Origin of the sequence: Candidatus Odyssella thessalonicensis L13 (genome assembly GCF_000190415.1) — a bacterium.
Taxonomy (GTDB): domain Bacteria; phylum Pseudomonadota; class Alphaproteobacteria; order Paracaedibacterales; family Paracaedibacteraceae; genus Paracaedibacter; species Paracaedibacter thessalonicensis.
In genome coordinates this window covers 1-53,318 of sequence record NZ_AEWF01000012.1, presented here as the reverse complement: position 1 = coordinate 53,318, position 53,318 = coordinate 1, and the positions used below count along the sequence as shown (strand labels likewise).

48 protein-coding genes are annotated in these 53,318 nt (G+C 39.6%); 15 read left to right on the top strand and 33 right to left on the bottom strand.

Annotated features, from left to right (window positions below; all coding sequences use genetic code 11):
• Nucleotides 1-88: 88 nt before the first annotated feature.
• A complete protein-coding gene (locus HMO_RS0112860; RefSeq protein ID WP_139016902.1) occupies nt 89-364 on the bottom strand; it encodes a hypothetical protein in 276 nt (91 codons plus the stop codon).
• A gap of 254 nt (nt 365-618) precedes the next feature.
• Between HMO_RS0112860 and HMO_RS0112855 the strand changes: the two genes are divergently transcribed.
• Both HMO_RS0112855 and HMO_RS0112850 read left to right on the top strand, forming a co-directional pair.
• Nucleotides 619-2,613, top strand: a complete 1,995-nt coding sequence (locus HMO_RS0112855; protein WP_010304229.1) for a hypothetical protein — start codon at nt 619-621, stop codon at nt 2,611-2,613.
• Nucleotides 2,614-2,721: 108 nt separating this feature from the next.
• Entirely contained in the window at nt 2,722-3,423 is a 702-nt protein-coding gene (locus tag HMO_RS0112850) for an IS6 family transposase (protein ID WP_029449147.1), read from the top strand.
• Nucleotides 3,424-4,080: 657 nt separating this feature from the next.
• Here the strand turns inward: HMO_RS0112850 and HMO_RS15075 are convergent.
• The 4 genes from HMO_RS15075 to HMO_RS15945 all read right to left on the bottom strand — a co-directional run bounded on the left by HMO_RS15075 (nt 4,081) and on the right by HMO_RS15945 (nt 10,696).
• Complete coding sequence (locus HMO_RS15075; RefSeq protein ID WP_139016901.1) at nt 4,081-5,523, bottom strand: RNA-binding domain-containing protein; 1,443 nt, start codon at nt 5,521-5,523, stop codon at nt 4,081-4,083.
• Between the two features lie 157 nt (nt 5,524-5,680).
• Entirely contained in the window at nt 5,681-7,624 is a 1,944-nt protein-coding gene (locus tag HMO_RS15950; RefSeq protein ID WP_010304221.1) for an SEL1-like repeat protein, read from the bottom strand.
• A gap of 391 nt (nt 7,625-8,015) precedes the next feature.
• A complete protein-coding gene (traD, locus tag HMO_RS0112830; RefSeq protein WP_010304218.1) occupies nt 8,016-9,731 on the bottom strand; it encodes a type IV conjugative transfer system coupling protein TraD in 1,716 nt (571 codons plus the stop codon).
• Nucleotides 9,728-10,696, bottom strand: coding sequence for a DUF6371 domain-containing protein (locus HMO_RS15945; RefSeq protein WP_010304215.1), 969 nt, complete (start codon nt 10,694-10,696; stop codon nt 9,728-9,730). Before HMO_RS15945 ends, traD begins: the two co-directional genes overlap by 4 nt.
• 175 nt (nt 10,697-10,871) lie before the next feature.
• Between HMO_RS15945 and HMO_RS16905 the strand changes: the two genes are divergently transcribed.
• Together HMO_RS16905 and HMO_RS0112815 are read left to right on the top strand one after the other, a co-directional pair.
• Nucleotides 10,872-11,093, top strand: a complete 222-nt coding sequence (locus HMO_RS16905; RefSeq protein ID WP_075261253.1) for a type II toxin-antitoxin system RelE family toxin — start codon at nt 10,872-10,874, stop codon at nt 11,091-11,093.
• 63 nt (nt 11,094-11,156) lie between these two features.
• Nucleotides 11,157-11,738, top strand: coding sequence for a hypothetical protein (locus HMO_RS0112815; protein ID WP_010304212.1), 582 nt, complete (start codon nt 11,157-11,159; stop codon nt 11,736-11,738).
• An 11-nt stretch (nt 11,739-11,749) separates the two neighbouring features.
• On the opposite strand, the gene HMO_RS0112810 is transcribed toward HMO_RS0112815, so the two are convergent.
• Genes HMO_RS0112810 through traL form a run of 14 tightly spaced genes read right to left on the bottom strand, consistent with a single transcriptional unit; the run spans nt 11,750 to nt 26,599 of the window.
• Nucleotides 11,750-14,536 (bottom strand): conjugal transfer protein TraG N-terminal domain-containing protein, encoded by a 2,787-nt coding sequence (locus tag HMO_RS0112810; RefSeq protein ID WP_010304210.1) that lies wholly within the window; start codon nt 14,534-14,536, stop codon nt 11,750-11,752.
• An 11-nt stretch (nt 14,537-14,547) separates the two neighbouring features.
• The gene (locus HMO_RS0112805) at nt 14,548-15,882 is read right to left on the bottom strand and encodes a conjugal transfer protein TraH (RefSeq protein ID WP_010304208.1); all 1,335 of its coding nucleotides are present in this window, start codon (nt 15,880-15,882) and stop codon (nt 14,548-14,550) included.
• Nucleotides 15,872-16,654 (bottom strand): conjugal transfer protein TraF, encoded by a 783-nt coding sequence (locus tag HMO_RS0112800; protein ID WP_010304206.1) that lies wholly within the window; start codon nt 16,652-16,654, stop codon nt 15,872-15,874. The genes HMO_RS0112805 and HMO_RS0112800 overlap by 11 nt, the downstream gene beginning before the upstream one ends.
• A complete protein-coding gene (locus tag HMO_RS0112795; RefSeq protein ID WP_010304204.1) occupies nt 16,641-18,410 on the bottom strand; it encodes a conjugal transfer protein TraN in 1,770 nt (589 codons plus the stop codon). The genes HMO_RS0112800 and HMO_RS0112795 overlap by 14 nt, the downstream gene beginning before the upstream one ends.
• Entirely contained in the window at nt 18,407-19,006 is a 600-nt protein-coding gene (locus HMO_RS15940; RefSeq protein ID WP_010304200.1) for a TrbC family F-type conjugative pilus assembly protein, read from the bottom strand. The genes HMO_RS0112795 and HMO_RS15940 overlap by 4 nt, the downstream gene beginning before the upstream one ends.
• A 10-nt stretch (nt 19,007-19,016) precedes the next feature.
• Nucleotides 19,017-20,030: a conjugal transfer pilus assembly protein TraU gene (traU, locus tag HMO_RS0112785; RefSeq protein WP_010304198.1), complete on the bottom strand. Its 1,014-nt coding sequence runs from the start codon at nt 20,028-20,030 to the stop codon at nt 19,017-19,019.
• Entirely contained in the window at nt 20,027-20,647 is a 621-nt protein-coding gene (gene traW, locus HMO_RS0112780) for a type-F conjugative transfer system protein TraW (protein WP_010304194.1), read from the bottom strand. The genes traU and traW overlap by 4 nt, the downstream gene beginning before the upstream one ends.
• A complete protein-coding gene (traC, locus tag HMO_RS15055) occupies nt 20,637-23,186 on the bottom strand; it encodes a type IV secretion system protein TraC (RefSeq protein WP_010304192.1) in 2,550 nt (849 codons plus the stop codon). The genes traW and traC overlap by 11 nt, the downstream gene beginning before the upstream one ends.
• A 20-nt stretch (nt 23,187-23,206) precedes the next feature.
• Nucleotides 23,207-23,461, bottom strand: coding sequence for a hypothetical protein (locus HMO_RS15050; protein WP_010304190.1), 255 nt, complete (start codon nt 23,459-23,461; stop codon nt 23,207-23,209).
• Nucleotides 23,462-24,781, bottom strand: coding sequence for a TraB/TrbI/VirB10 family type IV secretion system protein (locus HMO_RS15935; protein WP_010304188.1), 1,320 nt, complete (start codon nt 24,779-24,781; stop codon nt 23,462-23,464). It lies immediately after the preceding gene.
• Entirely contained in the window at nt 24,757-25,077 is a 321-nt protein-coding gene (locus HMO_RS0112760) for a hypothetical protein (RefSeq protein ID WP_010304187.1), read from the bottom strand. The genes HMO_RS15935 and HMO_RS0112760 overlap by 25 nt, the downstream gene beginning before the upstream one ends.
• Before the next feature lie 10 nt (nt 25,078-25,087).
• Entirely contained in the window at nt 25,088-25,750 is a 663-nt protein-coding gene (locus tag HMO_RS0112755) for a TraK domain-containing protein (RefSeq protein ID WP_010304186.1), read from the bottom strand.
• Nucleotides 25,743-26,303, bottom strand: coding sequence for a TraE/TraK family type IV conjugative transfer system protein (locus HMO_RS0112750; RefSeq protein ID WP_010304185.1), 561 nt, complete (start codon nt 26,301-26,303; stop codon nt 25,743-25,745). The genes HMO_RS0112755 and HMO_RS0112750 overlap by 8 nt, the downstream gene beginning before the upstream one ends.
• On the bottom strand, nt 26,300-26,599 hold the full coding sequence (gene traL, locus HMO_RS0112745) for a type IV conjugative transfer system protein TraL (RefSeq protein ID WP_010304183.1): 300 nt from the start codon (nt 26,597-26,599) through the stop codon (nt 26,300-26,302). The genes HMO_RS0112750 and traL overlap by 4 nt, the downstream gene beginning before the upstream one ends.
• A 371-nt stretch (nt 26,600-26,970) precedes the next feature.
• Here traL and HMO_RS0112740 point away from each other — a divergent pair, with 371 nt between their 5' ends.
• The 4 genes from HMO_RS0112740 (at nt 26,971) to HMO_RS0112725 (ending at nt 29,089) form a co-directional block, all read left to right on the top strand.
• On the top strand, nt 26,971-27,387 hold the full coding sequence (locus HMO_RS0112740; protein WP_010304178.1) for a carboxymuconolactone decarboxylase family protein: 417 nt from the start codon (nt 26,971-26,973) through the stop codon (nt 27,385-27,387).
• On the top strand, nt 27,341-27,799 hold the full coding sequence (locus tag HMO_RS0112735; RefSeq protein WP_139016899.1) for an MFS transporter: 459 nt from the start codon (nt 27,341-27,343) through the stop codon (nt 27,797-27,799). The genes HMO_RS0112740 and HMO_RS0112735 overlap by 47 nt, the downstream gene beginning before the upstream one ends.
• Before the next feature lie 155 nt (nt 27,800-27,954).
• On the top strand, nt 27,955-28,626 hold the full coding sequence (locus HMO_RS0112730) for an MFS transporter (RefSeq protein ID WP_010304171.1): 672 nt from the start codon (nt 27,955-27,957) through the stop codon (nt 28,624-28,626).
• A complete protein-coding gene (locus HMO_RS0112725; RefSeq protein ID WP_010304167.1) occupies nt 28,598-29,089 on the top strand; it encodes an autoinducer binding domain-containing protein in 492 nt (163 codons plus the stop codon). Before HMO_RS0112730 ends, HMO_RS0112725 begins: the two co-directional genes overlap by 29 nt.
• 10 nt (nt 29,090-29,099) lie before the next feature.
• Here the strand turns inward: HMO_RS0112725 and HMO_RS0112720 are convergent, their stop codons facing one another.
• From HMO_RS0112720 to HMO_RS17725, 7 genes are all read right to left on the bottom strand, one after another.
• Entirely contained in the window at nt 29,100-29,804 is a 705-nt protein-coding gene (locus HMO_RS0112720) for a S24/S26 family peptidase (RefSeq protein ID WP_010304164.1), read from the bottom strand.
• A 172-nt stretch (nt 29,805-29,976) separates the two neighbouring features.
• Nucleotides 29,977-31,446 carry a hypothetical protein gene (locus HMO_RS15930; RefSeq protein ID WP_139016897.1) on the bottom strand — a complete coding sequence of 490 codons (1,470 nt, stop codon included), beginning with the start codon at nt 31,444-31,446 and terminating at the stop codon, nt 29,977-29,979.
• 271 nt (nt 31,447-31,717) lie between these two features.
• A complete protein-coding gene (locus HMO_RS15925; RefSeq protein WP_010304160.1) occupies nt 31,718-32,764 on the bottom strand; it encodes a DnaA N-terminal domain-containing protein in 1,047 nt (348 codons plus the stop codon).
• 212 nt (nt 32,765-32,976) lie between these two features.
• Complete coding sequence (locus tag HMO_RS17140) at nt 32,977-33,138, bottom strand: hypothetical protein (RefSeq protein ID WP_010304158.1); 162 nt, start codon at nt 33,136-33,138, stop codon at nt 32,977-32,979.
• 401 nt (nt 33,139-33,539) lie between these two features.
• On the bottom strand, nt 33,540-33,797 hold the full coding sequence (locus HMO_RS0112695; protein ID WP_010304153.1) for a hypothetical protein: 258 nt from the start codon (nt 33,795-33,797) through the stop codon (nt 33,540-33,542).
• Nucleotides 33,798-34,550, bottom strand: a complete 753-nt coding sequence (locus HMO_RS0112690; protein WP_010304151.1) for a ParA family protein — start codon at nt 34,548-34,550, stop codon at nt 33,798-33,800.
• Nucleotides 34,551-34,872: 322 nt separating this feature from the next.
• Nucleotides 34,873-35,001: an integrase core domain-containing protein gene (locus HMO_RS17725; protein ID WP_425358524.1), complete on the bottom strand. Its 129-nt coding sequence runs from the start codon at nt 34,999-35,001 to the stop codon at nt 34,873-34,875.
• A gap of 72 nt (nt 35,002-35,073) precedes the next feature.
• Here HMO_RS17725 and HMO_RS0112680 point away from each other — a divergent pair.
• A protein-coding gene (locus HMO_RS0112680) for an IS3 family transposase (protein ID WP_100070092.1) occupies nt 35,074-36,188 on the top strand; the annotation gives its coding sequence in 2 pieces (ribosomal slippage) (nt 35,074-35,326 and nt 35,326-36,188; 1,116 coding nt in all).
• On the opposite strand, the gene HMO_RS17720 is transcribed toward HMO_RS0112680, so the two are convergent.
• The 3 genes from HMO_RS17720 to HMO_RS17440 form a co-directional block, all read right to left on the bottom strand.
• Nucleotides 36,117-36,398, bottom strand: a complete 282-nt coding sequence (locus HMO_RS17720) for a transposase (protein WP_010304145.1) — start codon at nt 36,396-36,398, stop codon at nt 36,117-36,119. The two genes, HMO_RS0112680 and HMO_RS17720, sit on opposite strands and share 72 nt — an antisense overlap.
• A 779-nt stretch (nt 36,399-37,177) precedes the next feature.
• A complete protein-coding gene (locus HMO_RS15300) occupies nt 37,178-37,969 on the bottom strand; it encodes a SagB/ThcOx family dehydrogenase (RefSeq protein WP_010304143.1) in 792 nt (263 codons plus the stop codon).
• Between the two features lie 57 nt (nt 37,970-38,026).
• Complete coding sequence (locus tag HMO_RS17440) at nt 38,027-38,239, bottom strand: hypothetical protein (RefSeq protein WP_245528688.1); 213 nt, start codon at nt 38,237-38,239, stop codon at nt 38,027-38,029.
• A gap of 1,047 nt (nt 38,240-39,286) precedes the next feature.
• Here HMO_RS17440 and HMO_RS0112670 point away from each other — a divergent pair.
• Nucleotides 39,287-39,841, top strand: coding sequence for a recombinase family protein (locus HMO_RS0112670; protein WP_010304139.1), 555 nt, complete (start codon nt 39,287-39,289; stop codon nt 39,839-39,841).
• Nucleotides 39,842-40,060: 219 nt separating this feature from the next.
• Here HMO_RS0112670 and HMO_RS0112665 read toward each other — a convergent pair whose 3' ends face one another.
• A complete protein-coding gene (locus HMO_RS0112665; RefSeq protein WP_010304138.1) occupies nt 40,061-40,606 on the bottom strand; it encodes a CbrC family protein in 546 nt (181 codons plus the stop codon).
• A 319-nt stretch (nt 40,607-40,925) separates the two neighbouring features.
• Complete coding sequence (locus HMO_RS0112660) at nt 40,926-43,481, bottom strand: phospholipase D-like domain-containing protein (protein WP_010304137.1); 2,556 nt, start codon at nt 43,479-43,481, stop codon at nt 40,926-40,928.
• A 918-nt stretch (nt 43,482-44,399) separates the two neighbouring features.
• Between HMO_RS0112660 and HMO_RS0112645 the strand changes: the two genes are divergently transcribed.
• Complete coding sequence (locus tag HMO_RS0112645) at nt 44,400-45,134, top strand: autoinducer binding domain-containing protein (protein ID WP_010304134.1); 735 nt, start codon at nt 44,400-44,402, stop codon at nt 45,132-45,134.
• A gap of 430 nt (nt 45,135-45,564) precedes the next feature.
• On the opposite strand, the gene HMO_RS15025 is transcribed toward HMO_RS0112645, so the two are convergent.
• Complete coding sequence (locus HMO_RS15025; protein WP_010304133.1) at nt 45,565-46,179, bottom strand: acyl-homoserine-lactone synthase; 615 nt, start codon at nt 46,177-46,179, stop codon at nt 45,565-45,567.
• Nucleotides 46,180-46,325: 146 nt separating this feature from the next.
• Nucleotides 46,326-46,556 carry a hypothetical protein gene (locus HMO_RS0112635; RefSeq protein ID WP_010304132.1) on the bottom strand — a complete coding sequence of 77 codons (231 nt, stop codon included), beginning with the start codon at nt 46,554-46,556 and terminating at the stop codon, nt 46,326-46,328.
• Nucleotides 46,557-47,013: 457 nt separating this feature from the next.
• Between HMO_RS0112635 and HMO_RS0112630 the strand changes: the two genes are divergently transcribed.
• From HMO_RS0112630 to HMO_RS0112615, 4 genes are all read left to right on the top strand, one after another.
• Nucleotides 47,014-47,892, top strand: a complete 879-nt coding sequence (locus HMO_RS0112630) for an EamA family transporter (protein WP_033444796.1) — start codon at nt 47,014-47,016, stop codon at nt 47,890-47,892.
• 231 nt (nt 47,893-48,123) lie between these two features.
• Entirely contained in the window at nt 48,124-50,499 is a 2,376-nt protein-coding gene (locus HMO_RS0112625; RefSeq protein ID WP_010304128.1) for a hypothetical protein, read from the top strand.
• Between the two features lie 798 nt (nt 50,500-51,297).
• Nucleotides 51,298-52,485 carry a hypothetical protein gene (locus HMO_RS16695; RefSeq protein WP_217491010.1) on the top strand — a complete coding sequence of 396 codons (1,188 nt, stop codon included), beginning with the start codon at nt 51,298-51,300 and terminating at the stop codon, nt 52,483-52,485.
• Between the two features lie 2 nt (nt 52,486-52,487).
• Entirely contained in the window at nt 52,488-52,925 is a 438-nt protein-coding gene (locus HMO_RS0112615) for an Imm39 family immunity protein (RefSeq protein WP_010304124.1), read from the top strand.
• Nucleotides 52,926-53,318: the final 393 nt, after the last annotated feature.

Genomic DNA, 53,318 nt, shown 5'->3' with positions numbered 1-53,318 from the left:
CCCTCCTAACCTCTCTTAAGCATAACAAACCCTGTCACTTAATCAGTAATATAATCTATGTATTGCAAATGGCATAGATGAAATTAAGTTACTCAAAAGTGAAAGGTATACCGAGTTCTGAAAAGAGGGAATTAATCTCCCTAATAGAATCTGGATCCTTCCGGCCAAAAAGACAAAAGAAATATAGCTGCCGTGCTGATTCTCTATTGACTCTAGCATCTGCAACTGCAAGTTCGAGTGCTTCCATAACAGAGGGCCAAGGCGATTGATCTTTTGACTTGGCTGGTGGCGTGAGGCTCGACCGTAAATCACCTTCATATAGGGGCTCTGGACTAAATAGTTTGGTATCTTGGATCTCCATCAACTTGACGGCACCGATATTCTCAATATAATTGTAAGGAAGCTACTGGATTAATAAGCCATTTGCCAAGTCTAGGAGAGTAATTTACATATCTCAAAGGATACTGTGATAGAGCGCACGCTCAAACTTTCACTAATTCTTTATACTTTGTTGCCTTTAAAGACTAGTAGCGCTAAAAGCAAGAATAATATTTACAATAATTCTTTTTAGCATTATTAATAATCCACACTAAGTATAAAATAAGGTGAATTGTTGATATGAATAAATCGTCCTCCTTTAACTCTTTCCGCTTGAATGCTTTTTTACTCTCCATTTCTTCAGCTTTCTCAGGAATGTGCCTGGAGAATATAGCTGATGAGAAGATAACCTTTAGGTTAAACCCTGCCTCTATTACTATAGAGAATCCGAACTCCCATCTTTCTTGGAGCCTTCCTACCTCTTCTCCATTTATCCAGACTTACTGCCCTCTACCCTTTAGTTTAAGGCGCTATATTGAGCGAGCTAACTTCCTAGAATTTGAAAGCTTTTTACCTTCTTGGCGTGAAGATGAAGATTTATCGTACTTTGTAGAAACGCCCGAATTCTATCACACCCTGCAAAGTTATAAAAGAGGTGACGCTTACTTAGAGTGGGAAAGAGGCCCTTTTCGTTTCCGCCAATATTACATGCAACCCAATGAACTTCTTACTCTTTCAGCAGAACGGTTGGATAAGGACAAACATTCTAAGATTTACTATAAACAGCAGCGTTATTTAGATCCCAATGAGCATTTACTAGGAGAAGTCTATTATGACTCCGTTTACCGGATAGAATATTGGAAAGATAAGGAATTCTGGGCAATTGAGCTCCCTCAGGAGGAAGGGGGCCTCGATATATATTACCCAGAGCGTGGCCAAGCTATGAGAGAGGTTAAGAAAAGCCGCGCAAAAAACACTTATAAACAAACAGGGACATATTTATATAACGAGCCTCCACATTTCGCTTCACCTAGGGTGCGAAAAATAATTGAAAAAATAGAAGAGCAAGAATTAGGTGCCGATACTCAGCAAAAACTAAAAGCTTTATTCCTGGGCGGATTAGCATTAAGTGGCGGTATTGTTGATGGTTTGAGAAATTCTTCACTAACCACGATACAGACTCCTAGTGCTCATACGGAGGAATATACTACCCCTTCAAGCTGGACCTTCAATATGTCAAGTTCTGTGCTACACTATGCAACTTTCGTGAGTGCATTTTTACCACTCCAGCCCCGATTCATGGCAGCTAAGCTGATGCCTTTTACAATTAGCTTATTAGGACCCTGGCAAATGGCTTATGCGCAAGGTTTCAACCCGCCTATTGGCCCCTTCACAGTGAACCAAGTCTTACAAAGTGGAGCAGCAGTCGCTACACCAACTCATTCCATAACCCATAAAGTTGGTTTCCCTGATAACTCGAAAGGTTCTAAAATCTGCAAAAAAGCTACCCAAGAGTTTAATATAAATGTAGACCAAGTTTTTTCTGCCGTAAAAAACTATTTCGTTAGCACTGACTTTTCTGAACAAGGAGCTTTATTTGAAAAGATTATTGAGCAGTTGAGATTTTATAATATTTATGCTGAAGAGATTGCAAAATTTGCTCTACCTACGGAAGCAGATATTTTTACCAAGCTTCACGAAAGCAATAAAGAGAATTTAAAATTTCTTCAGAAAATAAATCTAGCTGATGCAAGTACACTTTCACGAACAGTAGAATCGTTTAGAGATGTACCTTACGAAAGAGATACCTATCAATTAAAGGAACTGCGTTTAGAAGATCGACACGACGCCATAATTAACGATCATGTTATAAATTTTTGTAAAGTTCATGAAAGAGCATTCGATTTAATTCTTCATAGTATTAATTTATACAGAGAGTATCATGATCTCTTGATGAGTACTTCTATGGACGCGAGCTTGGAGATCTTGGAGATCCAGTCAAAGATTTCTATTCTTAATGACATCTATGAAAAAGGAAGAGGTTTTTATCTGAAAACAATATTAGGCTTCTTGGAGGACCCGGCTTACGCCTCACTTAAAACCCATGTCGAAAATATATTTTATACTAATAAAAGCTTTTTAATTCACTATAAGCTTCATAATTTTCCTAAAAATCTTGACTTAAAATCTTATACAGTACGATACCAAAATGGATCATTAAGCTTATCCGAATTTACGCTAGACAATACGCCCTTGCCTACTATATTCCTGCGTAGTAACGATATATTTGGTTGAGGCTTTGGCTTCTAACTGAAATATTGGATTAGTCTTAAAGGGTTCCGTTGCAAATTTTTGAGAAGTTGTTAGGTTAAGGATAAACTATTTAAATAGATGGTCCCTGTAATGAAACCTAAAGAGTTCAGATATCGCCATTTTCTTCCCGAAGTTATCTTGCAATGCTTACGCTGGTACTTACGTTATCCCCTCAGCTATCGCCAATTAGCAGAAATGGTTAGTGAAAGAGGGATAAAGGTTGACCATACAACCATTTACCGCTGGATTCAGCATTACGCTCCCGAATTTGAGAAAAGGATACGTTGGTATGCTCGCCCTTCAGCTTGGTCTTTGAGGGTGGATGAAACTTATATTAAAGTCAAAGGCCAATGGAAATATCTCTATCGAGCAGTCGATAAATATGGGCGCACTGTTGATTTCATGCTGGCTCATACTCGCGATCTGGCCGCAGCTAAGCGATTCTTTAAGAAAATGCTGAAGCAATGTAAACATAGACCTTCGTCTATTACCACTGATAAGCATTCTTCTTATCATACAACTATCGAAGAATTAAAAAAAGAAGGGCGTCTGGATGAACGCGTCAAGCATAGGCAAATCAAATATCTCAACAATATCATCGAACAGGATCATCGGCGTATCAAACGCCGTACCCGGCCCATGCTAGGATTCCAATTTTTTAAGACGGCTAACCGAACACTCAAGGGAATTGAAGCTATGGCCATGATGATCAAAGAACAAACAATTTATTTGACAAAAAGCTTCCAGGATCAGGTTCGATTTTTCAATCGACTTTTTAACGTATACGCCTAAATTGCGTCCAAATCATCTTACCTTACAGCCTTAAACCAACTTGTTTCCCAATTTGCAACGGAACCGATTGGTATGGAATTCACCAGTTGATGCGTCAATATGCGTCGAATGTTGAGCTTGTCGATCCTAGAACCCTTAGTATTCCGAACCCTTAATTCTCTAGTAGCTAAGTTAAGGCCTAAATGGGAGCCTTAACTACTAGGATATATTATTCTTTAAAAAGCGTTGAGATAGGTAAGCCCAATGGTGGATGAGGAAGACTTTGACTATGTAATGACTTTTGAGGAGATCAAACAGATATTTGAAGAAGCTAAGAAAGCTTATTAATTCCCCTGATATCTTTGAGGAAGTAGAAAAGAAACTAGAATAGGCTCCAATTGCAGAAATCTACATCATATGATATCTTAATTACCTTTATGCAGATGAATCCAAAATAGGTGAAGCGATAGGGCAAGCTTTGCGTCGTTGCACAGGAAAACGACCTGATATCTTAGAAAAAAAATAAGGAGCTGTGGTTTTTAACTCCTTTTGTTATATGAATACGGATATAACCTCTACACCTACTAGACTACTGTTCAGTTATACGAAGGTACCTGACTTAGAAGTTTGGCCGGAGTTTGGCCGGAGTTTGGCCGGAGTTTGGCCGGAGTTTCCCTGCTAGGATTTCTTAAAAAACCAGGCTTTTGAACTGGTACGGCCTTTTGCCCCTAAAACCCCTACCTTTTCTAAATAAGATAATTCTCTTCGCATGGTTCTTTCAGAAGTATCAAAGGGTAATTTTTCCATTAGTTCTCTAATGTTTAAATTACCTTCAGAACGTAAAATATTTACAATGCTGTGTTGTCTATCAGTAAGTTGCTGGGTATCAGGAATTTTCTCAGCTCTAATAGTAGCATTCTCCGCAAACCGAAGAGTAACGCTCAATCCTCCAGAGTATTCCTTAAATTCCGGCAAAGGGAGGCCTTGAGTGTTACATAAGTTATACATTTTGAGAGTGCCAGTCCCCCATTTCTCGATGAGTCCTCGGTTATAAAATTGTGTTGCAACAAGCCGATTACGAGGTTGAGATTCATGGATTGTTTTCAAAGATTCAATTGTTATACCTTTAGGCAATCCACCATAATTCCATAATTCTAACCGATCGTCATATAGGGCAAGGTAAATGGAACTATTTCTATTGGAATAATCAGTATGGCAAAGAGCATTAATAATGGCTTCTCGAATAGCAAGAGGAGGTAAAGCTGGGACATCTACACGTTCGAAAGAGTTCTCCTGATAATGGCTTGCTATGGGTAAATGCCGTCGGATAAAATTATTGGCTTCGGCCAATATATTAAAAGCGTTCCCATAAAAGCTCTGATTATCTAAAAACTCACCAAGCCTATCTAGCCCCTTAAATCGAGCCATTTGGATATGAAACTGCGGATAATTCGGCAATACATCCTTAGCATAGAGGAGAACACACGCATTAGTAAGGTGATCATCTGAGATCAATTTTAAGCGCTTTAATACATCAGGTATGGTATCGGTCAAAGCAGCTTCAGGCAGCCTGTTTTCCTCAATTCCTAAACGTATTGTACGCCGGATCTCCTCATAATCAAGGTCATCAAGAGAATATCCAGCTGCACTAGCTTCATCCCAAGCATAATTAAGTTGGCCTCGCCTGACTAAAAGTTGCTCGTAATAATGCTGAGGCATCCTAGAAGTAGTTGATTGGGTGCGCATGAAAGCTCTGCCATCATAGCAATAAGGAGGATATAGTCCCTTCTCTACATGGAGCGCAATAACCTCTTTTCCTTCCAGTATAGGAATATACTCTACCGTAACCTCGTAAGGTGGCTCTAGTCTGTTTATCTCCTTGGCTATTTCTTGGCGAGTGCTATCTGTAACATCCTGACCAACGATTTTTCCCTTATCGCTGACACCCAATAAAACTGTGCCCCCTTTATTATTTAAAAAAGCACATAAAGTTTCTAAAGCTGGTTTCAATTGGGATGTAGTCTTTTTAAACTCGAGAGATTCGGATTCACCTATTTCTACCAGTTGTCTTAATTTCTCAATATTCATTGGTGTAATATAATTAATCCTTATTGACTTCACCTTATAATACTCTGTTCCGAAAAGCTACTATCCGACTGTGATACCACTACACAATGAATCTTATCAAACTAACTCAAAGGGAACTACTGCAATTCAGATATAGTAAATCCCTCTTTAAAGGAGGGATAGCTTGTCATTGAGCCTTTATAAAAAATGCTTACTGCGAAGTTGGAAAAATTGAGAGTAGGGCATTTAAATTATACTGCGACTCATAATGCCCCTTATTTGCAGCCAACCTAAACCATTTTATTGCTTCAGAATAATTATGAGGAATAAATTCACCTGAAATATAACAGACACCAAGGTTATATTGAGCGTCCATATCATCGTGGTCCGCCGCTTCCCTCAGTAATGCCATTCCTTGAGAAGGGTTTTTTTCTACCCCATTTCCCTGAATATAACGCATCCCCAAGTAAAGCTTAGCAGTGGTATCTCCATGAGCGGCGGCTCTTGTATACCATTTGACAGCTTTATACTGTTCTCCAACCGTTTCATAAAATTCCCCTAAACAACATTCGGCATCCTCCTCCTTTTGTTTAGCAGCTTGTTTAAGCCACCAACGAGCCTGATCTTTATCCTGCGGTACACCTTTACCTTTCTCATAGTAGAGCCCCAACCTAAGTTGTGCTGGACCATGACCTGCTTCTGCTGCCCTTGTTAGCCATTTGATGGCTTTAGGGTAACTAATATCTATCCCTTGGCCTTTAGAATAATTAACTCCTAGATTATATTGAGCTATTGTAATACCTGCTTTTGCTGCAATCTTATTTAAGCTTAACGATTTTACATGATCTCTAGCTACCCCCTCACCATTTGCATAAAAGGAGCCTAGATTGCAGTAGGCCTCTAGATTTCCTTGCTCAGTAGCCTTTGTAATCCAATAAACGGCTTGTTTTAAATCTATCTGTGTTCCTATCCCATCACTGTAGCAAAGCCCAAGCTTATTCTGAGAAAAGCCTCTATTAAGGCCTGCTCCATAACTAAATAATTTGAAAGCCATTTGCTGGGTTACTTTTGAAGAAGGAGAAGATTGTTTACCTAATCCACATAGATGACAACTTACTTGTTCAATTAAAGCCGCTGAACAATATTGGACGAGTGTTTGGTATATGAAAAAGAACTGATCTTTTTTAATCAATTCCTTAATAGTTGTAGCTAATTCCTTTGCATTAACATAAAAATTCTTAAGATAGTGAACGTTATCAGCAGAATAGGCAATCCCAGTGTCTAAAGATTGTAATACAAAGGAGAGTTCTAAAGAATATATATCCTTTGCTTCAACCCCATCCATAAGGGTGTCAACAAACTCTATAAATGGTTTTTTCTCAGGAAAGGTTTGATACGGAAATATATAACATAATAACAAAGTATGAGGGAGTTTTCTGTTGTTACAGAAATGATAGAATTTTTGGAGCCTTGCTATACTGTTGGGCGCACTCATATCAATAGGTTTAGGGTTCTTATCCGCTCTTAGATACTTGAACATAATTTGTCTAAATAAATACGTTACTTTCCAAGGAGTGAAATGAGAGGAAAAAAGCGGATGGTCATCCTTAACTAATTGCTGAAATGTGTCCTCGGTTAATATCATACTTTCTTTGCTTGCTGCAGAGAACTGGCAAAGAGCATTTAAAGAGGAAGAGCCTACGGTTAGAAAGGATAAGATCCTTAATTGTAATTCAGGAGGGAGATCATTCCAACCGATCTGTTCTTCTGTGAGTTCAATTTTACCTTGCTCTTTTAAACGTTCACAGTTGCGGCGTGATGGTTCTAACCCTAACGCGGCTGCCTTGAGGAACCAATTGTAGGCTCCTTGGTATTTGCCTTTTTTGCAAAGGATCACTGCATAATTATGCATAGCTTTTGCATGCCCTAATCTTGCTAATTTTAGAAATCTTGCGCTTGCTTCCTCTTCAGACTGGGTTACAGAGAATCCCTGAACCTTATTATCTCTGAATTGTAGAGCTTCCTGATAAACCATTTCATGGTTATCTATTTGAGCATTAACTGTATCCTCTGAAAGGGGGGAGTCCATTGCCTTAATAGCAATAGAATTTAGAAAGAATAAAGTTGCTGTAAATCTTAATAAAATACGCATCATTTTTATAGGTTCCAGATTTAATATTTCTTATTTTTTGATTGGTATACCAGGATCATAAGCATTATTTCAATATATTAGTGATGAGGGAGGTATAAATACTCTGTCAATCTATAAAGCAGCTCTCTATATGAAGAAAGAGATTCTTAGTTATTGTTTTAGGGTCACAAGTTTTCAAACATTTAGATGGAGAGAGAACTGTTATTTTCTAATCTAAGAAAGCTAGTAATTTCCTTGCTAATCTATAGCTCTAGCCAATACTCTTCCGCAATGGATAAGGAAAAGCAAGAAGGGCTTTTATCTTCCTCTCTTCCCTCTTTTTACCCCCTCCTTTTTATTGCACTAACATTTGCTTATCAAGCCACCCTTTATGTTTCATATTTTTGGGTGAAATTTAATCGTCCTCTAAGGAAACCAAAGGTTCTGCAACTGCTCTTAGCTGATGGTATTTGAACTGCACTTGTGCCACGGGATAATTCCCAGGTAATTTCAGGTATCCGTGTAAATCAGGAAGTTTCATAAGCTTATCAGCATTAATGGCCGCCTTCTCACGGCGGTGATCATTAAGAGAGACCCCGTCTCGCATCTGGTGGGCACCATAAGAGATGTTCTCAATAGACTCGGAAACTTCTTGCGATCCTAGCCATTTCGACACTCGTTCAGCCACATCGGCCCCTGCCACTCGGAAAACGACTTTAGTACTGCATAAGTTTGCAAACGATTTCACCAAATTATAGCCATAAACATCATCGAGAAGCGACATATCTTGCGTCCCCACAACCACACAACCGCCATATTTACGTGCTTCAGCCAGCATAGTATGAAAATCCGGAAGCTTCTTTAAGGCCGGCAGCTCGTCAATGATAAACCAGAGACGTCGCTCATCTGAGCACGGCAGACTCATAAGCGATTTGGTGGCAATGCTGGTCCACGCAGTTAGCAACGGTTTCATGGCTTCTCGCATCTCCGGTACGGATGCTAGGAATAGCCAGCCGCCTTTGTTACTTTCATCCTCAATCCACTGACGAATTGAAAACGGCTCTTGAGTCTCTTTAAGCCATTCTAAGCATTTAACATTCGCTGCCAGAGTGGCTCGAATGCTTATACTCATTTTTTCGCCTTCCGTATTCATAAAAGCCGCTGCTTGAGAGCCTTCATAAAAGCTGATGACTCTGTTTAAAGGAGTAAGGATTGACTTACTTAAAAAGCTACGGATACTCGCTTCACCGCGTTCTTGAAGACGTTGAGCGGTGGTCACAAAGAGAGTGCGGGCTGAGTTAATCCAAAAGTCATCCTCTTGCTTGGCCGGTAGAAAAGCCGCAGCCAAGGCTTCATAATGGTAAGAGGCGGTACAATCTGCCCAGATGGTCCAGTTTTCGGAGCGGGCATCCAGAGGGTTGAGAATTTTATCAATCCCCGGTCGGTAGTATTTCTCAATAAAATTGCCAGTCACATCGACAATAACGGCGCGCTGGTTTTTGGTGCGAATCTGTTGCAGAAGTTCATGGATACAATTGGATTTACCGGAACCGGTGGTGCCGACAATCAAAATATGCTGAAGCTCTTTATTGCGAATCAACGGCACATTCGCTAAGGTCAAGTCGGAGGCTTCCTTCTTCTTTTTGATCATTCTTTTGAGATCGGACGCTTCCACCACTTGGGTTCCTGATAAGATCTCTTTCTCGTTTGTGGAACGCCCGCGCCATACCCAAAATCCCATGAAAAGCAAAAAAGCCCCCAGCATCACAGCCAAAGTTTGGACTAAGCTTTGAAGGACTAACTGTTTTAGAATTTTGACCTGACGTTGCATCCACGGATGACGCAATAAATCTGCAGACTTAACCTTTTGGTGGTAACCCTCAGGAGTAATAAAGGTTTGGGTGGCTAGCTCTGGTTTGCCTAAAGGGAGATGTGTTTTCAAGTTTGCCTCTAGATAAGCCTTAAGAATATGGCGCTGATAAGGATGATGATCATGAGCCATTTTAAAGACAAAGAAGCTCACCCCTAGAATCAAGCATGCCATAAGAGTGACCGAGAGCACTTGCCGGAGCATGCGGATATTATGCAGGGTGACTTGGCCGCCTTGCGTAAATTTCTTAATTAAGCTCATTGAGGAATCTCCGATGAAGAAAGAGGAATAAGAGAAGGGACAATCTGCGGCGATAAGCTCGTAGGGGGATCGAGAGACACCGCCAGGTATTCTGCAATCCATGCAGACGGCAATGGATCTGCTAGGTCCCACTTAGGGGGTGTTGTCTTAGGCAGACGCACTCTACTGAGGCTTTGCACTCCAAGACTCAACAGATGTTTTTGAAGATGACACATAGCCTCAAACCCAGGGCGATCATAATCCGGCCATAAAATTACAGATCGTCCTTTTAAAGCGGTCCAATCTGTCTTTAAAACTGCTTTAGCCCCCCCAACATGGAACTGCGGCAACAGTGCCTGAGCGGCCTCTGCAGTCTTTTCGCCCTTCACAATAAGAATGGTCTGCGAAGTCTCTTTTAATTTTTCTAATCCATAAGGAGTTCGTCTTTCGCTAAAGCCTTTCCACCGCCAGCTTTCTTGGCCCTCTTGAGAGCGATGATAAGTTAACGTGGGGGTAATCTTATTGCCCTGAGTATCTTCTAAGCGGACCACATACCCTAAAAGGTCGCCGGAAAGGGAGCGATAAGGATGCATAGCTTTAACTTTTCGGCTTGATACCAGAAAACTTAAAGGGGGTCGATCAAAATCAGGCTTCAAGGCGCCGGGCGGCACAGGCAATACGAGCGACCATTCAGGTGTATGCCTTATGCAAAGCCAATCCCGTGCCCAGTGACATAAGTCTCTGCCATAAATTGCTTTAATGCGACTAATTAAGTCAAGCGCACTGCCATGAGTTTCACTCTCAAAATCATAAAAGCGCCCTTGATGAGGGCCGCCTATAGTAATGGATAAGCTTCCCTTTTGCCCATAGCGCCATTCTGTTGGCTTTTTGAATGTTGGCTCGCCGAGAAGCTCAAAAGCTAGATCGCTAATCCTTGAAGACAACTCTCGGTTGAGAAAGCGATAATAGTCACGATAATCTTGCATGAAGCGGTTTCCCTCCAGAAAGAGTCAATTGTAAATCATGGTTAATCCTTATAGAGCATCGTAAAACCCCTATATAATAAATTAGAAGCATGGAGGCAGAGAATGTTAGGTGTCCGTCTTTCCAAAGAGTTGGACTCAATGGATTCTTGAGTTCAATGAGTAAGCCCTTAAGGATTTGCACATACGGGATAAATCTGTTCAAAAAAAACTCTATGATTATTTGGTCAAGCGCATAATCTTGTGGGGCAATTCTCGTTTTAATGGAAAACCCTTGCGCGGTAACTTGTATGAGTTTTGGCGTTATGGGGTGTATCGTTTGATTGGTCATATTAAGGATCAAGACTGTACGGTTCTTACTGGTTTTATTGGGCACTACCGGGGAAATTATGAGAAATAAGGTGTTAACTGAGTGCCTTATTAAGAATTTCTTGCTATCCTGAAAGTGGAAGGAATATGAATTATGGGCCTCAAGACATTTGCAGACTATAAAGCTCGTCAACTTGATAAGATCCAGTTGTATGGTCAAAAGGTTTTTAATCGATCTCTTCTCTGCGCTTTGGGCGCAGCTCTGGTGATGCAAGAAGGGACTTACGGTTTGGCCCTCTATCCTTTGGCCAGTGTATTTTGGGATTGGTGGTTTTTCTCGTATAGTGGCTATAAAGAATCGACCCAAGTCACTGAAGCTTTTCTGGAGTGGAAGCAAATGACCCGAGATCAGATTGATCAATATGTAAGGATCATGCTGTACGCCAAACGCATTCTTCTGGCGATTGCCTTTGTGTGGGCAGCCTTTGATTCGTTTACAGAATCTCAGATTCTGCTGACTGATCTGTTTATTAATTACGCTATCTTGATGACTCTTTTTTGGGGACCCTTGCTCTGCTTTAGACTCATCAAGAGTCCTTATATAACTTTTGTTCTGGATGAGACTCGGGAGCTTTCCTTGCATAACCTCCAGAGGGATTCTCTTTCCGATCTTTGTGATCCAAGTAATCCGATTGGATATTACAACCCTGTGTCTATGAACTACAGGCTTAAGTAAATTTATTTCCATTATCTCTTTTTACCTTTATCAGAGCCGATCAAGCGTTGAACTTTATTACCAATAGTTTTTATGGTGGTCGACTCACCGATATTAGTAGCCGCTTTTTCCATAGATTTTCCGACTAAGCTTTTGTCTTTTTCTCGCTCATAGGTTTGATCAGCAAATGTATGATGCGCCGCCATCTGCGACTTACTTTTCCAAGTTTGCCCTTGTGCCCTGCCGAGCTCAGTTTTTGTTGCATCTCGCTTCTCAGTGATCTGAGTATCGAGATCTTTTTCTTGCTGTGCAAAGTTATGGCTGGCTCGCTTAGTATCTAAATCCGGATTATGGGTAGGCGCTAAGCCAATCTTTTCTTGATTGGCAGCATGAGCCTTATAAAGTTCTTGTTGCTCGCTTTGGCTACTTGACGGCGGCTGGGCCGTACTGGTGATGAGGCTGCTACTCTCCTGTTGGGCGGCTTCAGGATGATAAGCCAAGTATTGGGTAGCCGCTAGACGATCCCCTCCAAATTGTTCAGCAACTCGCTCCACCATGCTATCATTATTATTCGACGCAGAGCTGATCCCGCTTTGACGACTGCGGCTCGCCATTTCACTTAAAGATTGTGACCTCGACAAATGAGCGGACATGCTTTCACTATGAACCTTAGCTTCACTAAAATGAGCTTGAGCTTGATCCAAAGATTGGGTGTTAAAAGCTTTCCCGATCGAGGCTTTATTATCGAGCGCATAATTGACCGCTTGTTGAAGCCCTTCACTAAATTGTTTGCTCGTCTCACTATTTCGAGCTTTTGAAACCAGTTCATTATCTACGGCTCCTGCTTTAAAGCCGGCATTAGCACTTAACCCAAACATCTTGCCCAGCCCCCCATTTAGGCTGGCGCTCATCATTGCATCAAAAGCAACCTGCTTACTGAGGCCGTTTTCTGCAGCAAACCTATCTGACAACGCAGCTAAATGCTGCATTTGCTTTTGCAGATTCGCCGATTCTGCGGTACCAAAGCTCTCCTGAACCCCTTTATTCTCGGCCACACTTTTCGCAAAGCTGGCCAGTTCTTGAGTTCCCAAGCTCACAGACTTTTGCAGATTAACCCCTTCTTGATGGGCCGCACTTTGCATCTCTTGGCTTTGCCAAGCAGCCATCTGGCTAGAGCTGTCGTTCTGACTCAGATTGGTTGAAAAACTATGCTGATGCTCTTGCGCGACAATCGAGCCGCCAGCCCCATGAATGGTCGCCAGTTTACCATCATCAAAGCGCGAGCCATAATTGACGGCTGTGCCGAGCTGTTGTTGCGCAATTTGTTCATTACCCAACGAGCGATGATGAAGCGTTTGCGCATCAAACGTCACATTGCCATCCACAATTTCATTGCCGGCTTTGCTGGCAAAGGACTCGCCAATTTGACTAAAAGAAGAAGAGAGCTGTGAGAAGGCATGCCCCCCGGCCCGAGAAATCAGAGTCCAGGACAAGAAAGAAACCGTGTACTGTAAGCCCATGACGAAGCAGTAGGCACTATAAGCGGCGGTCGCCAACCCACTTTGAGTTTGAAGCGTGAGACCACTACTGAGGCCCATTAAACTGGAGTTTAAAGCTTTGGCGGCAAACATATGGCCTAAACAATTGATTACCGTAAACAAGACCGGCCACGTGGTAATCCAGATCATCACTTTAATCCAGGTGACAATATAACTCAGTCCTTTCGGGAGGAACGTTAAGGGCGCGATCACCGTAAAGAAAATCAACGCTAAAGCCAGAATAATCGTATGCAAATTCGGTAATTGCACTAGCGATAGCGAAGATTTCACCAAGGACGTCACATCTTGAACGGCTTGTCCACGTTCAGCTTCTAAATGGATAAGCGCCGCATCGTACTTTCCCAGGTCAAGCTCGTCCTTCTTATTGCGAGAGGCGGCATGATAGCTGTTGATCATCAATTCTTGTTGGATCACATTGGCAATGTTGGAAGAGCCCTTAGCTAAGAGATTCCAACCACTGTCAGCATACTTCTTTAAGTGGACTGTGGTGCGTTCGTCATCCACTTTCGTATGGAATAAACTAGAGGCTAAAGCAGAAAGACCCGTGTTGACTTCAACCGCGATCACTTCACGTATTTTTGCCGCACAGGCCTCACAGCTCATGAATTTTGAGGACCCTGTCGCTTCTCGCCAATAAATCCCCAACATCGGATGAGGGTTGGATGCAATAAATCCTAAAATATCGGTCGTCGTCTCGGCGGCCCGGCGCCCCGGGTCAATATTGGAATCAATATAAGGAACCTCAAAGCATTGATAGACAAAGTCTTTGATGTTGGCCCGCATAATCGGGTCTTTAATGGTAACTTTAGAGGCTTCATGGATGAGGCGCGCCCCAAACATTGGCCCCACCTTGGTAAAGCGCTGCGCCTCATTGTTGCTCAGTTTTGTCTCTAGGGTTTCGGCGAGATAATCGCCAATGCGGGAAGTTAACGAGGCCACGGCAGCAATGCCAGCCGGGACATTATCGACCTTTGAATATTCGAAAGTGGGGTCCACTTTATCAATAATATGAACCGAGGATTTGAGGCCAAAGAACAACCCCATTAACACAACGGTGGGTGCCAACCAGTCTTTAAAGAAAAACGGGATTGAGTTTCTGCCCAGCGCCACTAAAGCGGCATAAGCAAGGCCCATCGCGGCCGTTAATTGCCCCACAATCGTGAAGTAGGAACTGTCACTTTTAAAGAGAAGCGCTATGGCGTTTAGCACTTGCCAGAGGATTTCGCCGCCGCCATAAGTGTAAATAACGTACTCTTCCATGTCCCTCTCCCTTAAGTATTGCGAGCTTTAACTGAGCGTTCAACCGATTGAATGGCTTTATTGAAGTAATATAGCGAGCCATTATTAGCGCCAATCAGCAAGGCTTGTACCCGCAAACGCGCTTGTTGCAGATTCTCTTTGAAATGAGAAATAGCCGCATCTTCAAGCTGGACTTTTTGCAAATCATCCACCGCTTGGATCACTTCACTGATGACCCGGTCAAACTGAGTAAGCAGTAAGGTGGCCGCAATATACTCAGCCGCATCATCCATTAAGAAGGAGGTGCCGGCCGCCACGCTAACTTGAATGTATTTATAGATCGGCAAATTTACCGAATCGTTCAAAAACCCAATCTCTTCGTCGGTGGGTTTGCCTTTCTCAATATACTTCTGACGCAGCTCATTGATTTTATAGATCACCTTTGATTTCATGGTCGCTTGTGGTGAGCGGGCATCATCCTGAATCACCACACTCCTAATTAAAGGGGCCAAACATTTCTGAGTCTCATCACATACCAACTGTGAAGTCGATCCACCTTTGAGGTAAGCGCCAATAAACTCTTTCTGATCGGCGCGCGGTTCAATGGTCTTTAGGCGATAGCGGCCCCCTTCATTTTTGGAGATTAAGGTCCCGGTAATGGACATCACGAAAGAAGCCAACTCATGATTGTTCTGATATTCCGGCATTTTCTTCAGCACATGCCAGACCAGGTTATATTCGCCTGTTAACAGATCCTTATAACGACTCTGGGCGATATCCACTTGCGTAGCGACCTTGGTCTCATCCGCACAGTGCTTTCGGGCCGCATACCAACCAAAGTTGTCAGTATTTTTGGAGTCCATACAGATTTTCTCACTCGCCGCCGTTCCTTTGGGCCACATGCCTCCCACAATTTGCATTGACGCTTGACAGGAGTTCAACATCACCCCATTCATGTCTTGAATCTTTTTCTGGAGCTGCGCCATCATATTCTCGATCTGGGGCGCTTTCATTTTCATAAGCAACTGAAAGGCGTAAATCGGTATATTGGTTAAGATCTGGCGGCCAACTTCAATCAATTCCTCTCCTTTGAAGAAAGAGATGGAGCCAAAATACATATCCAAATTATTACAGCCGAGTCCAATTTTTGGCAGGCTGACATGAATCGGTTTAAATACAGTATTGCGTTGACGCATGACATAGCCGCCCCCTGTATAATAACCGGCCGACTGATCATGAAAGGCTCCGGGCGTCGATTGATTAACGGATCCGCCCAGACTCTCAAAGAACTTGTTAAGCGGCGAAGCAGAGGCCGAGGAAATTGCGAGTTTTAATGTTAGAGAAATAAGGATTTTTTTATTCGCCATCACGGAGCCTTCCTAAAGATTCAATAATCAATTTCATGTTGCTGCGCAGTTCATCGCTATTAACCAGCCCACGCGATAATGGCACCACTTCCCGCGTTTGCGGGTTGACCAGAAACAGAGCGGGATAAATGCCTTCGGGATTGATCACCGCCATAGTTCCATTATCAGCCACGGCATCGGTAAATTGCGGCAGCGGACTGCCATCCGGGGAGATGGCCTTATATTCGAATCCATAGGTGTCAATAAATTCCCGCACAATTGGCGCAAATTCATGGCAGAAGGGACATTCTTTTTTAAAGATAAAGAAAATGCCAAAATTGCGAGCCAACTGACGAATCTGCTGCGTGAGCTTTTTTTCTTCCTTTTCTTGATAAAGCTTGCGGTGGATCGGATAAGGTTGAGCCGCCTCATGATAATTTTGAGCATTTAATAAAGAGGCGAGCATCCAGAGCTTCTGAAAAACAGCCGCTTGATCCACCAAATTATTCTGCGCTCGCTGCATGGCTTGCACATTCTCCAGGGTCGGCTCGACCACCGCTTTAGCTTGAATTTCTTCAAACTCTTCTTGTTCTTTTTTTAAGCGCTCCCGATAAGTCAACTCTTTAGGGGCTTGGGGTCCCGTCACAGGTTTTTCAAGTTTAGGCGGTCCCTTGCGTTTCGGCTGAACCTTATACCAGAGCCATCCGTTGATGCCGGCTTCTTTCCACGCATCTGCATAGGCCGTGGTAAGGGAACAGGCAGCAAGAATTAGGAGAGATCTAAAAACTGTCATTGGCGCGTCCTTGCGTTATTTGCTTGTGCTTATCCGTCACCAGGCGAGATCCATCTTGAAGAGAGCGCTGGATGCCTTGGGCCACCGGTTGTGGGTTGGGCAGATTGGTTTTGTTGAGAATGTCCTCAAAAAGCTCCGAAAAATTGATCTTACTGAAATCAATGCGCATAAAGTCAGACAGCGTTAACTGATCACAGGTTGGGCAACGGGGCGAGCCAAAGCTCAGTCCCAGTTGCACCCGGCCTTGCTGCTGAATAATACGAGCTAGCTTGGTCGGATAACAGCAAAAGCTGGTTCTTTTCTCCGTACAGAGACCGAATTCCTTTCTGGCGCAATAGGTGCCCACAGCAATGCATTTATTAGCTTGACGTTGTTCCGCCAGCTTCTTCTCTGTTTCACTACACTGGGCTAAACCGATTTTCATGCCCCAGCCTTTTTGGACACAGCAATTTTTATAACTGGCTGGCTTGCGAGAACACTGATAGGCGTCTCCTTTAAAGATCTTCTGGGTATTGGGGTCCATAGTTTTATGCATATCTCTAAAAATGGCGAGCTTGGATAAGGAGTCGGCCATATCCTGATTAGGTGCCCAAGATTGATTCACACAATCGCCATCCAAGCAGAACGGCTTATCCTTGGGTAACTGGAAGTTGAGACGCCCGAGCTTGCCCTCATAACACTCATAGGTCTGTTCCCACTCAAGGCATTGGTCTCCCTCCTGGGTTTTGCAAATTGAGCTCACTTGAACACAGCCTTTTTCGAGAAGAGATGTACAGGTGTTCTCTGATTTGCCGTGACAACGATAGATCAGCTCTTCTTCCCAGCACTCAGAACTCACGGGAACCCCGTCAATCACTCGAGTGGCTGGGCCATTCAGACAGCGCGTGCTCACCAATTCGCACTCGCCTTGATCAATTAAACTTTCAAGAGTTTTACAATCCTCTTGCCAAACCAGCTTAAATACGGGGACCTCCACTTTGGTGATGACTTGGAATTCCATATACCGCTCTCCTATCAACTCACTGCTCGAGCGGCGCGACTTTTCATAAAAATAGTGAATGTGGCCACCATGAGCGCGCTTAAAAGTAACCGACGTAATGGCGTCTAAATTGAGATCAATCTTTTGACCGGACATCCCATCCACGCCGTTAAAAACAGCCTTGAAGGCAGCAATGACCTTAGGATGAGCCGGTGAGAGCTGAGAACGCGCCTGACCGCTGACCAGCGAGCGCATGTGGCCGCTTTTGTACACCGCAAGACCGCTGAGATTAACGGTGATGGTTTTCTCTTCTTGCCGCGTGTCGATCTGTTGCGGCACCCGCAGCCGTCTACATTGTGCTTCATAGCGGCTGCGGCCTCGACTACATTTATGAATCGTCGTTTTCATCGGCTCAGACTGACTTTGGGAGGCGTCTTTATCCTCCGCTTTCGAGAGGATTTCATTGGCCTGTTTAAAAATCGGATCATTAATGACGTCCACGTCATAAGGCGGCCGTTGATCAATAGAGTCGCGGATCATTTGATACGCTGGACTTTGAGCTGCTGCTTGGTATTTTGCCGACTCCATCGTTTTTTCATTATATTGGGCTTCAGGCACATTAGGCCCCACATAGCCGGGGATTCCGTCGGTTGAGCTCGGAACATAATTTTGGATCGTTGCGGCAAAAGACGTGGCCGCCTCAGCAAAATCTGGCCCCTCTGCATAAGAAGAACTTGAGGTCAACAAAGATAAAATGAGCGATAGTTTAAGGGTCAAAATTGATCTCCTAACTCTTTTAAGAACTGGGCAGCTAAAGTTCGCAACTCACCGAGATCTTTAAACTGGGTTAAGGCTTCCGCCACTGACACGTGCCCTTGCAAACGATCGGCAGCTTGAGACGTGGTCAAGATAAAGGTGGGGACCATCTGAACTTGATGCTCCTCGAACTTAAGGGGGTCAATTTGAGCTTGGATACCCAGCTCGGCAAAATAAAGGTGGGTGTCTTTAAAAGAATCATTAATCAGCCCGCGAAAGATTAGCTGCGCTCCGATCTTGGCCGCATCTGCAGCTAAACGTTTCAAAGACGCAGCCGATAAGCTTGAAGAAACAAAGATCAGGAGCTGACCCGCTGATGGATCACCCCGCTCGGCTTTTGAGGAGCTCAGCGACGAGAAGCAAGCTTTTTCAGGCTTTACTTTCTTCTCAATTTGATTCTCTAAATAAAGCTCTATGGTCTCCTTTTTGAGACGATACATCATTTCTGCTTTTTTCAGGTCTTCTTCTGCTTGAGCAATTAAAGCCTTTACGCTCTGGTCGAGAGTTGGTGTCGCGGAAGCACTTAAGATTAAAAGAGGGAAGAGAAGTTTTTTCATAGTTAGTTCCTTAAATGGGCCGCAGGCAGCAATCGCGTTTGCGCCAAATCAGATAACCAAAATCAGAGCCCTTGTAAGGAAATTCTCTGTCGGCTTGCCATAGCGCTTCAGAATGGCCAAAAGGATAACAGTCTCGGCTGGTCGCAATGGGATAAATCATCTGAAGGCGGTATTGGCTTTTTTTAATAATTGGCATGGGATACTTTTCACACAGTCCCCGGATCCCTAAGGTCCCCCACAGTAAGCCTTCGCGATGCAACTTGGCCATAAACCGTCCGGTAATCAACAGACTGGCTTGGACGCCGCCCATATGCTCGGTAATGGTACCGGTGAACGGATACAGGCTACCCTGGCAGCCATTGCACCAGAATAAAGCATCCAGCGGAATCTTAGCGGTTGCTGCCACACAATCCGCGACACAGGCCGTTTGCGCGGCTAGATTGCCAAACAGGCTAGCTTCAGGGTTTAAAATGATCGACTTTTCATCATCATTCCATAAGGGGTCTAATTCGGTTAAATAGGCGAGATCAATCGCCAAGTTATCAAGGCAAATAAAATCGGTCAGGACTTCCAGCCAATAAATGATCGGATAGACATACCAATGCACATGGTAAAAACTATGATGGGTCCCATCATCCGCGTCCTCCGCCACATCGCCACGTCCGACCACCCCGGTATCGGCGATTTGCTTGCCGCCCATATTAACGAGACAGTAAGGGGTACGCGTCACATCGACCAACCGCACCGGTTCCCAAAAGCCAATCGGAATACCCGGCACTTGGGTTCGGACAACTTTGCTTTGACAGTAACAGATGGGTCGTTTTGGACCTTTCGGACTGGGCTTGCCCTTAATGATTTCGACCCCGCCAACCGTAAGGGGAAAGATACATTTCCAACAGATGTCGGTAACCGGATTCAGAAACCGGCCCACACATTTGGCCTGCAATGAGACGGAGAGCCCCAAACTGATCACCAGGCTCCAACTTATTCTTTTTAACAGAGGCACGAGAGTTCCATAAATCATTGAGAAGCTTCCTTATTGCCTAACCCAATAAATTCGATCACTAATTCTTGGTCTTTCTGGCTGACCCGAGCGGGTACTTCGGTGATTCCCAGCTTATGAACTAGGCGCCCACCTTGGTCAAAATAGAAGGGTTTCTGGTACTGTCGCGCCAATTTTAAGGGTGCCCCTTTTACCAGAACCGTCTTGCCGGGATGCGTTAAAGCCAGGCCAATTTGACGCTCATCATCGCCATCAATGAACAGTAACGGCTGCCCAAACGGGGTGTCTTTGAGAGGATTATAAGTCTCTCCTTTTCGTGCAAAAATCCGCCCTTTATGGTCTTTAAGGTCTTCCTGAACGGTAATGGATGGGTCATACCGCTTAACATAGGGGGTCGTCACTTGCCCTAGACCGGGGACTGCTTGGGGTCGCTCGATTGAAGCAACTGCTCGCTTCTGGATCTCCTGTTGATGCTGGTGCAAAGAGCCGTCTTGCTGGAGCGTCGACAGCCTTTCTTGAATGACTTCCAAGAGACTCCGCTCTTTGATCTCTAAGACGGTCGAAATAATGCCCAGATCCTTAGCAACGCTCGTAAGAACTATACTTAAGCACCCGATGAGCAAATGGTTAAGCTGCATATCCATATCCTCGGGCGCTTGCTAAGGGTCGTTTTGATTGATAACTCATCACCATTTCAATCGCCTCACTGATGGTTGACCCCTGCGTCAGATAAGATTCAATCATCTGGAACTCTTCAGGATTGGTGGAGAACAGAAGTCGACTAAACGCATCTAAACGCAACCGCCCGACTACTCCCTTAATGCCCGGCCCAAAGATCACCATTTCAGAATAATAAGGGGGGCGCGAGCGGATCGATCTTAACAGCGCTTCTTTATACTCCGTATCGACAAATTCTTGCAGCTGCGGATGATGCTTCATCGCCGTAATCACATCATCTTTTTGATTAAGGATGCATTTCCAGGCTGAACAGTTAAAAGCTTCAGTGGCGCCCGGTGCTTCTTCTTTAAAGTAGTCCGTTAATTGTTGAGTGGCGGTGATAATGCTGCCACGGTATTTACGCGAGGTGCGGCTGGCCGCAGAGATAAACTGGGCAGTACTTTTACCGCTGAGCAGCATCCAAGCCTCATCAATCACAATTACGAATGGGGTAACCCGGTCCCCCTTTGCCATCTCTTGATTGATCTGGATAATAAGTAATTGCACAATCACCGCCATTAAACTTGGAAAATTGCGCAGATCATCCGTTTCGATCACGACCAGGCGGTTTTTCAAATTGACAGTGGCCGGTCCATTGAAGAAGTGACCATAAGATCCTTGAGAGGAAAAGGGGAAAAGGACCTGAGCTAAATTCTTAGCCGTAATTTCCTCACGGCTATTCAAATACTCACGCACCGTATCCACAGAGCTATGGGGACCATATTTTTCCCAAGACCAGCGAACCGCTTGATCAAGATAAGAGTTCTCTAGATCTGTTGTTCCCTGTTTGGGAGCGGCCATCACTTGAAATAAGGGGACTACACACCCGAGCATCGCCTCCATATCTTTCGGATCATCGGTAGGGATGCTGGTAAACGGGTTCAGGCTTTGCGGGTAACGGATATCGAATTCGAGATGCTGGCCTTCAAGGAACTGACACGTCTTTTTAAAACTGCGCCCCATGTCCAGGACAAAAGCGCGGCCGCCCACTCCTAGAATGGTCGCCATAATCTCATTTAAGCATACTGATTTACCGGAGCCGGGCTGCCCCGCACAAGACATATTGCTATCATGATCGAGTTGAACATTGCCGCCACCGGGCAACAACAGTTTACAAAAGGGATTCCAGAAGAATAACTGTCCACGCGGCCCCACGAGCGGCATGCCCGGCGTGCTTTGTCCCTTCCACTCCCCAATCAGAGGGAGCATATTTTGAGACTCTTTGGTAATCGTTCGCTTGGCTTTTTTATAAGTGGCGAGCGCGGTTCCAAAGCCATAGCCTTGCTTTTTTAAACCCGAACTTTTCTCACCCAGCGTCCACATCATCGGCAGCGAGGAGAGCAGGAGCGCATCATGGTCGTAGCGGGTGGGCTGAAAGCTCCAGCCGTTACTTTGCCAGATGGTTGCTAAAGCTTGCTCGTTACGAGCAATCTCGTCTACAGGGCTGAACAAAGTGAAATTGAGGGTCGAGAGAATAAATCGTTCTCCTTGATTGACCTGATCGCTAAGCTCAACAATTTCTTCATATTGATCTTTAAGATTGGGCGTAAATTTAGACATGCCGCCCACCAAGGATTTTTCCAGAGACTCACGCTTAGCAAGCACTCTACTCTTAGAGACCGCCTGATCGTACTCCACGAACAAGCCATAGTGAATCAAAAAAGGACAAGAAATCTGTTGTTTCTTCTCAAAGATATTTCCTAAGAAGAGGTCCATGCTCCCGAGAGACCAATATTTAGGGGAGATGTGCGGAATGTAGCTGCGGCATACCGTTTGCCCATCATTGAGATAAACCCCATCCGCCTGCTTAATAAAATTCTTATCGAGATCAATGATCTGCTTTGAAAGTGAGTCAAACTCATTCCATTGAGCATAATAAGGGTGGGTCGAGTCTTTCAGATTGAGAAGGGTGCCCACTTCCGTTATCAGCGTCTGAGCATCCACCCGCAGAGCCTGGATGCCAACTTGCGATAAAATTGCTTCCAATTCTTCACGGATCATCATCAGTTTTTGTTGAGAGTCAAAATCCTTATGGTGACCCGGTACCGTATAAGAAATGAGAAGGCGATAATCACGGATTAATAGCCCTGCTTCATCCTGATAAGCTTTTGCTTCCAGAAAGCCCCGACGGCTCTGAGCCAGCTTTTGGAACACCTCTCCTTTACGAGCGAATTGCCAGAAATTGAGATGCGGAGCAATGGCTGGACTGGCAAACAATAAGAATTGCAGGGACGATCCTTCCGGGAGATTCCGCTCCTGCTTGAAAAATTGCGCCAAGCGCCCTTGATCATCTAAACTGGCACCCACCACAGGATGACTAATCAGCACAAACCCGGTCGACTCTTCATTATAAAACAACTCTGTAACCGGATCATAGCTTTCATAGGGAAGTAATTGATGCAACCGCGGCATGTCAGCCATATACTGTAAGTACTTATTAATCTCAATTTGATTAATCATCGGTTGGGTGGTCCTTTCACTTAGATCTCAATCGGGTCTTTAAGGGTAATAATTTTGTCCATTTTTTGAGGTCCATAATAAATATGGATTTGCCGTTGCTTAGGCTTAGAGGGAAGACTGCGATCCTCCGTCTCAATCAAATTGTGATCCAACATCTTATTAACCTTAGAAACTGAGGCACACCCGACCCCTTCCCCATAAGGGCAATCAAAGTTACTGGAATAACTGGAACAGCCGGTTAGCACTAAACACAATATTAAGCTCTGATACGTCATTTAAGACTCTCCTTCTTCTTTAGGGGATTTTCCCATAACCTTCATCTCGCTGTCGGGTTCAGCATCCAAGCTAAAGCCAGTTTTGAACCGGACATCCACCAGTCGTCCGGCATTGGTGACAATGACCGGTTGCATCTGCTCTAAGCGCCGGATGGAAGTATCCGCTAGTTTTTCTAAGGCATTGCCAGCACCGGAAGCCGCAGCCCCTTGCAGCGCTTGTGGGGCATTAAGGGCATTGGTGACCCCAAAGGGGCTCACCGGATAAACACTGGAGGTTGATTCAAATTTAAAAAAATTAGAAAACCCAGAAAGGACACCTGCAAAATAGGCCTCTCTTGCCACTTCACTGGAGCGATCCACCACCGTCCCTCTGAGGCCATTGCGGCCATCTTCGCCATAAATCCAGCCTTCAACATTCTTTTCGACAATCACACCATTGGGTTCAACCCAAGTCATTGTCACCAAACGGCATTTCACCCGCTCGCTCGAAATGTTTCCATAGCAGGCGGCATTAATCTCCGCATTCTTAACCCGGCTGGTAAACCCCCGCGGCAGCGTGCCATCATCGACGAGGCGTAAGGTCACCGGCTCAGGTTTGTTCTCAGATTCGGCGCCCGCTTGAACGACGACGCCGCTGGTCATCACCGCTTTGCAGGTCGTGGTTGCTGGCACATAAGTATCCACGGTTTTCAGGGTCCCCGAAGACCCGTGGACTTTGCTAAGGCGAGCTATTTTAGCACCGGTTCGCCGGCGCGGCGGGTTATTGCTCGGATTAGTCGCCCCCGGCATTGTGGCATGGGAATACTCCGATTTCGCTGCGAGTCCACCGGCTTCTGCCGCAGAAGAACTTGCGTCTTGGGAATAACGGATGGGGTCTTGGCTTTCTTTTGGTTCGCTCTTCTCTTGAAGATTACCTCCGGCTAGGCTTTGGTGTTTCCACAGGTCCTCTAAAACATCGACTCTTTTTTCTAAAAGTTCGTTTTCCTTTCTAACTTTTTCTGCTTCCTCATAAATATCGTGCGCTTTCTTCTCCACCCGGTTAACCCAGAGCTCACGTTGGTCAATGGCTTCTAGCGGCGTTGCCAGTTTTTGTGGAGTCGTCACCACCGGTTTTTGAACGGCTTCTAGGTCAGCGCTAGACTCTGAACGCCAGGAGACAAAAGCATACACGAGCCCTCCCCCGACAAAAGCAGTGCTGGCCAGCATTAGCAGTTGTTTTTGCCGAATTGCTTGCGGTGAGATTAGAGAAGCGTCTTCCGGCTTTCCTAGCAACCGTTGCACCTTCTGTAAGCACTCTAGGATGTAGCCCCGGAAATCCATTTAGTCAATTCTCCACCAAAGATCTGATTTAAAATAACATCTGCTAAGATACACAGCCCGGCTCGGCCGCACACGCCGCCCCATTCATTCTGTTTAATAAGCGGTAATGAGGTATAGCCGAATAATACTGCACAGGCATAATGGAAAGGATTCCCGAGAAGGGTTTTCGTATAAGTCTCCATTTCTTTTTCAAAACCGGCGTAGCATAAGCCTTGAGTTAAGACTAAAAAGCCAAGCACGGCTAAGCCTAATTTAAGATAAGATTTATCTTCACCCTGAACAGGTACTTTAAACATCGATTTCCTCCTAGATTTTTTGAATGACATACATTTTGGCTGTATGATGAGGCCGGAGCTCAGGTTGATCAAAAGCAATCGCTAAATCCCCCTCCTCCCATAACAACCGATTATCCAAGGTAATGGGCTCGTCCGTTTCATTTTTGACGGTATAGATCATTACCCGGTAAGGGGCTTTTTGATAGGCTTTGTCAACAACACAGCTTAAAGCGCCGCGACTGCGACTAGCCTCAGGAGCCTCAATCAAATAGTAGCCCGTCGGCACAATCCCCTGGATAAACTTCTCAATAAGAGTCGTGGTTTGCTCCACGTCCGTTTGAGCTTGAGCGGCTTCATCGTCACACCGAATGACAATCGGTTCTGCTTTCTTCTTCGTTGCCGTCACCTTCAAATCTTGAGCAATGCCCTTCTTCGTAATCAGGGTTACGTACAAGGGGCTGTCCATGCCCTCAGCGACGACAAAGACATGGCCACTTTTATGGTGCTCAATATTGTCTTGATAGTCGCTGGGATAAACATAAATGTCCTCAATGCTATCGTTTTGCAGAGAAATCCGAGTAATGCCATCCCGAGCAATTTGAAAATTGAGCACTTCTCCTGGATTAAGGGCGGTTTGAGCAAAACTGGCCTGATGGCTAAAGAAACAGAGTGCAGATAAAGCGATTTTATACATTTTTTAACTCCTGAAGATCTTTAAGAAGGATGACGCCATAGCGGCTCGCCACCCATGTCAACCGATAGGTTTTTTCTGTACTGACCGGATTGAGGTCTTTGCCAAAATAGGCAATATGCTGTCCCGTCACATCGATCGACTGTTGTGATTGGTTTACAGTGAATTTTTTAGGATAAAAAACGGTGCTGATTTGGTCTTTTTTGATCAGCTTTGCCTCCGCTTGTAAGGTCTCCTTAAGGGTGCCATATCTCTCTGTAGTAATCTTAAGAATCTGCTGAATCTTCCAATCAATGCTTCCGGGGTTAACGCACAAGATAATGTTGAGAACACCCGTGGCCCAGTCGACAAAGTACTCATCAGAATATTTACTGCTGGTCAGTTCAATCCGGTGATCCACATTCTCTTGCGGAAAGATCACCCAATGCTCTTCTTGATGAAGGATCTTAGAGACTAGCAATCCGTTTATAATTACAAGGCCCAAACAGGACCACAAAACTAAGTCTCGTTGCTTAAGAACATTTTGAAGCGTTTGCTGATTAAAGGTAAATTTCATGGCAACCAAAACCTTTTCCAAGACTCAGGCCAATTGCGCGGCAGATTTAGCCGGATGCCGAATTTCCAATGTAAGAATGAATTTAGAGAAAACCCCGAAGCCATCTTCTTGAAGCGCTTAATTGTAAAGACTCCAACGGTACTCCCTAAAATGAAGGCTCCTTTATAGAAAAAGGATTGAGCAAGAATGGCTCCCATCATGCAAACAATTAAGATCAATAATTCATCGATGGTGAACCCCATAAACCGAAAAGGTTCTGAGAGGTACTGATAAATTCGGTGTTCCTTAATATTCATGCATAAATACCTTCTGAGATATATGGACGGCGATATGTAGTTCTCTTTGTGAAAATCTGTAAGTAATGGTCTGTGAACACCCCCCTTTAAATAGCAAATTAAGGTTTGTACCAATTGCTTGTGAATTTGATAGCTGACTTGGATATCTGTAAATGGAGAGTTTCTGGACTTGCATAAATGTATTTTCGCGTTTCAAAATCTTTTAAGTAATACTTTCTTTAATCCAACAAAGTGGTAATATCTTTATGGATATATCTAAAGAAAGATATAAATATCTAAAAACAGACATCATGGTTTAATAATATCCTTTTATGGATATTTGTCAACAATATATATCCATTTTAGGATATAATTAATTAGAGGAATGTTTTATGCAGTCAAAGTTTGAATTAGGGTCAGAAGTTTTGGAAAGGCTCACAGGAAAAGGGGCTCAGACAATAATAGAGGCTCATGGAGAAGTCGCTCCTGACCTTGCTCGAAATATTGTAGAGTTTGTCTTTGGAGAAATTTATGCTCGCGATGGACTAGATTTAAAAACTAAGCAAATGATAACCGTTTCTTGTTTAGCAACTCTAGGATATGCGCAACCCCAGTTATCGTATCATATAAAGGCAGCCCTAAATATTGGCATTTCTCAAGAAGAAATAATCGATTTAATAACGCATATTATACCCTACGCAGGGTTTCCAGCCGCTCTAACTGCACTCTCTTTAGCAAAAGAAGTGTTTAAAAGTAACAATTGTGATAAAAAATATAATGACTGTGATGAAAAACAATATAAAAAATAAAATAGCCTCTGCTGTCGGAAGTATCGGTGAATGGTATGACTTTTCGCTTTACAGTTTCTTTATACCTGTTACCTCTAAGGTTTTCTTTCCCTCCTCTTCTAATGAAATTGGACTACTCAAAGCCTTTTCCGTATTAGCCGTTGGTTTTCTTGCCCGTCCTTTTGGTGCGATTATCTTCGGCTATGTTAGTGATAAGTTTGGTAGATCAGTTAGCCTTAAAATAACTCCCATCCTTATTACACTTCCAACATTCTGCATCTCTTTACTTCCATCCTATGAAAAAGTAGGCCTGATTTCTCCCTTGGTACTAATATTGTTAAGGTTTATTCAAGGGATAGCTATTGGCGGAGAGCATTCAAATAATATTATCTATTTATGTGAAAGCGGTTCTAAAAAAATTTATTCTTTTTAGGAAGCCTAGCATCATGCGCCGGTAGCTCAGGAATTTTACTTGCCTCTCTGGTTTCAGTATTTTGTTTTAACCATTTCTCAGATATATTTTTAACAGATTATGGATGGAGAATTGCTTTCTCTTCTTCCGTTTTTATAGGATTTCTCACAATATTAATGAGAAGAAGATTGCCTGAAACTGCTGAATATAATTCCTTGCCTATGAGGAATAGTAACCCATTAAAGCATTCTCTCATTTATCAAAAAAAAGATTATCTTAAGGCCTTAGGAATTATTATTCTTCCTGCCAGCTCATTTTATTTTATTTTTGTCTTTCTACCTAATAACTTAAATTCTTCGCTAGGATATTCTTCATCTAAAATATTAGGAGATAATGCTTTTTCACTTGCTATAAGATTATGTATTATTCCCCTTATAGGACTTATAGCCGACAGGGTCGGGGGATTAAGAGTAGCAAATTTTTCTAGCTGGCTCTTTTTCTTGCTTACTATGCCTTTAATTTATATTATTTATAATTACCCTGTTTACCTAGAAATTTCAATTTTATCACTTGCATTACTAACTACATTGAGTGCTGCAACTACTCCTGGTATATTGGTAAAGCTTTTGCCGGGTAACACTCGTTCATCAGTACTTTCTGTGTCATTTAATGTGGGCTTTGGTATCTTTGGAGGGCTAACACCTATAATATGCCAAGAGTTATTCAACAGCTTTGATTGTTTACTACCTGCATTGTTTATCACTGGCATAGCAGGGATAGGTATAATAGCTACCTCATTTTGTAAAAAAGAGTTTATAGATGTCCGTGTACACGAAAATTATAGATAGTGAAGTTTCAGATACATTTACTAGGTACACTCAATCATTAATTATTCCCTATATTGATTACATTGCTATCGGAATTCAGAATAAGAAGACTAGAAAGAGTACTTCTATAATGTCCAATATAGATTGGAATAATGAGTTTGAAGATAATCAATATGCCGCATTTGATCCGTTAAGACGATCTGTTTTAAATACAGAACGATCTTACATTTGTTTTGACTTCATAGATCACATAGATTCTCAAGGAGCCTATATTATGCACCGACGAAGGAAGAAATGTGCTAAAAACGGAGTTATTTTAATCGAGCGAACACCTGAGTCCAATACTCTAATAACGCTAGGGAGCAATTACTCAAAGTTTAACCCTATAGAGTTCACGATAAAATATAATAAGGACCTTCAGGTATTAAAAGACGATCTATCGAATATCCTAAGTAGCGAAATCATGGTATCGCTGAATTTATAGTAGGTTAATCTTAAGATATGTCTTTCCAACGGTGAAATATAACAGGTGCTGCTTTATCAATGATAACATCATATAATACAGGATCATTGGAAGAACACAGAGGGTTTAAGCAGCTTAGATTAATCTTACCTCTTTCTCCCGCTATAACTCTGCGGAAGAAACATTCGCCATTTTTTAAATAAACAATGCAATCTTTATTCATGAACAATGATAGCTTATCACCATTCTTAAGTTTACCACCAACATAGTCCCCTGATTTATAATATGGATGCATATCATCATTAGAAACCATAAGAGTCACAGAATTAACGTTATTCCTTTTAAAGCTTTCTACATCTTTGAGTATGCATAGTTCTTCATCTAATCCTTCACCGTCTTCTATTTCAGTAGGATTAGAAAATAGCTGCATTAGCTGTAGAGAATCTCTAGGGGGTTTTCCCTCTCCTGTAAGCAGCCAATGCTCATCTAGAAACAGACCTTCTCTCTTATATATTTCGATACATCTATCTATACTATTTCTCGTAGGCTGTATCTGCCCATTTTCCCAAGCTTTTAAGGTAGCAGCCGAGAAAGAGTATTTTTCTTCAAAATGTCTTCTTGGTAACCTTAGGACTCGTTCTCTTGCATATTTGAGGCGAGCTGCAAAACTAGATAAGGGTTGTTCTATAAAGCTATCTTTTTTTTGTTGCATCATCTCTCTGTATTGTTTCTTCAATTTCTCAATTCCATGGTATCATTCTGCTTTTATATAAGAAAGATATGGATAATTGTAGTTAAATCTTTTACATAACCTAACCTAGCTTTAGGTTAACATGTTATAATAGTTACCCATATCATACAAAGTTATAATAATAAATTCTATTATATATTTTTTCCCCACGAATTTATTACGCTGAAATTCTCTTTTGCAGGAGAATCAATCTAGCCTGATTAAGCAAATTCTCATCCTTAGATGTATATTGTACTTCTCCATTTATTAAGAAAAAATTTAATTTATGAATATAAACTTTATAGTTTTGCTTACCCAATAAGCTGAGCAGCATCCTTCTGGTCTGAAGGCATTTTTCTGGTTCATCTAAGGTAGATATTTCTGCTAGCAATGCTTCTTGAGCAAGCTGATCCTTTATCTGAGTCTCAAACATTTGTTTTTCCTGTCTGCAAGGTTTAATTAAACGACCAAAATGGTTCTCAATAAAATCCTGAGCATAAGCTGAGGCTGCTTTATATAAGATATTATTATCTTTTTCAAAAAGGTGAGTTTTTCTCAGCCAGGCATTATATGCAGGGGCACCATAACGCCTTAATAAAAATATTCTCATCCTTTTACATTCTTCTGACTCGTTTATTTTACTTATTTCCTCACGTATAGTAGTTTCCAGCTTCTCTGTCATGCCTGGTATCGGGATTTTTTTTACCCCTAAATCGCCGTCCTTAATACGATTAATTGTTTTAAATTTAATACCCCAATTTAGAGTTAAAAAGAAATTTTTGCTGGTTAAGAAAGGGCTAGAAGCAATTGTTAAGCAATAATGTCTCCATAAACTCATATCCTTATTAAACTTTATATTGAAAGCAGCGTGTAACTGTTTAGCTATTTCACGGTTTAGTTTTACAGGATCTTCTGGAAAAGAATTTTTCCAAATATTTAGCATTTCTTGCACTAGAGTTTTTTTGACTTTTTGAGGAATTTCGCACTTATTATTGTCAACTTTAAGAGAGTGCTCAGAATAAGAATCCTTATCATAACTTTCTGGACTTCTGGAAGAAACTGATGAGCTTATAGAAACACTCCCCCTATCTTCAAGTTGAGTTTTATCTGTATAAGAGCCACCGACGATTAATTTATGGTCATCTATATGGTGGCCCTCTTTGGGAAGAGTTACTATATTATCTAAAACTAATTCAGAGCTAGCATTCTCTGATGTCAATGATTTATTATTTTTCTTAGTGTCTGTATTCTCTGTATTAATCATTCCGTCATATTGTCGGAATGATTCCGACATATTGGGAGAATTCTTTTCAACGATAGCTTTTAAAATATCATAGTTTATAGCGTAATGATTGGTTCGAATTGATTTGTGTCGCGCAAGCTTCTCAACTCTTATTAATCCAAGCTTTTTTAAATTAGCAACTGCCCGCTCGATTTGTCTTGAAGAAACTCCGAGCTGTTTACCCCATTCTGTGGCGGTGTTGTAAACATATTTAACGTTTTCATGGACAACCCCTCCTTTCTCTCTTTGCAACCAGTAATGAATTGAACACAAGAGAGCAGCCGTCGTCATTCCTAAGAGACGAACAAGATGAGGTTCTGTTATTATAGAATTGGGTGAAGGGGAAAGTTTGGAAATAGCCATCATTCTTCCCCATCAAAAGAAATCTGGTAATCTTTTATATAAAACATCGCATAAATCCTTAACTTATTAAGGTTTACGCGAAAATACATTTATAAGCTGAAACTACTATCAAAAATGTTTACTGTAAATAACTTTTTGAGAATGTATCTAGGATTTATGTATTTACTCCCCCGCTTTAATAAGAACTAATAAATGGTATAGCTGAAAATTGTTGTGTAATTGAACAACCAGCTTTCAATATTAATAAGTAGGGCAAATCTTATCGTACATATTTTCAAGCATAATTATACTTTAATACATCTCCATACTCACGTACCACAAAATCTCTATGGAAAAGGTTGGGAGCAGTATACTTTACCGTTTCACCATCAAAGAAGAAATTTAAAGCCTTAAACCAACTTTTGTAAGCATGTACTCCGTAAACTTTCAGAAGCTTCAGGCGGATTTCTTTGCATTTATCTGGCTCAGATAGCTGTTGAATCTCGTCAATAAAACTTTTTTCAAGTAATTCCTTCTCCCCAGGTATCGAGATGGATTTGACACCGAATTCTCCTGCTTTAATCCGGTCTATAGTTACATATTTTAATGCCCAATAAATGGATAAATTGAACCCATTACTTGTTAAATAAGAGCTAGATTCGATTGTCTTACAATAATGCTGCCATAAACGTATATCTGAATTAAATTTTGCTTTCAGAGCGGCCATAAGTAAGGGTGCTAGAATACGATTCATATCGATTTGATTATTGGGAAAAGTATCATTCCAAAAGGTTAGCATATTCTGAGTTGGTGTATTTTGGCCTTTTTTATCAGATTTTTTTTCTTCAACATCTAATGCTTGAAAGGTGAGAGTATGGGACTTTGTATCAGCATGCTCTCTTATCCTCTTATCAGATTTATTAGAATCTTTGTTTGTTATTTCTGAATTAACCATTAGGACATTTTGACCTAAAGATGCGGCCTTAACAGAAACCTCTTTCGGGTTAGTCAAAAGGAATAATTCATTAAGGCGATTATAGTTGAGAGTATAATAGTTAGTCCGATTAGATTTATATTCTGCTAACTTATCAATCGAAATAACACCTGCTTCTTTAAGAGCTAAAACAATCCGTCGTATTTGGCGCTCAGAGACACCAATTTGCTCGCTCCACTCTTTTGCAGTATTAAAGATCCATCTTAACCCGTTATGCATAACTCCAAATTTATTTTTTTTAATCCAAAAATCAAGTCGAGCTATGAAAGCTGCGGCATTTGCCCCAAAATGACGAACTAGCTGCGGCTGAATTCCTAATGGGAGTTGAGATGATCTAGATGCGTTCATCTGTTCTCTCCCGAGAAATCAGATGCTGACACGACAATATGATATACATCGCGTAAACCTCAGAAATAAATCGTTAAGATTTACACGAAACACACGAATGAATTGACATTACCCCGTAGGAATGATAATGTAATAATTGTATATTAGCGTGTTTCGTGAACACAAACTTGTAGAATACCTTTGGCCGGAATCCAAAGGTATTTTGCTATAAACTATTTAATTTCATAGCCCATCCTTTCTAATTTTTCCACAATTGCCTGAAGAATCCAGGAACTCCTTGGGGCACTATACTTACTACGTTCAGCATCCAAAATCTCAAGTATAGCTTTTTTAATCTTGAGTGTGACAACCTGTTCATCTTCTTTTAAAGCCATTGTTTAGCCTGCAAAATTTAAATTTACTAGAGAAGTTTGCGTATTTTGACCTAACTCCCCGTCTTATATATAAAACTTATTATTAATTTGCGGCTATGTCAATACCTTAACTATACAGGGTAATACCTAGTATTTTTTTTAAGTCTTTGCCAGTTTAGAAATTGCTTAATTTTCATGGACACTAGTTGGAGGCCATTATCATTAAAGTTAATAATATTAGCAATAAAATATTACGCTGGTAGGCTTTAATGTTAACAGGCAATGAAGGAAAAATATTAATTACGCGAGCTAGGTACACATTAAAGCTAACCTCATAAAGCTCCTGCATGAAAAACAGTAAGCTTAGTATCTTTTGGTTAGCTTTAATCTTACTTATGCTAAATAAATTGATTACATTGTAATTACTTAGGGGTTTTTATTTCGCCATTTTTTTTCTTATAATTATCAATATAAAATTCCAGAGCCTCTGCTAAAACCTCTTTTATCTTTTTACGGTCCCAATAAGAAATAGCTTTAATTTGTTCAAGTTGATCGGTTCTTACAATAAATGTTGCTCTCACTTCATCTATAGAAATCAAATCCTTTTTAGTTTCAGGAATGTTTGAGCTCGTGTCCCCTAAAAGGCCATCAAATCCTGTTTTAAAATTCTTTTTCACCATTTATGCAACCACCTTTCTCAACAGTTCATTACATAAATCCTTGTAATCTGTTGCCCCTTTGCAATTACGATTATATAAGAATATATCTTTCCCCTGACTAGGAGCTTCTGCTAAAGCGACGTTGCTAGAAATTGTAGTTTCCAAAAGCTTTTTTCCAAAGAAATCTCTTACAGTGTCCGCAATATCTCTATTTAAGACCTTACGTGGATCATACTGTGTTAGAAAAACGCCTCCTATTTCTAACTTTGGGTTTAGTCTTTTTTTTATTTTTTCAATTACCTCAGTTAATTTTGCTAAGCCTTTTAATGGTAAGAATTCAGCTTGCAATGGAATAATAACGTAATCAGAAGCTGTTAGCGCATTTATAGTTAGTAATCCTAGCGATGGAGGGCAATCTATCAAGATGTAATCAAATTTATCCTTTAAGCCCGTAAGGATATCATTCAAAATATACTCTCTACCTGGCTCAGAGCTCAGCTCTATTTCAGCAGCAGATAAATCTAACGATGAAGGTAATATCCACAGATTCTTTTTAATCTCAATAGTTTTAATATCTTTTTCACCTCGAAGGTTGTCATAGATAGAAGTCTCTATGTTTTTTACTCCTAAGCTTTGAGTTAAGTTTGATTGGGGATCTAAGTCAATCAATAATACATTAGAACCCTCTAGAGCTAGGGCTGCTCCAATATTAACTGTAGAGGTTGTTTTCCCTACACCCCCTTTATGATTGCTAACAGCAAAAACCTTTGCCATAAGGCCTCCTCTTGAAAATAAGACATTTAGAAAAGGTAACTAATGTTATTTACTTTTCTCTTATTATTCATGTTACCAGTAAAACGTTGTAACATCAATAACTAAAGTAACAAAATGTTACAAGTAATATAATATTACGTTTGTTGTTTTTAAAGGAATATTGCAATCTCTTATAACTCTAATTATTTACAAAAAACATAGATCTATCTCATTTATGGTTGCTAATGCTTTTTGATAACACTAAACATCAATAGCCTTTATTGGAGTGCTCCCCGATAAGAGCGGACAAAAATTACAGCTCCGTTTGTTACTACCATATCACTTATGCAACCAAGAGAGCTTGTCTGTATTCTCTTGGCGCAAGCATTTTTAAGCCCTTGTGAGGGGCATGGTTATTATAATGCTCAAACCATCGTGAAAGCTGCTCTATTACTCCTTGGGCTGAGCTCAGCTGGTAATCCCCCCTAAAAAAAGCAGAGTTTTAAAGTAGAAAATCTCATATAAAGAAAGAGGAGATTTTACAATGAAACAAAGCCGACACAGTGATAGCCAAATTATGGAAATTTTGAAACAGGCTGAGGCTGGGATACCTGTGCCTAACTTATGCCGTGAGCATAGGATGAGCCAGGCAACGTTCTATAAATGGCGAGCAAAATATGGTGGTATGGATACTTCTATGATTTGCCGTCTGAAAGAATTAGAGGCTGAAAATCAACGCTTAAAAAAGATGTATGCTGAAGCCCAATTAAAATCAGAAATCATCCAGGAGGCGTTAAGAAAAAAGTTCTAAAGCCATCTCAACGCTGTGAGATGGCCAAACAAAGCATAGCAGACTATAATATTAGCATTCGCCTGGCCTGCGAGATATTCCAGATCAGTGAAACTTGCTTTCGCTATCAGCCCTTGCCTAGTGACGAGAATGCCTTCATTGCTGAGTGGCTTGTTAAAATAACGAGCACATGGCGCAATTGGGGCTTCGGTCTGTGCTTTTTATACTTACGCAATGTGAAAGAGTTTAAGTGGAATCATAAGCGGGTCTACCGCATTTATAAAGAACTGGAGCTGAATTTAAGGATCAAACCTAAGAAACGATTGGTTCATGATCAACCCAAGAAACTTGAAGTCCCTAAAGTGATTAATGAAGTATGGTCAATGAATTTCATGCATGATCAGCTTGGTGATCAACGTCGTTATCGTCTATTCAATGTCATTGATGACTATAACCGAGAAGGGTTAGGTATAGAGGTTGATTTATCCTTACCTTGTGAACGGGTGATAAGGTCGTTGGATCAAATCATTGAATGGCGAGGCAAGCCTCAGATGTTAAGATGTGATAATGGCCCTGAGTATATTAGCCACAAACTGCAGAAATGGGCATCCAAGCATGGAATAACTTTGGCCTATATCCAGCCTGGAAACCCTCAGCAAAATGCTTATATTGAAAGGTTTAATAGAACCGTCAGGTATGATTGGCTTAACCAGGAAATATTTGACAGTATTGATCAGGTTCAAGAAAAAGCAACAACGTGGTTATGGCATTATAACAACGAAAGGCCTAATATGGCCTTAGGCGGGATAACGCCTAGGCAAAAGCTGCTGCATGCAGCTTTCAACAATTCTACTTTTAACTCCTTTTAGTGTTGGGAGGATTACCGCTCCTTCTTCCATTTTACGCCGCCATAAGAAAAGCTGAGAGGGGCTCAAACCATGCTTACGCGCTACATAAGAAACACTTTTGCCCATTTCATAAGTTTCTTCTACGATAGTTTTCTTCTCAAATGCACTCCACCGGCGCCGTCTTTCACTTGAGGTTATGACCTCGATTTGTTCTACCTTACTCCTAGTCATATTCCTATATCTTAGGAGCTATACTCTACTGTCCGGTTTTTAGGGGGCTACTCCAAGTACAAAGGTAATAAATCCTTTTATTAATAGCATGTTATAAATACTAATAGATTTACTTATCAGCATACTTAAGTTGATCAACATATATCTTAGGGCTGAGAGTATCATGCTTATTAGTTATATTGAGAAACATAATAATACTAGTAACAATGGCATATCGTAATATAGGGTTACTTGAATTAACACAATTACTTTATTATTAAATAATACGAATAACCTGTTGTTCAAATATCTTTCAAAAGGATGCACTAAATTTAGTTTTCATAGAAATATGTGCCTAATTCCTATAGGTTAGAGTAGAGAACACCATATTATTCAGTAATAAAGTAAATACGATAATAGGGGTAATTAAGGGTTTCTGGTATTACTGGTATTATGGATTAACTATGATTATTAATGTTAATTTATAACTAAAATTCATTTTATCCTTCCGCTTAGGTAATAAGAGAAGCAACTTGAAAATTTAATACTGATACACATTATAAGGGGGCAATTTTAAACCCATAAGCATACAAGTTACTCATTTGGGCTATATGATAAAGAATTATTATGGATTCTATTTCCTTTATTACGAGTTTTAAACATAATATTGCTCAATGAAAACAAAACATCCCGCTCCTATTAATACACTCTCTCAAAATGATCTAAATATAACCTATTTTTTAACTGTATGTTTTGACAATTGAAATGCAAAGGCAATTTATAATTTTAAAAGAAAACTGTTATATGGACAGCTGAGAGAGCATTTGCGGTTCTATGGTGCTATAGTTACCTTGGCCAAAGCCTACAAAGAAGATTGGTTGTTCAGTATTGCAGTTTAGTGATAGAAATTTTTCCACTTGTGAGTCACTAAAAGCTCCTGTCATCCATGTGTCTAACCCCAAAGCTGTTGCCGTTAATACCACTGATTGGGATGCGCGGCCGATATCAATTAACGCCATCCGGTAACCGCGTGAATGAGGATACTTCCACCAAGCCTTTTCAAAACGTGAGGTTAGAAATATTCCTGCAGCTAGACCTTCAGCAAAATACTGACCATATAGGAGAGGAATCAATTCTTCTTCTACGAATTTTTCTTCTATCAAAGTTAAATGATGAGCAACTGAATCATAATGATAAATTCCGGGCGTTAACCCATTAACACGAAGTGCAATTAAATAAGCTTCCTCTGGATGGAGGCCACCTGCAGAAGGAAAAGACTTGCGTCGTCCCAATATTTGTAAACCGTTTTCTTCTAAATCAGACCATTTCTCGTGAAGCGGTCCTAAGCTCACAAATAAAAGTGCACTTAGGACTTCTAAAGAAATCTCCTCTCCCTTAAAATAACGGTTGGTTTTCCGTCTTTTAACAACTGAATAAAATTTTTCTTGATCCAGTAAAGAAAGATCAGGGTTAGGTAGAGGGACTCTAACTCCTACTTCCTTTTGAATATGAAAAGCTGGGGGATGAGTTGCAATTGAATTACAATACGCCAAGTACTTTTCAATCCATTCTTCTCGGCTCAAGCCGATCAAATGTTCTGCAATGTCTCTTGTACCAATATGAAAAATTTTAGAAAGGTCATCCCATCCTCATTCCTGTTGAATGAATGGCTCCTTTGCAATTAGCTTTGCTTCTTCTAACTCTCTATCAATTGTAGATAAGCTCTCAATTTTTCCCTCTCCCCAAAGTCGTAACCGCTCCATATAATCAGGTTCTAAAGTAAATTGTGTATGATGAAGATAGTCCCAAACTACAAATTGACCATCTTTAATTAGAAAAAATAGATTGGGGTTGAGATACATAACTTTTTCCTTAAAATTGTCCTGCTGGTTTAAAGTAATTTTTAGCATATACGATGCATAACATTACCTTTATTCATAAACATTGAGAAGTAAAATATAAGATATTCATAAATAAGTAAGTTAAATTATAGGTTATTATTATTTAATTATTAGTCTTTTTAATAATACAGATTAATTTATTTATATCTCATAAGGATGAGATGTTAATATAGTAAACATTATACTATTAACTATATGCTAATATTTTAAAAAGTTATCTGATTATCAAATTTAGGTATTACATGGTAATATCAATAACATTTATGGCTTAGAAATCAAGAATTACTGCTATTACCCGTATTACTAATAATATATATTATGAGAATGTTAACTTTGTAGAATAGGAGCAAGAAAGGTATAATAAGCTTATCTTCCATATAAGCATTAGAATAAATATTTTATTACAAAATAGTTATTACCTAATAATAGTAGTAATAAAATAATATGGATTGCATTAAATTTTTATATACATCGTATAATGTTATTACTAGTATTACATGGTAATATCAATAACATTATTATGTTATAATGTTAAGAGTCTATAATGAATCTACTCTTCAGTATAAGCATTTGTGCAAACGTCTATTATTAAAATAACAAAAGTTACCTGGTAAGAGCAATAATAAAGTAATACGAGTATTATTGGTTACTCATATGTAACGTATAATTTTATTACTATGGTTACCCTATAATACTAATAACACTATAATGACTTGATCTTAAGGACCCTTAAAGAGTTTACTATTCAATATAAACATTAATGCAAACATCCTTTATTAAAAGAAAAAATATTACAAGATCATACAAGTAATAAGAGTAATATATGCTTACTTGTATAAAAAAAAGTTATCATTATTACTAGTATTACTGGATAAACTAGTAATAACAGTAACACTAATAACATATTAATGCAATACCATAAAGTATAGTTTGTGAGACTATCTCTTGAATATGTATCATAATATGTGCCATAATATATTTATTACAAACTCTAAGAAATTATGATACATGACAGTCTATGTTGGTTATGCACGAGTCAGCTCACAAGGTCAGTCTCTCGATATTCAACGAGATAAGCTAAAACATTGCCCAAAGATTTTTGAAGAGAAGAAAAGTGGCACTACATCAGACAGACCTGAATTAAAAAGATGTCTTGAGTATGTGAGAGAAGGGGATACCCTTGTGATCACAAAACTAGATCGCCTTGCAAGATCTACATTGGATCTCTGTAACATTGCAGATGAACTCCAACGAAAAAATGTAGCGCTGCAAGTTATTGACCAAAATATAAATACAAATGATGCCACTGGCCGGCTTCTATTCAACATGCTCGGTGCAATTGCTCAATTTGAAACAGAGATCCGCGCAGAGCGCCAAGCTGATGGAATTAGTAAAGCTTTAGAAAAGGGAGTGAAGTTTGGCAGGAAATATGTACTTACACCTAAAGATGTCGAAGAATTAAAACACGCAAGAGAGGCTGGAGAAACCATATCCTCTTTAATGCGAAAGTTCCGTTTGAGTAAGAGTACGGTTTATAGATACCTAAGGAAAGTACCAGAATAGTGTCCGTTGGCAGAACCGATAGCAACAAATAAGCGATCGTTTTTATTACAGTATAAAAGTGTAATGTGCTGAATAATTTTTCCTTAACATTACTAGATTAAATTTTCTGTTTTTCTCCTATCAAGAGATAGGATCGATCTGGTTCATTAACATCTTATGCTAATTTATGATAAATAAGTAAAATAAAGCCACACCTCTCACCTTAGGTATGAAAGCCAATCATGTAAAATCACTATAAAGCAACGTTGTTCTACATTCTTGGCATATAAACTTATAAAAAGCTGGGTTATTATTACTAGAAGGATCGTAATATTTAATGATCTCATTTAATATGTCATCAGAGCATCGAAGATACTCTTTAGCATAATTTTTTAATTCCTCAAATTTTTCTAAAAGCTCCTTCTGTTCAAAGTCTCCATGAAATTCACATATATTTCCACAATGTGCTAACCAAACTTGCCCTTGCCAGCTAATATAACCTGGTGTTCTTTTTAAAAAATTGTCTTTTTCTTCATCAGTGAGGCATACATTTTCATTCTCAGGTAAATCTACAAATGTTGCATCAAATTTTTCAGCTGCTGTCCCATTTGCTATACAATCCAAACAGATTGATTCTTCAGGAATATCTTTTATAGAATAAACAGGACCTACATATGCATATTCTTTCAACAAATAACAACATATACACTGGAAAGGTTTCTGGATAGCATTTCCTGTTTTTAGCGGATCAGGGTGATATTTGAAATGAGGTAATAAAGCTTTCATAGAAAGTTCTCCTTTTTTAAACATTTTTTAGAAAGTTGTATTCTATCTCACAGTCTACTTAAACTATCTGAGAAGGCGAAGCATAAATATAAGAACTTAGATTTTAGATTTCATATACAAATAAATAGAGAAAGGTAACCCTATTCTGACATAATCAGAAGAGGGTAGGGTGTATCAGTGTACGGTATACTCTAGTTTTACAATGAAGCCTTTAAATTAGTCAGCTTTGAATTAACTCTTTGCCAGTGAGAAGAAGAAGAGGAGAAATTTGTTTCCATATTCCATACTATGCAAAGCTTCTTCAGAATAAAGCAAAGACTCAGAGTATCTTCTTGTACTTCTCTAGAAGAAGTTGTGAGCATTTCTGGGCTTCTTCTTGCTGATCATCTACCATATATTTATTGAAATAATGCCGGCTTACCCCACAGACTTTGTGCATATCGGTGTAAGGGATCTTGTTTTCTTTTAATCGCCTCACCAATCGGCTTAGGCTTAAGGGTTGAGTACGTTTCTCTTTTTTAGTACGGCGCTCTTTTTGATCCTCATCCTCAGCGCTCAATCTTCTCTTTTTATTGATATTAATGTTCTCCTTCTTTGAGCTATTCGGCATGCTCTCTTCAATTTTACGCTTATAAAAAGCCCCTTGCTTCTCCAGCTCTTCTTCCGAGGAAGCCGTAATATCACTTAAGGTCAGATACAGCTCTGCTAGCTTCTCAAAGTTACCTTCATAGTTGCTGGCAGTATCTAAGATTTCATATATCCTTTTTAATCCTCTCAGTTTATCTCGCGCTTCTCTTAATTGATTAGCGTCTTCCAAGGAAACTTTCAAAGCTTCTTCAGCGCTTTTAATGAAATCCCCTAATTGAAGTAACAGATTTGTCTGGTCATAATAAATGCCAAACTCTTTCAAATAATAATCCCACAGAAAAGCATGATACTTAGTGGCAAAAAATAGGCTGCTGGGATCTCTTTTTTCTTCAAGCTGTTGGTAAATCGTTTTCATACTCTCTTCATTTAAATCAATAATTACCGAATTACTTGTCCGCATTTGAAGGTCAAGAAAAGACAGATCGTCAGAAGGTGAGTCTTGCGAGTCTTGAATGTAGGGAGACTTTTTAAAATACTTTCTCAACGAATTATCTTTAGAAGAGAGAGGATGGAAAGGCCATTTAAAGTAATCTATAGGAATGTTAAAATTATCAATTAAATAGTTAGCATTATACCGGGCTTGTGAAGCCCAAATTGGCATATAAACCATTCTCCTTAAGGACTCGGCAAGATAAGCAAGCTCCTCAATCTGAGCCTCACTAATGCTGCCTCGTTTAAAAGAGTCAATATGGGTAGTGATCTCATCCTCAAATAAATCTATTTCATCTTCAAGAAACTCACCATCATAAGAAAAAGAGCGCATCTTGAAATATTCTAAGACAGGTAACGTATTCATCCAAAACCTCTGAATATTTTGAAAGGCTCTATTTTTTAACTTATCAATAATTTGAGCAAGACTACTCTCATTCTGTTTAAAGCCCAACTCTTCAGGGAAATTTCTTAAAAAGGACCAGATTTCAGGCACATTGCCTAATCCTGACTGCCATAAAATAGAGGATAAATATCGATCTGCCAAGCCTCTACTTTGGATACCAATCATATTCTCGGAGTTACTCTTGATAGCATTAACGGACGGATGAAAAGAGCCAGTATAAAGGATGGGCTCTCCCTGGGTAGGGTACTGGATGACCAATTTATGATGGAATTTCCCTCCAGTATGAAGCTGAAAGAGGAACCGGTGATTCGAGGGCTCTTTGAGACTATGGTAAAGATATTTGGCGTTATTAGAATCATGATCTAGGACTATTAATTTAGGCGTACTATTTTCTAATTCAGGGGCATCCTCTGTGCTCATAGTGAAGTAATTTTCAAAAAAAATGAGGAGATCATTCTTAGCTTTTAAGATATTCTGGAAGATGTTTAAGCAAGCTTTGTTGCCCCCCTCTGAAGAAGTTCCGGAAGAAATAGCTAAAGCGGTGATGGTTCCAATAAAAGAGGGTATATCTCTCTCGGCCATCTGTACGTCATCCTCTTGCGAGTTTTCAGTTTGCTCTGTCAAACGCTTAAGAGTCTTAAGATTGGCTAAACCAACCTCCTTACGATTGATATCATAAGTTTCTACGCCCTGCGAGTTCATCATTTTATAGAATTCCTTAAGATAGATAGCAGCCAGCTTGTTACTGCGGATAATTGTAAGATCTTCTGAATGGATGTTATCTGATTCATAGGTTGCATTAGCCGAGCCAACAATAACTGTCGCCTCTTCATTATATCTCTTTGCAATAACAATCTTATGATGGAAACTCTTAGAGCCAATCTTAACTAAGGAAGTAGGAACATTTTCGACCAGATAATTGTTGTACCCTAAATAGGTATCTCGAGCCTCATAAAATTGCTTGTAATCAAGAAAGACAAGAACGGGCGTCTGAGCAGCAGTAAGGTGGACATCCGCGAGTGCATCAGTGATGGCAGGGGAATTATAGCGATACATAAAAGAGACGACATACTCATCTGCCCGTTTGATAATCTCAGCCACTTTCTGGGTACAAGAACCTCCTAAACTCACACACGACTCAACAGACACATTCTCGATTTTCTCTTTCAAGATAAATCCAGGATAAGGAGTTTGACTTTTTCCTTCGGTCGATAAAGCAGGAGTTTTAAGTTGGTAAGCAAGCTCAGAAGAGTAATAAGTACTGATAAGCTCCGATTGATTAGAGTCCTGTGAGCTTTGACTCGAATTATCGGTAGCCCAACTGAGAGGTAGATAGGATAAGATGGATAGAATAATACCCAATGCATAGCGAGATGGGTCGCTTTTTATCATAAAGAAGCCCTTTTTTTATCCAGCCAAGTCCCTAAAGTATGAACGTATATTCTTAAGATCGGGTTAAGTCGGGGCTTTTATCAGATTTACTAGAATTAAGGCGAAGATTAATCAAGGATCTTCAAGACAGCAATTTAATTTATAAGTAAAGGAAAGGCTTAAATGGATTGCTTTCTGACTATTAAAATCATTGAAGCGACGCTGCTCAGAGACATGTTTGAATATGATTAAGATTAAATCGCTAAAGCGACCCTCCAAGAATCACTGTTCATTGTAAAATCTTATTTCTACACCCCTTTTAAATACCCATATACTTGACTTAATTTAAAGGCGACCCTCTCAAATAACACTTTCATTCTCAACTCTGAATATCTTGTAATAACGCTGATATTTTTATCAGTTGAAAACTGTTTAGCCTTATAAAAATTTATCTGGATTATTCGGTAATTTTTTAGTATTTATCTTGGTTAGATTAAAAATAATAATACCGTTTTGAGGTTACTCCTATCTTGTCAAGAGCGGTAAATGAAGGCCCTATATACAAATGCTGAATATCCTATCTCTTCTCCTTTTCACTCTTATCCTTTCAGGCTGCCAAAATAAGCTTTCTACCTACTCAATTATAGATATCGAGAAAAAACAAGATGGTACAGTTAACTATTTATTGGTTAGTGAGAAAAATGAAAAGATTATCATTAATTCGTTACCTAACTCAAACTATAGGCTCGGTACTAAAATTAGATTCGAATAGATTCTATACGCTTTCTGAAAGAAGGGTGTCCTAAAATGTGTCTCGCTTTCTTGATATGAATTACACTGGTAGTCAGTAATAGAAAGCTAAATAAAATCTGAGTCAGGATAATAGATTATTCTTATAAAGTTTATTCTCCCAAGAACAAGGCTGAAAGGAATAAAAAAATGAAGTATAAACACAATCCAAACAAAAAAAATTCGGAAGTGCCTATTTATCCTTCACAGGAGCTAATAAAGAGCATCTTATATGGCATCCCTTATCAATATTTTACTCTTTACCTTAAAATAGAAAAAGATATCTATTACGATCCTGAACATTACGAAGTAGATATGGGGCTGCAATTACTTAATTGTAAATTGACTGATAAAGAAATATTTACTAATTATCCTACAGAGTGGCAGTATGAGTATTTTGATAGAGAGATATTGGATTATGATCCAGTCTTATTACATGGCTGTCACACTCTTGGCCCTTATACTTGGGGGAGATATGAAGCAAAGCTACCGCATCTAAATTCAACTGATCTTAAGAAATTACTCAAGCAATCAAGCAATTACGGGATAGAAAATGGTATTTCAGTTCCAATAGGCATGGGAATAAACATCTACGGTATTTTTACACTTACATTCGATAATACTCTTATCTTACAAGAAGACATGATATATCAAATTGCTTATTTGCTACATAATCTAGGTACTTATATAATCTCATATGAGCCTCCCACCCCTCTCAGACCTCATCAGGGAAGAGAAAGAATTATGTTATTGCAAAGCTATAAAGCCTTAAAACAGCAATCTCAATATATCAGTCACAGATTTCAGAAAATGCTTATGTTGAATAATGTGGCTTACAGTAATGCGATAAATTTTTCTGAAACCATAAATATGGATTCTTATTGATTACAATATTATTGTATTCTCGCCTATCAATACAGAAATTATACGCTAATAAATTCCAGGGGTAGTTGTAATCAGTTTCCTCTTAAAGGCTTCTCAAGACAGATCTAGTTACTTAGCTATCGTAATGTTAGGGAAGTATTAAGATTAAGCACAAAGATGGCTTCGTTAAATAGAGTGGGAGAACCTTAATGTCAGTTACAACTAAGGTTCTCTTTCATATCAAAGGGAGCGGAGAGAAACATTCTCCTTATGGAAAGCATATCAAGAGCAACAAGCAACCTTAAGAATTCAAGTTGGTATCCTCTTTTATCACTCCTTAATAATGATAAGGTTAAATGCCGAGGATAAATGGATACTTTTTATTCAGAACAACAGGAAGCAATATCTTCTAATAGCCCTCCTAAAATCCAAGAGGTTATATCACTCTTTTTTAGGAATGATTAACCGTCATATTGGTCTCATTGCTGGCTTTCTTCTCTTCTAAATGATAAAGGATATCAATATTAATTGGCAGAATACCAACAATGGTACGAGTATCACCGATTTGAACTACCTCTGTAATCCTTTCAACAGGCCAACCAGCTAATCTTAAGGTTCTCTCCATCCTAACATCTATCACTGTGATAATTTGCTTATATCCTTCTTGAAGACCAAACTTGAGTACTCCTATAAACAATTCAATCGTTTGATCTCTTAGTACTTGGGAAGTCATTTGAGGAGTGACTTCTAACCCAAATCGACTCGTCTCCAGCAAATAGCGATCCCTTTGAATGGGCAGCTCACCAAAGTACTTTGTGAAAACATCATAGGTTAAGTTAGGAGATAGAGAGGAAGCCATACGTACGCCTCCAATAACTTTATCGTTATAGATTGAGAGCAAGAAATGGGTATGCCCATTATTATCAAATTCGTCGACTTCGCGGTCCTCTATCAAATTGACTTTCCAGTTTAGGCGATCATAGAAAATTGCTTTTCTAGCTCTTTGGTAACCTTCTACTAACTCAAGATTAGATTTAAATGAAAGAGGGGATAAATGTACAAGCATAGTGAACTCCTTTTATTGCCACTTTTGATATAGGTAGCATAAAAAAGTATTCAATACGCTTTTAGGCCAAAATTTGCCCTTTCAACTATATTTAATAATAAAAATATAAAAATTGTGAACTAATTATATAGTTTTTATTATGGCTACTACTTAATGTTATTAAGGCAATCTTGAAGGTTGGCTCGAGAAATAAGAAGCTTCTCAGATTTTTTATTCTGGATGGGATCCCATTTGATCTCACGTAAGTCATAGATTTTTCCCTGAGCTGTTATTCTTTCAATAACTTTATAAGAGATAAAGTTTTCAAGCTTGTTGGCAACTTGATTCTCAAATATCCTCATTAAACTATTATCGTATATGGTTCGCATCAGGGTCATAGTAATCTCGCTATAAAATAAACACTATCTATTTTTCAATATTAAGGACCTTTTTCGCTCACTCTAAATTATATTGGGAACAATAAGCAAGGTTATTACTAACCTTATTATAAAATTATATCTGACTATAAGATTACGGCTTTTATAACTACTTTTTAGAACTCATGATTACTATTAATTTATATCTTTCAAATCCTTATAGCTCTTAATAATTAATCATGAGCATTTTATTTCCCCGCAATAGATTGACACCTTTTAAGTATTAGTAAAATATAAAGTTATTATCTCGAGCAATATTTGTGCGCTATAAATAAATGTACTAATCTATATATTTCATAAACTCTACTGTTATCTTTTTTATATACAACACGAGAGATAAAATACTTGAAAACATTTAACCCTTTAGATCTGCAAAGGAATAAACTTGCAGGATCATTCTGATTGGAGAAGATTACTGATGACAGAGAGGATGTCAGCCCTTAATGGAATATTCTGGTTTTTATTAAGCTTAATAGTAAGTAATTGCAATGACGTTATAATGAAAGCTATGGGGCAGTCGTTACCAACGCTCGAAACTATCTTCTTAAGATTTTTGTTCGCCGCTTTGTCTCTGCTGCCTTGCCTGCTATCTCTTAAGATCTTTAATTTTAAGATTCATTTAATTAGAGGGGTTTTACTTTTCTGCGGGATCACCTTATGGTGTTATGGTATTCAAAGAGTTCCGCTCTCAGTAGCATCCATCCTAGGTTTTACGTTGCCTCTTTTTACCCTTCCGCTTGCTTACTTCTTTTTAAAAGAGCAGGTATGTCGGTTACGATGGTTAGCTACTATTATAGGGTTTTTGGGCATCACTATTATTGTTATCCCTTCGATACAGACTTTCTCTTGGGTGTCTGTTACCATTCTAATTTCATCGCTCATATTTGCCGTCCTCGACACCATAAATAAGAGATTTATCATTAAAGAATGCTTTATTTCAATTTTATTCTCTTCCGCTCTAATTGTGACTCTATTGAGTGCAATTCCAAGCTATTATATATGGCAGCCTCCTACTTTACGGCAACTTCTCCTTCTCTTTATTTCCGGACTAGCGTCTAATTTAATGAGCTACTGTATTTTAAAATCCTTTCAATATATGGAAGCCTCAGCTTTAGCCCCTTACCGATACTTTGAACCAGTTCTTGCCAGTTTTTTTGGATTTATATTCTTTCAAGAATTTCCTTCTACTTTCACCCTATTAGGAGCAGCTATTATTCTTCCTATGACTGGAGTGGTAACCTTTTATGAGGTAAAAATAAAATCACGTAATCTTAAAAGGATAAAGTTAAATAAATAGTACTTTATTCCATACCTGTTAGTTAGAAGGGATTGATAGTATTCAATACTCTATGTTTAAAAACACTAACTACATTTAAAACGGAAAATCTCCTGAGAAAATGAATAAAGATGGTCAATTTCAGGATTAAAACTAATACTTTGATCTTCTTTATATTCCCAATATTTCGCTTGCCAAAGTGATTTCTCAGTGGTATTTTCCTGATACTTTTTTTAATGAGGTACACTTATTATGCGAGACTTTTTTTTTAGTTGCATTATAACCTTGTCATCTTCTACAGCTCTGTATGCTATGGAACCAGGTGAACCAAGATTAGCCGAGCATTTCAATATTAAAGATCACAGTGATGCAGGAATTAATGACTCTCGCAGAGAAGCTAGGCGTCGCAGTACCAATGATATTCTTGAGGAATTACAACAATCTCTATTAAAAGACGTACGAGAGCAAAAAGAAATAGCTAAAGAGCACCGTAAAGAATTAGGAAACACTAAAGAAATCATTATTACTTCTTTTATAGGGTTTATAGATCAACTAAAATCTCATCTCGATACTGAATCAAAAGATAAAAGTTATATCAATGATCTTTTAGAACAAGAAAGAAATCACTTATTAAATCTCGCTAAAATCAATAATGTTTCCGTATCTACTGAAGATGCCACGAAGACTGGCGATATCCCATCCACAGATTCTTTCGATTCTGAAGAGAATGGGCTTAACGAAGGAACAGAAATAGACCTGCTAGCAAGCCTTCTCATAGGGGATCTTCCTGAAAACGCGAGAATGTGGCTCAATAATGCTATTAATGAAAAGGATGCTTTTTGGAAAGGGAAGTCTTTAATTAAAGCCTTTGATGCATTTAAAGATAAAATTGACTTAGACAAGTCACAAGAAATGGCTGCTGACCTTGTAGAATATTTTCTTACCTCAGCAGATAATACTGCTGATTTGACTTATAAGTCTAATGCTTTATGCTGGGCAGCTTATATTGCTGAACACTTTGAATGGAAGGAGTTAATGCAGCGAGCCTATAAGGAAGCTTTTAACTTTTTAATTAAACAAAGTAATTCCGTTTCTTATAGCAAATATTCAAATGATCTCCTTACATCACTATCTCTTAATTCTCACCCTCTTGCTGAAGCTAAAGTGATGCTTAAGCAAATAAATGATACAAATTTACGTGTATCATTGTCTCTGTTAGTTGCGGCGCATCTGAAGGAATGCGCCGATAGAGTACATCCACTTTGTTGGAAAGCAAGATTTCTCTACCATGCAACTACTTGCTTAATGGATGAGCAAAAAGAGCGTGAATATTACAAATATCAAACCTTATTAACCTATACTGAATTAGTTGAAGAGCTTTATGAATCCTACAGATCTAAGGCTATCCCTTCTATGTTCTGGTGGTTTAATGGGACCGCAATGAGCTTACAATCGGATCAGAAAGGATATGACCAGATCCTTCAAAAATTAAAGTCTTTATATACGAAATATTTCCAAGGGATTTCTTACGAATTTGCGAGCGCAGATAAGATTAATGATGAAATAAAGATAGCTTTATGTGATTTTTGCTTGTCTTACCTGGGGGAGGTAGAAGGCAAAAGCTTAGCTGCTTTCGAGCGCGCCTTAGAAATATGCGACACGCTTCAAGATCCCCAATTACAATGTCATATGAGAGCCACGGTCCTACAATCCTATTCAAAAATGTTATTGAGCAGCACATACAAGCTTGAGGAACCCCAAACACTTGTAAGAAAAGTTGATGAAGCTTTCAGAAAGCTATCAAATATTAATAAGGATGACAAATTATCTCTGAACATGATGCATGCTTTTATTCGCCAGAAATGCATAGAGAGAGCACAATCTTTTCTTTACCTAGGATCAGATTTATATCACATTGCCAGCAGTGAAGCACGAATGTATACCGGTAAAAACTCTGACTCTATTCATAGGGAGGGATTTGATAACTGGTACACCAAAGCTTTCGAATCCTGTGAACAAATAAACGATAATCATAAAAAGGATCTGCAGATAACAAAGCTTTTAAGTAATTATACAGAATTCCTGAAAAGCCATAGTGTTTCAGAATCTCCTCAATTACATTCAACCATATTAGAAGCTCTGGAAAGCATATCCTCCCCTATCTTAAAAGAGGAAGCAGTTAAAACTCTAATTAGCTGTTATTTTCATAAAAATCTGCTTAAGAAGATTGTATCTACCTCACAAAGGTCTCCCATTGCAGCAGCCATCCTTATAATCGAGCAACACTTATATAGTAAGGAGCAAGCTCAAGATTATTATAGGAAAAGAAGGATTGACAAGTTCTATATTTTAGCATTAAAGGTTTGCCAATTAATCCCTGCAGAACAGAGTCGGAATGAGCTAATAGACAAAATACTAAGCAGTTTCATATTATTTTTTAATGATGGTAATTCTATCTTGGTGACAGAAAAGCTTTCTCAGACTATCTGCCAAGCTTTAGATGTTTTAACAGACGAGACAATCCGTAATAGAGCTACTGAGCATCTGGGCCAAGCTTACAAACAGAAAAACCAAACTATAGGCTTGACGGCAATCAATAAAAGATTGGGCGTTCCAGATTCCCTTTGATTAAGCATTTTATAGTGACATAAGAGAACAAACATTAATTATAGAGACTTGAATATGAAATATCCTGGCCGTGCTACCTTTTTAAAGTTTATTTTAACTCTGTGCTTTATGTTTATAAATTTTTCAGGCTTAGCGGTGTCTATGGACGGCTTAAATGAGGAGGAAGATAGTTATCTAGAATTTGAGCTCCCAAGCGTAATTAAGCTTCGCACTAAGATTGAGCCCTCTTATATAAGTGAAAGTCATAATCTCTATGTCCAAGCTTGCCATTCTCTTACTTTTACGGAAGGATTTGAAGAAGAGCAAGAAAGTATTAAGAAGTATGATATTCTCCTCGAGCCCACTCAACTATATGCAGAGAAAGATATCTCATCTCAGGTCAGTTCTATTGCACTTATATATGATGGCATATTTTCCTTAACAGATAACCAAATAAGAACAGGGACAAGCTTCGATAGTTACGATATAAAGCTCCCTCGCGATAATATTTTTTATCATCATAAATTTAGTTACCAAAAACCCGACGGTAATAATCACAGTTCAAGTTCATCAAAAACTCAGCATCCGCAACAAATTGTGGGATATGTAAATTCGGAAAATGGATGCGGTTGCAGTGCCTACTCTTACGGAGGCCGATTTATTGCTGGCCAATCATTATCTTCATGTGAGCAAGTTTATTATACCGTTAAGTTTGTTCCCTCAGGATACATACAGCATATTACTAGGGAAAGGTTCCAAATATTCAAAAATAGTAAATCTCATATCTCGAGAGTATTTCCCCACTCTACACAGATACTCTTGTTTAGCCATACGGATTGGGTTAATAGAGGAGTTTCACCATTTAGCAGTGCACGACAAAATGCTGGAGACATAGGAGACGATAAAGACGTGCATGTAACCTTTTCTCCTGCAGCATTTCCTAAATGGGGTACTCCTGTTGCCTCGCGAATACTTGAAGGCTGCGCTGTATTTAATTTGGTATATAAGGCTGATACCTATCTGGTGAGTCAAACCTATAAATCATTTGAATTTCAAGATCGTGGAGGAAGTAGGCTAAACAGTTATGCTGATATTTTTTTTATGCCTATCGATGAAGCTCCAGATGTCTTTCCTCTTAATGCCCCCGAAAGCCTCCTAAATGCTGCACATGAAGTAAAAGTCTTTAGCAACCTTTCAAATATATCTGAAAAGTTAGAAGCAATCAGACGCATCTTTAGTTACAAGAAACAGACATATCCTCTTATTCTATCAGAAGCATCTTTAAGCAAAGAAGGGCTAGCCAAAACCCTTGAACCATGCATTGATGCCTTTATTGAAGGACATGAGAAATTTAAAAATTTTACTAGAAAACACCCAAGCCTTGCGCCTTTTTTCCTTGATAGCCTACACGATCTCCTAGGAGGAGAAGTCAGGTTTTGTGCATGTGCTCTGAAAGAGACTTTTACGAGCGAGAAAGTGAGGATAGAAGAGGGACTTGTAAAATTTGTGGAAAACAATTTACACGTATCACACCAAAACGCAGAAAGTACTGTTCAAGCTTTAGACTTCGTAATGAAGATTGTCTTGGATAGGTCTCCTTTAGATAAAAAATCAATTAAATCTTCTCCATTTGCTCCAACTGCTCCCCCTAAAGTTTGCCAAGCTGTACTTAACAAGAATAAGCCTTCTCTCACTACACCTAAAATCCATAAAAATAAGAAAGAGTATATAGGAACAACGCATATCTATCGTATTAAAAAGAATGGAAAGACCTATAAAATAGGGCAAAGCGCTCAAGGAACCCGCATGAAGGATGGTGCTTCAAAGAGAGCTGAACAACAAGCTCGAAAACTCAACAGAGAAAATCCAGATGATATCTATGAAACAGAGATAAGAAAAACCTTTAATTCTAAAGAGGAAGCTTTAGCTTATGAAGCAACGCTTATTAAAAGATTTAAAAGAATCTTTGGTGAAGATGCCTTACCAGGCAACAAGGTAGATAGGTAACTATGGATAATAATCGGAGACTATCTTTCTCAGCAGTAGCCCTAGTAGCAGGAAGATTAAGAAATTCATATAGTGCTCTACTATCGGTACGTAATAAAATAGAGCCAATTCTTATCAAAGATTGGTTTAACATTAATCCTTTACCTCCTTTTAAATGGGTGGGGCTAATGTTTCAATATGGTATTAAAAACTCTATTATCCCCCCCAAATATGGGAAAATTCATCCTAAATATGGCGACTTACCCTTAAAAATTGAGCTCGATATGTCTATTTTAGAATGGGCAGATCGTCACGATGTTAAGCTCCTGGAAGAAATATTTGAAATCTCTGCTCTAGAGGCTTTGATTCATGTAGGTAAAAAATATAAGTTGGATACCAATAATCTCTATGATCAACGCTTATTATTAGGAAGTATTCCTGAGATAAGAGAAGAGATGTAATCTTAACCTTCTTACTTAAATCGTTGATCAAATTGAATGCTGCAAAATTCAGTTAAGGTTGGGCTTTAGGGGCATATGTTATATTTTAAAGCCTTTAAAACCAAATTGCTTTCAACAACAAGAACTTCTCCTAGGATGCTTTTCCCATAATACCGTAAATGCTCATGTAGATTTTTACACTAGAAGCATAGAGAAAAAATAGTCACTAATACATATATTATTATGGGGTCTGTCTATAAACTTAGTACTGATATGGTTATCAGTGTACTTAAATAAGAGTTACTTTTCCTCTAGAAGCCATAAAAAGAGGGTTATCAACAAGCGACCGTTTAAAGAAACATTGCCTACATGAAAGAGGGTAAATATCGATCTGCTCAAATGCACTCCACCGAC

Excerpts from the sequence above, each read along its gene's own strand:
- HMO_RS17440 (WP_245528688.1), bottom strand. The coding sequence starts at position 38,239 with ATGTATCTCAACCCCAATCTATTTTTTCTAATTAAAGATGGTCAATTT.
- HMO_RS0112815 (WP_010304212.1), top strand. The coding sequence starts at position 11,157 with ATGGGCCTCAAGACATTTGCAGACTATAAAGCTCGTCAACTTGATAAG.
- HMO_RS0112660 (WP_010304137.1), bottom strand. The coding sequence starts at position 43,481 with ATGATAAAAAGCGACCCATCTCGCTATGCATTGGGTATTATTCTATCC.
- HMO_RS15935 (WP_010304188.1), bottom strand. The coding sequence starts at position 24,781 with ATGGATTTCCGGGGCTACATCCTAGAGTGCTTACAGAAGGTGCAACGG.
- traD (WP_010304218.1), bottom strand. The coding sequence starts at position 9,731 with ATGAGCTTAATTAAGAAATTTACGCAAGGCGGCCAAGTCACCCTGCAT.
- HMO_RS0112630 (WP_033444796.1), top strand. The coding sequence starts at position 47,014 with ATGACAGAGAGGATGTCAGCCCTTAATGGAATATTCTGGTTTTTATTA.
- HMO_RS0112730 (WP_010304171.1), top strand. The coding sequence starts at position 27,955 with ATGAGAAGAAGATTGCCTGAAACTGCTGAATATAATTCCTTGCCTATG.
- HMO_RS0112635 (WP_010304132.1), bottom strand. The coding sequence starts at position 46,556 with ATGACCCTGATGCGAACCATATACGATAATAGTTTAATGAGGATATTT.
- HMO_RS15945 (WP_010304215.1), bottom strand. The coding sequence starts at position 10,696 with ATGCAAGATTATCGTGACTATTATCGCTTTCTCAACCGAGAGTTGTCT.
- HMO_RS17720 (WP_010304145.1), bottom strand. The coding sequence starts at position 36,398 with ATGACTAGGAGTAAGGTAGAACAAATCGAGGTCATAACCTCAAGTGAA.
- HMO_RS0112695 (WP_010304153.1), bottom strand. The coding sequence starts at position 33,797 with ATGGTGAAAAAGAATTTTAAAACAGGATTTGATGGCCTTTTAGGGGAC.
- HMO_RS15050 (WP_010304190.1), bottom strand. The coding sequence starts at position 23,461 with ATGACGTATCAGAGCTTAATATTGTGTTTAGTGCTAACCGGCTGTTCC.
- traC (WP_010304192.1), bottom strand. The coding sequence starts at position 23,186 with ATGATTAATCAAATTGAGATTAATAAGTACTTACAGTATATGGCTGAC.
- HMO_RS15925 (WP_010304160.1), bottom strand. The coding sequence starts at position 32,764 with ATGAACGCATCTAGATCATCTCAACTCCCATTAGGAATTCAGCCGCAG.
- HMO_RS0112645 (WP_010304134.1), top strand. The coding sequence starts at position 44,400 with ATGAAGTATAAACACAATCCAAACAAAAAAAATTCGGAAGTGCCTATT.
- HMO_RS15930 (WP_139016897.1), bottom strand. The coding sequence starts at position 31,446 with ATGATGGCTATTTCCAAACTTTCCCCTTCACCCAATTCTATAATAACA.
- HMO_RS0112855 (WP_010304229.1), top strand. The coding sequence starts at position 619 with ATGAATAAATCGTCCTCCTTTAACTCTTTCCGCTTGAATGCTTTTTTA.
- HMO_RS0112670 (WP_010304139.1), top strand. The coding sequence starts at position 39,287 with ATGACAGTCTATGTTGGTTATGCACGAGTCAGCTCACAAGGTCAGTCT.
- HMO_RS0112760 (WP_010304187.1), bottom strand. The coding sequence starts at position 25,077 with ATGTTTAAAGTACCTGTTCAGGGTGAAGATAAATCTTATCTTAAATTA.
- HMO_RS0112725 (WP_010304167.1), top strand. The coding sequence starts at position 28,598 with ATGTCCGTGTACACGAAAATTATAGATAGTGAAGTTTCAGATACATTT.
- HMO_RS15950 (WP_010304221.1), bottom strand. The coding sequence starts at position 7,624 with ATGATGCGTATTTTATTAAGATTTACAGCAACTTTATTCTTTCTAAAT.
- HMO_RS0112615 (WP_010304124.1), top strand. The coding sequence starts at position 52,488 with ATGGATAATAATCGGAGACTATCTTTCTCAGCAGTAGCCCTAGTAGCA.
- HMO_RS15940 (WP_010304200.1), bottom strand. The coding sequence starts at position 19,006 with ATGAAAAAACTTCTCTTCCCTCTTTTAATCTTAAGTGCTTCCGCGACA.
- traW (WP_010304194.1), bottom strand. The coding sequence starts at position 20,647 with ATGCAGCTTAACCATTTGCTCATCGGGTGCTTAAGTATAGTTCTTACG.
- HMO_RS0112625 (WP_010304128.1), top strand. The coding sequence starts at position 48,124 with ATGCGAGACTTTTTTTTTAGTTGCATTATAACCTTGTCATCTTCTACA.
- HMO_RS0112800 (WP_010304206.1), bottom strand. The coding sequence starts at position 16,654 with ATGACAGTTTTTAGATCTCTCCTAATTCTTGCTGCCTGTTCCCTTACC.
- HMO_RS15025 (WP_010304133.1), bottom strand. The coding sequence starts at position 46,179 with ATGCTTGTACATTTATCCCCTCTTTCATTTAAATCTAATCTTGAGTTA.
- traL (WP_010304183.1), bottom strand. The coding sequence starts at position 26,599 with ATGAATATTAAGGAACACCGAATTTATCAGTACCTCTCAGAACCTTTT.
- HMO_RS0112665 (WP_010304138.1), bottom strand. The coding sequence starts at position 40,606 with ATGAAAGCTTTATTACCTCATTTCAAATATCACCCTGATCCGCTAAAA.
- HMO_RS0112805 (WP_010304208.1), bottom strand. The coding sequence starts at position 15,882 with ATGGCGAATAAAAAAATCCTTATTTCTCTAACATTAAAACTCGCAATT.
- HMO_RS17140 (WP_010304158.1), bottom strand. The coding sequence starts at position 33,138 with ATGGCTTTAAAAGAAGATGAACAGGTTGTCACACTCAAGATTAAAAAA.
- traU (WP_010304198.1), bottom strand. The coding sequence starts at position 20,030 with ATGATTTATGGAACTCTCGTGCCTCTGTTAAAAAGAATAAGTTGGAGC.
- HMO_RS0112755 (WP_010304186.1), bottom strand. The coding sequence starts at position 25,750 with ATGTATAAAATCGCTTTATCTGCACTCTGTTTCTTTAGCCATCAGGCC.
- HMO_RS0112810 (WP_010304210.1), bottom strand. The coding sequence starts at position 14,536 with ATGGAAGAGTACGTTATTTACACTTATGGCGGCGGCGAAATCCTCTGG.
- HMO_RS0112750 (WP_010304185.1), bottom strand. The coding sequence starts at position 26,303 with ATGAAATTTACCTTTAATCAGCAAACGCTTCAAAATGTTCTTAAGCAA.
- HMO_RS0112690 (WP_010304151.1), bottom strand. The coding sequence starts at position 34,550 with ATGGCAAAGGTTTTTGCTGTTAGCAATCATAAAGGGGGTGTAGGGAAA.
- HMO_RS0112850 (WP_029449147.1), top strand. The coding sequence starts at position 2,722 with ATGAAACCTAAAGAGTTCAGATATCGCCATTTTCTTCCCGAAGTTATC.
- HMO_RS0112740 (WP_010304178.1), top strand. The coding sequence starts at position 26,971 with ATGCAGTCAAAGTTTGAATTAGGGTCAGAAGTTTTGGAAAGGCTCACA.